Source organism: Rubrivirga sp. S365 (genome assembly GCF_032248475.1).
Taxonomy (GTDB): domain Bacteria; phylum Bacteroidota; class Rhodothermia; order Rhodothermales; family Rubricoccaceae; genus Rubrivirga; species Rubrivirga litoralis.
The window spans coordinates 679,520-735,889 of sequence record NZ_JAVTTN010000001.1 but is presented as its reverse complement, the minus strand read 5'-3'; the positions used below and the strand labels follow the sequence as shown (position 1 = coordinate 735,889).

The 56,370-nt window shown below is 74.0% G+C and carries 49 protein-coding genes and 1 tRNA gene (1 of these 50 running past the window's edge); 16 read left to right on the top strand and 34 right to left on the bottom strand.

The features are described from left to right. Positions 1-123: 123 nt before the first annotated feature. Both rnc and gcvP read left to right on the top strand, forming a co-directional pair. The gene (gene rnc, locus RQM47_RS03310) at positions 124-948 is read left to right on the top strand and encodes a ribonuclease III (RefSeq protein WP_311661080.1); all 825 of its coding nucleotides are present in this window, start codon (positions 124-126) and stop codon (positions 946-948) included. A 314-nt stretch (positions 949-1,262) separates the two neighbouring features. Next, the gene (gene gcvP, locus RQM47_RS03305) at positions 1,263-4,190 is read left to right on the top strand and encodes an aminomethyl-transferring glycine dehydrogenase (RefSeq protein WP_311661078.1); all 2,928 of its coding nucleotides are present in this window, start codon (positions 1,263-1,265) and stop codon (positions 4,188-4,190) included. Positions 4,191-4,243: 53 nt separating this feature from the next. On the opposite strand, the gene RQM47_RS03300 is transcribed toward gcvP, so the two are convergent. Both RQM47_RS03300 and RQM47_RS03295 read right to left on the bottom strand, forming a co-directional pair. Further along, positions 4,244-5,290 (bottom strand): methyltransferase domain-containing protein, encoded by a 1,047-nt coding sequence (locus tag RQM47_RS03300; protein ID WP_311661077.1) that lies wholly within the window; start codon positions 5,288-5,290, stop codon positions 4,244-4,246. A gap of 134 nt (positions 5,291-5,424) precedes the next feature. After that, the gene (locus tag RQM47_RS03295) at positions 5,425-6,129 is read right to left on the bottom strand and encodes a class I SAM-dependent methyltransferase (RefSeq protein WP_311661076.1); all 705 of its coding nucleotides are present in this window, start codon (positions 6,127-6,129) and stop codon (positions 5,425-5,427) included. Between the two features lie 13 nt (positions 6,130-6,142). Between RQM47_RS03295 and RQM47_RS03290 the strand changes: the two genes are divergently transcribed. Beyond that, entirely contained in the window at positions 6,143-6,361 is a 219-nt protein-coding gene (locus RQM47_RS03290) for a dodecin family protein (protein WP_311661075.1), read from the top strand. A gap of 56 nt (positions 6,362-6,417) precedes the next feature. Here the strand turns inward: RQM47_RS03290 and RQM47_RS03285 are convergent, their stop codons facing one another. Continuing rightward, entirely contained in the window at positions 6,418-7,230 is an 813-nt protein-coding gene (locus RQM47_RS03285; protein WP_311661074.1) for a sulfite exporter TauE/SafE family protein, read from the bottom strand. A 330-nt stretch (positions 7,231-7,560) separates the two neighbouring features. Here RQM47_RS03285 and RQM47_RS03280 point away from each other — a divergent pair, with 330 nt between their 5' ends. Beyond that, positions 7,561-7,767: a DUF2283 domain-containing protein gene (locus tag RQM47_RS03280; RefSeq protein WP_311661073.1), complete on the top strand. Its 207-nt coding sequence runs from the start codon at positions 7,561-7,563 to the stop codon at positions 7,765-7,767. Between the two features lie 22 nt (positions 7,768-7,789). Here the strand turns inward: RQM47_RS03280 and RQM47_RS03275 are convergent, their stop codons facing one another. From RQM47_RS03275 to RQM47_RS03180, 21 genes are all read right to left on the bottom strand, one after another. Further along, complete coding sequence (locus RQM47_RS03275; RefSeq protein ID WP_311661072.1) at positions 7,790-9,427, bottom strand: S41 family peptidase; 1,638 nt, start codon at positions 9,425-9,427, stop codon at positions 7,790-7,792. A 116-nt stretch (positions 9,428-9,543) separates the two neighbouring features. Next, on the bottom strand, positions 9,544-10,503 hold the full coding sequence (gene tatC, locus RQM47_RS03270; protein ID WP_311661070.1) for a twin-arginine translocase subunit TatC: 960 nt from the start codon (positions 10,501-10,503) through the stop codon (positions 9,544-9,546). Positions 10,504-10,510: 7 nt separating this feature from the next. Then, positions 10,511-11,119, bottom strand: coding sequence for an orotate phosphoribosyltransferase (locus tag RQM47_RS03265; RefSeq protein ID WP_311661069.1), 609 nt, complete (start codon positions 11,117-11,119; stop codon positions 10,511-10,513). Between the two features lie 435 nt (positions 11,120-11,554). Further along, a complete protein-coding gene (locus tag RQM47_RS03260; RefSeq protein ID WP_311661067.1) occupies positions 11,555-12,088 on the bottom strand; it encodes a DUF2306 domain-containing protein in 534 nt (177 codons plus the stop codon). A 264-nt stretch (positions 12,089-12,352) separates the two neighbouring features. Beyond that, positions 12,353-13,093, bottom strand: coding sequence for an ABC transporter ATP-binding protein (locus tag RQM47_RS03255; protein ID WP_311661065.1), 741 nt, complete (start codon positions 13,091-13,093; stop codon positions 12,353-12,355). Between the two features lie 101 nt (positions 13,094-13,194). Further along, on the bottom strand, positions 13,195-14,637 hold the full coding sequence (locus RQM47_RS03250; RefSeq protein WP_311661064.1) for an HlyD family secretion protein: 1,443 nt from the start codon (positions 14,635-14,637) through the stop codon (positions 13,195-13,197). 180 nt (positions 14,638-14,817) lie between these two features. Then, positions 14,818-16,317: a TolC family protein gene (locus RQM47_RS03245; RefSeq protein ID WP_314007341.1), complete on the bottom strand. Its 1,500-nt coding sequence runs from the start codon at positions 16,315-16,317 to the stop codon at positions 14,818-14,820. A gap of 96 nt (positions 16,318-16,413) precedes the next feature. After that, positions 16,414-16,502, bottom strand: a tRNA-Ser gene (locus RQM47_RS03240). Next, positions 16,485-16,631, bottom strand: coding sequence for an HNH endonuclease (locus RQM47_RS17405; RefSeq protein ID WP_409945955.1), 147 nt, complete (start codon positions 16,629-16,631; stop codon positions 16,485-16,487). The genes RQM47_RS03240 and RQM47_RS17405 overlap by 18 nt, the downstream gene beginning before the upstream one ends. 144 nt (positions 16,632-16,775) lie before the next feature. Further along, on the bottom strand, positions 16,776-18,815 hold the full coding sequence (locus tag RQM47_RS03235) for a TonB-dependent receptor domain-containing protein (RefSeq protein ID WP_311661061.1): 2,040 nt from the start codon (positions 18,813-18,815) through the stop codon (positions 16,776-16,778). A 140-nt stretch (positions 18,816-18,955) separates the two neighbouring features. Next, positions 18,956-19,879, bottom strand: a complete 924-nt coding sequence (locus RQM47_RS03230; RefSeq protein WP_311661060.1) for an alpha/beta fold hydrolase — start codon at positions 19,877-19,879, stop codon at positions 18,956-18,958. A 123-nt stretch (positions 19,880-20,002) separates the two neighbouring features. Further along, positions 20,003-21,511 (bottom strand): AMP-binding protein, encoded by a 1,509-nt coding sequence (locus RQM47_RS03225; protein WP_311661059.1) that lies wholly within the window; start codon positions 21,509-21,511, stop codon positions 20,003-20,005. A 23-nt stretch (positions 21,512-21,534) separates the two neighbouring features. Then, positions 21,535-23,049 carry a sodium:solute symporter family transporter gene (locus RQM47_RS03220; protein ID WP_311661057.1) on the bottom strand — a complete coding sequence of 505 codons (1,515 nt, stop codon included), beginning with the start codon at positions 23,047-23,049 and terminating at the stop codon, positions 21,535-21,537. Positions 23,050-23,118: 69 nt separating this feature from the next. Further along, positions 23,119-24,156 carry a ketoacyl-ACP synthase III gene (locus RQM47_RS03215; RefSeq protein WP_311661056.1) on the bottom strand — a complete coding sequence of 346 codons (1,038 nt, stop codon included), beginning with the start codon at positions 24,154-24,156 and terminating at the stop codon, positions 23,119-23,121. Positions 24,157-24,395: 239 nt separating this feature from the next. Continuing rightward, a complete protein-coding gene (locus tag RQM47_RS03210) occupies positions 24,396-25,127 on the bottom strand; it encodes a glucose 1-dehydrogenase (RefSeq protein WP_314007339.1) in 732 nt (243 codons plus the stop codon). Between the two features lie 146 nt (positions 25,128-25,273). Continuing rightward, the gene (locus tag RQM47_RS03205; protein WP_314007336.1) at positions 25,274-27,718 is read right to left on the bottom strand and encodes a TonB-dependent receptor; all 2,445 of its coding nucleotides are present in this window, start codon (positions 27,716-27,718) and stop codon (positions 25,274-25,276) included. A gap of 52 nt (positions 27,719-27,770) precedes the next feature. Further along, complete coding sequence (locus tag RQM47_RS03200; protein ID WP_314007334.1) at positions 27,771-28,259, bottom strand: transcriptional regulator; 489 nt, start codon at positions 28,257-28,259, stop codon at positions 27,771-27,773. Positions 28,260-28,439: 180 nt separating this feature from the next. Then, entirely contained in the window at positions 28,440-28,982 is a 543-nt protein-coding gene (locus RQM47_RS03195) for an ankyrin repeat domain-containing protein (RefSeq protein WP_314007331.1), read from the bottom strand. A gap of 255 nt (positions 28,983-29,237) precedes the next feature. Further along, positions 29,238-30,794, bottom strand: a complete 1,557-nt coding sequence (locus RQM47_RS03190; RefSeq protein WP_314007329.1) for a catalase — start codon at positions 30,792-30,794, stop codon at positions 29,238-29,240. 144 nt (positions 30,795-30,938) lie between these two features. Beyond that, positions 30,939-31,298, bottom strand: coding sequence for a DUF86 domain-containing protein (locus RQM47_RS03185; RefSeq protein WP_314007327.1), 360 nt, complete (start codon positions 31,296-31,298; stop codon positions 30,939-30,941). Beyond that, entirely contained in the window at positions 31,295-31,597 is a 303-nt protein-coding gene (locus tag RQM47_RS03180) for a nucleotidyltransferase family protein (RefSeq protein WP_311661046.1), read from the bottom strand. The genes RQM47_RS03185 and RQM47_RS03180 overlap by 4 nt, the downstream gene beginning before the upstream one ends. Positions 31,598-31,871: 274 nt before the next feature. On the opposite strand from RQM47_RS03180, the gene RQM47_RS03175 reads away from it, so the two are divergent. Together RQM47_RS03175 and RQM47_RS03170 are read left to right on the top strand one after the other, a co-directional pair. After that, positions 31,872-32,408 (top strand): DUF1440 domain-containing protein, encoded by a 537-nt coding sequence (locus tag RQM47_RS03175; RefSeq protein WP_314007325.1) that lies wholly within the window; start codon positions 31,872-31,874, stop codon positions 32,406-32,408. 187 nt (positions 32,409-32,595) lie between these two features. Continuing rightward, positions 32,596-33,408, top strand: coding sequence for an SDR family oxidoreductase (locus RQM47_RS03170; RefSeq protein WP_314007323.1), 813 nt, complete (start codon positions 32,596-32,598; stop codon positions 33,406-33,408). A 21-nt stretch (positions 33,409-33,429) separates the two neighbouring features. Here the strand turns inward: RQM47_RS03170 and RQM47_RS03165 are convergent, their stop codons facing one another. Then, positions 33,430-34,419 carry a hypothetical protein gene (locus RQM47_RS03165; RefSeq protein ID WP_311661039.1) on the bottom strand — a complete coding sequence of 330 codons (990 nt, stop codon included), beginning with the start codon at positions 34,417-34,419 and terminating at the stop codon, positions 33,430-33,432. 260 nt (positions 34,420-34,679) lie between these two features. Here RQM47_RS03165 and epsC point away from each other — a divergent pair, with 260 nt between their 5' ends. Both epsC and cysK read left to right on the top strand, forming a co-directional pair. Then, the gene (gene epsC / locus RQM47_RS03160) at positions 34,680-35,519 is read left to right on the top strand and encodes a serine O-acetyltransferase EpsC (RefSeq protein WP_314007320.1); all 840 of its coding nucleotides are present in this window, start codon (positions 34,680-34,682) and stop codon (positions 35,517-35,519) included. An 83-nt stretch (positions 35,520-35,602) separates the two neighbouring features. Continuing rightward, entirely contained in the window at positions 35,603-36,547 is a 945-nt protein-coding gene (cysK, locus tag RQM47_RS03155; protein WP_311661037.1) for a cysteine synthase A, read from the top strand. Between the two features lie 157 nt (positions 36,548-36,704). On the opposite strand, the gene RQM47_RS03150 is transcribed toward cysK, so the two are convergent. Next, complete coding sequence (locus tag RQM47_RS03150; protein ID WP_311661035.1) at positions 36,705-37,340, bottom strand: CIA30 family protein; 636 nt, start codon at positions 37,338-37,340, stop codon at positions 36,705-36,707. Between the two features lie 92 nt (positions 37,341-37,432). After that, on the bottom strand, positions 37,433-39,001 hold the full coding sequence (locus tag RQM47_RS03145; protein WP_311661034.1) for a 4-coumarate--CoA ligase family protein: 1,569 nt from the start codon (positions 38,999-39,001) through the stop codon (positions 37,433-37,435). 186 nt (positions 39,002-39,187) lie between these two features. Between RQM47_RS03145 and RQM47_RS03140 the strand changes: the two genes are divergently transcribed. Together RQM47_RS03140 and RQM47_RS03135 are read left to right on the top strand one after the other, a co-directional pair. After that, entirely contained in the window at positions 39,188-41,635 is a 2,448-nt protein-coding gene (locus tag RQM47_RS03140) for a CehA/McbA family metallohydrolase (RefSeq protein ID WP_314007315.1), read from the top strand. Between the two features lie 130 nt (positions 41,636-41,765). Beyond that, positions 41,766-42,173, top strand: a complete 408-nt coding sequence (locus RQM47_RS03135) for a hypothetical protein (RefSeq protein WP_311661030.1) — start codon at positions 41,766-41,768, stop codon at positions 42,171-42,173. A 443-nt stretch (positions 42,174-42,616) separates the two neighbouring features. Here the strand turns inward: RQM47_RS03135 and RQM47_RS03130 are convergent, their stop codons facing one another. Then, a complete protein-coding gene (locus RQM47_RS03130; RefSeq protein WP_314007313.1) occupies positions 42,617-43,903 on the bottom strand; it encodes a transposase in 1,287 nt (428 codons plus the stop codon). 263 nt (positions 43,904-44,166) lie between these two features. Here RQM47_RS03130 and RQM47_RS03125 point away from each other — a divergent pair, with 263 nt between their 5' ends. Both RQM47_RS03125 and RQM47_RS03120 read left to right on the top strand, forming a co-directional pair. Then, the gene (locus RQM47_RS03125; RefSeq protein ID WP_311662976.1) at positions 44,167-44,391 is read left to right on the top strand and encodes a hypothetical protein; all 225 of its coding nucleotides are present in this window, start codon (positions 44,167-44,169) and stop codon (positions 44,389-44,391) included. Positions 44,392-44,830: 439 nt separating this feature from the next. Next, the gene (locus RQM47_RS03120) at positions 44,831-45,118 is read left to right on the top strand and encodes a DUF1801 domain-containing protein (RefSeq protein ID WP_314009433.1); all 288 of its coding nucleotides are present in this window, start codon (positions 44,831-44,833) and stop codon (positions 45,116-45,118) included. Between the two features lie 200 nt (positions 45,119-45,318). On the opposite strand, the gene RQM47_RS03115 is transcribed toward RQM47_RS03120, so the two are convergent. The 3 genes from RQM47_RS03115 to RQM47_RS03105 form a co-directional block, all read right to left on the bottom strand. Next, on the bottom strand, positions 45,319-47,061 hold the full coding sequence (locus RQM47_RS03115) for an aldehyde dehydrogenase family protein (RefSeq protein ID WP_311662977.1): 1,743 nt from the start codon (positions 47,059-47,061) through the stop codon (positions 45,319-45,321). A gap of 246 nt (positions 47,062-47,307) precedes the next feature. Next, positions 47,308-48,963, bottom strand: a complete 1,656-nt coding sequence (locus RQM47_RS03110; protein ID WP_311662978.1) for a GMC family oxidoreductase — start codon at positions 48,961-48,963, stop codon at positions 47,308-47,310. 225 nt (positions 48,964-49,188) lie between these two features. Beyond that, positions 49,189-50,118: an oxidoreductase gene (locus tag RQM47_RS03105; RefSeq protein WP_311662979.1), complete on the bottom strand. Its 930-nt coding sequence runs from the start codon at positions 50,116-50,118 to the stop codon at positions 49,189-49,191. 85 nt (positions 50,119-50,203) lie between these two features. On the opposite strand from RQM47_RS03105, the gene RQM47_RS03100 reads away from it, so the two are divergent. Then, the gene (locus RQM47_RS03100; RefSeq protein ID WP_311662980.1) at positions 50,204-51,097 is read left to right on the top strand and encodes an EamA family transporter; all 894 of its coding nucleotides are present in this window, start codon (positions 50,204-50,206) and stop codon (positions 51,095-51,097) included. A gap of 323 nt (positions 51,098-51,420) precedes the next feature. On the opposite strand, the gene RQM47_RS03095 is transcribed toward RQM47_RS03100, so the two are convergent. Further along, a complete protein-coding gene (locus tag RQM47_RS03095) occupies positions 51,421-51,783 on the bottom strand; it encodes a ferredoxin family protein (RefSeq protein WP_311662981.1) in 363 nt (120 codons plus the stop codon). A gap of 90 nt (positions 51,784-51,873) precedes the next feature. On the opposite strand from RQM47_RS03095, the gene RQM47_RS03090 reads away from it, so the two are divergent. Continuing rightward, on the top strand, positions 51,874-52,569 hold the full coding sequence (locus RQM47_RS03090; protein WP_311662982.1) for a hypothetical protein: 696 nt from the start codon (positions 51,874-51,876) through the stop codon (positions 52,567-52,569). A 136-nt stretch (positions 52,570-52,705) separates the two neighbouring features. Here the strand turns inward: RQM47_RS03090 and ruvB are convergent, their stop codons facing one another. Next, the gene (gene ruvB, locus RQM47_RS03085) at positions 52,706-53,758 is read right to left on the bottom strand and encodes a Holliday junction branch migration DNA helicase RuvB (RefSeq protein ID WP_311662983.1); all 1,053 of its coding nucleotides are present in this window, start codon (positions 53,756-53,758) and stop codon (positions 52,706-52,708) included. Positions 53,759-53,938: 180 nt separating this feature from the next. On the opposite strand from ruvB, the gene RQM47_RS03080 reads away from it, so the two are divergent. Continuing rightward, entirely contained in the window at positions 53,939-54,481 is a 543-nt protein-coding gene (locus RQM47_RS03080) for a LysM peptidoglycan-binding domain-containing protein (protein ID WP_311662984.1), read from the top strand. Between the two features lie 82 nt (positions 54,482-54,563). Here the strand turns inward: RQM47_RS03080 and RQM47_RS03075 are convergent, their stop codons facing one another. Continuing rightward, on the bottom strand, positions 54,564-55,436 hold the full coding sequence (locus RQM47_RS03075) for a proline dehydrogenase family protein (protein WP_311662985.1): 873 nt from the start codon (positions 55,434-55,436) through the stop codon (positions 54,564-54,566). Positions 55,437-55,554: 118 nt separating this feature from the next. Between RQM47_RS03075 and RQM47_RS03070 the strand changes: the two genes are divergently transcribed. Then, positions 55,555-56,370: the 5' end (the start) of a PAS domain S-box protein gene (locus RQM47_RS03070; RefSeq protein ID WP_314007311.1), read on the top strand. It continues 1,785 nt past the right edge of the window; only the first 816 of its 2,601 coding nucleotides appear in the window; the start codon lies at positions 55,555-55,557; the stop codon falls past the right edge of the window.

Genomic DNA, 56,370 nt, shown 5'->3' with positions numbered 1-56,370 from the left:
GGCGGGGCAGGGCGCGGCGGAGGCCGATCTGGGGCGGAGGAGCGGGAGGGCGGGGTGAATACCGGAGCGCCGGTTGCCCTCGGCGTACAATCTGAGGACATTCCACACCCGCCCGCTCTGTACATGGACTCGTCTGGACTCCTCCGCCGCAGCTCCCGCCTCGTGCGGTCGTGGCTCGGCGACGCCGCCGCCCCGCCCCCAGACGGCCCGTGGGGCGAGAACGGGGGGGACGACGAGGTCAGCGAGCGGGGCGTCTCGCGCCGCGCCGTCGAGGCCGTCGTGGGGACGCCGGTCGGCGACCTCGGGCTCTACGACCACGCGCTCCGCCACCGCTCGCTGTTCCGCGGCCACGTGAGCGACGGGACCGAGTCGAACGAGCGCCTGGAGTTCCTGGGCGACGCCGTGCTCGGGGCGGTCACCGCCGAGGTCCTCTACCGGACGTTCCCGGAGCGGTCCGAGGGGTTCCTCACGCGCACGCGGGCCACGCTCGTCAACGGGAAGGCGCTCGCCGGCTACGCCGAGGCCATCGGCCTGGACGCGCTCATCCTGATGAGCGACAACATGGAGGCGTCCGCGGGGCGGACCAACCGGACGATCCTCGCCGACGCCTTCGAGGCCGTCGTCGGCGCCGTCTACCTCGACCTCGGGTTCGCCGCCGCGCGCCGGTTCATCAACGCCGTCCTGGAGCAGTGCGTGGACCTGGGCGTGGCGGCGGCCGACCGGAGCAACTACAAGAGCCTGCTCCTGGAGCACGTCCAGGGCCTCGGGCTCGCGCAGCCGACCTACGAGACGATCTCCGAAGAGGGGCCGAGCCACGACCGCACGTTCACGGTCGCCGCCGTCGTCGACGGCGAGCACGTGGGCCAGGGCTCGGCCCGGTCCAAAAAGGCCGCCGAGCAGGTGGCCGCGCGCGAGGCGCTCGCGGCGCTCCGCCAGCAAGCCGCGTAGCGGCGAGCAGCGAGCAGCGAGCAGCGAGCAGCGAGCGGAAGATGCCCGCCCCGCCCGCAACGCGCGGGGGCGGGGTGGTAGGGACACGGCGTGCCGTGTCCGCTGTGGGCGGGGCGGTGGAAACGCTGCGGGGCGGCGTGCCGCCCGCCCGGGGCCACCCCGCCCACACGAACGGCCGCCGCTCCCGCGTCTGGACGAGGCGCGGCCGCCCCGCCCTTCGCCTCTGTTTCCCCGATCCTCCCCGCCCAGGGCGGGGCGGTGGGGAACCGCTTCCGGGGCGCCGCCTTCCAGCCTCACACCCCCGACCCGCCCGCATGGAGACCGCCACGGACACCCGCACCGGCCGCCCCGCCCAGGATGGCGCCAGCCACCCCGCCAGGGACGGCGTCAGCCACCCCGACCGCTTCGCCAACCGCCACATCGGGCCGTCGCCGGCCGAGGAGCGCGAGATGCTCGACGCGCTCGGCTACGACTCGCTCGACGCGCTGAGCCGCGCGGCCGTCCCCGACGCGATCCAACTCGGGCGGGCGCTCGACCTGCCCGACCCGCTCGGCGAGCAGGAGCTCCTGGCCGACCTCCGCGCGCTCTCCGAGGCCAACGAGGCGACGCGGTCGTACATCGGGATGGGCTACCACGGTACGTTCACCCCGCCCGTCATCCAGCGCAACGTGCTGGAGAATCCGGGGTGGTACACGCAGTACACGCCGTACCAGGCCGAGATCGCGCAGGGCCGCCTGGAGGCGCTCCTCAACTTCCAGACGGTCGTGTCGGACCTGACGGGGCTGCCCATCGCGAACGCGTCGCTCTTGGACGAGGGCACGGCGGCGGCCGAGGCCATGTCGCTCTTCGCCGGCGCCCACCGCGGCAAGCGCTCGACGTTCCTCGTCGACGCGCGGTGCCACCCGCAGACGGTCGCGGTCGTCAAGATGCGGGCCGAGCCGGTCGGCATCGACGTCGTGGTCGGCGACTGGGGCGGGGCGGAGGTGACCGACGACACGATCGGCGCGCTCGTCCAGTACCCGACGACCGACGGCGAGGTGGTCGACTACGCCGCGTTCGCGGACCGGCTGCACGACGCCGGCGCCTACCTCGCCGTGGCGGCGGACCTCCTGGCGCTCACGCTCCTCGAGGCGCCGGGCGCGTGGGGCGCCGACGCCGCCGTGGGCAACAGCCAGCGGTTCGGCGTGCCGATGGGCTACGGCGGCCCGCACGCCGCCTTCTTCGCCACGACGGACCAGTTCGCGCGCAAGATTCCGGGCCGCATCATCGGCGTCAGCCAGGACCGCCACGGCGAGCCGGCGCTCCGCATGGCGCTCCAGACGCGTGAGCAGCACATCCGCCGCGAAAAGGCGACGTCCAACATCTGCACGGCCCAGGTGCTCCTCGCCAACATGGCCGGGTTCTACGCCGTCTACCACGGGCCGGACGGCCTCAAAGCCATCGCCGAGTTCGTCCACGGGCAGACGCAGCGGCTGGCCGAGGCGCTCCGCGCGGCGGGCCACGAGGTCGTCCACTCGGACTACTTCGACACGCTCCGCGTCCGCCCGAGTGGCCTGAGCGGGGCGGACGTGGTCGCGATCGCCCTGGAGGAGCACGCCGTCAACCTCCGCCTCTACGACGACGGCACGGTCGGCGTCGCCCTCGACGAGACCGTCACCGACGCCGACCTCGAAGACCTCGTCGACGCCTTCGGCGGGTCCGTCCTCCCCGCCCCGCCCGACGCGGACGAAAGCGGCGGGGGCGGGGCGGCGTACGGCGGGGTGATGGCGCGCGAGACGCCGTTCCTGGAGCACCCGACGTTCCATGCCTACCGGAGCGAGACCGAGATGCTCCGGTACCTGAAAAAGCTGGAGAACCGGGACCTCTCGCTCGTGCACTCGATGATCCCGCTCGGGTCGTGCACGATGAAGCTGAACGCGACGGCCGAGATGATGCCGATCACGTTCCCCGGCTTCGCGAACGTCCACCCGTTCGCGCCGGACGCCCAGACCGAGGGCTACGAGGAGGTCGTCGACACGCTGGAAGAGTGGCTGGCCGAGATCACCGGGTTCGACGCCGTCTCGCTCATGCCCAACTCGGGCGCGCAGGGCGAGTACACCGGGCTCCTCACGATCCGCGCCTACCACCGCTCGCGCGGGGACGACCAGCGGACCGTCTGCCTCATCCCGACGAGCGCGCACGGCACGAACCCCGCGAGCGCGGTCATGGCCGGCATGGACGTGGTCGCGGTCAAGGTGGACGACGCGGGCGAGGTCGACATGGACGACCTCCGCGCCAAGGCGGAAAAGCACGCCGACCGGCTCGCGGCGCTCATGATCACCTACCCGAGCACGCACGGCGTCTTCGAGACGACGATCCGCGAGATGGCCGACGTCGTCCACGACGCGGGCGGGTTGGTGTACATGGACGGCGCCAACCTCAACGCGATGGTCGGCCTGTGCCGGCCGGGCGACTTCGGGATGGACGTGTGCCACCTCAACCTGCACAAGACGTTCGCGATTCCGCACGGCGGCGGCGGGCCGGGCATGGGGCCGATCGGGGTCGTCGAGAAGCTGGAGCCGTTCCTGCCGCGCCACCCGGTCGTCCCGACGGGCGGGGAGGAGGGCATCGGGCCGGTCGCGTCGGCGCCCTACGGGAGCGCGCTCGTGCTCCTGATCTCGTGGGCCTACATCGCCATGATGGGCGCCGACGGACTCCGGCGGGCCTCGCAGGTCGCCATCCTCAACGCCAACTACATGGCGAAGCGGCTGGAGGGCCACTACGACGTCCTCTACCGCGGGCCGAACGGACTGAGCGCCCACGAGTTCATCCTCGACGTGCGCCCGTTCCAGAAGGCCGGCGTCTCGGCCGAGGACATCGCCAAGCGCCTCATCGACTACGGCTTCCACGCGCCGACCATGTCGTGGCCCGTGACGGGCACGCTCATGGTGGAGCCGACCGAGAGCGAGTCGAAGGCGGAGCTCGACCGCTTCTGCGACGCCATGATCGCGATCCGCACCGAGATCCAGGAGATCGAGCTGGGCACCGCCGACGCCGACGACAACGTGCTCAAGATGGCCCCGCACACGGTCGTCGAGACCACGGCGACCGAGTGGACGCATCCGTACTCGCGCGAGCAGGCGGCGTGGCCGGCGCCGTGGAGCCGCGACGCCAAGTTCTGGCCGACGACGGGCCGCGTGGACAACGCCTTCGGCGACCGGAACCTCGTGTGCTCGTGCCCGCCGATGGAGGCGTACGCCTGACGGGGCCGGGGCGGCCACCCCGCCCGCGCGGCTCTACGTGGGGGCGGGCAGCGTCAGCAGCAGGACTCCGTCGCCGCCCCGCCCCCGACTGGCGCCGGCGCGCAGTCGAACAAGCCGAAGTGCGTCGAGCGGTCGCCGGTCACGTCGAAGAACGGCGCGAACCGCGTCTCCTGGAGCATGGCCGCCGTGTTGCCGCACACGAGGGCGGGGCGGCCGGCCTCGAACGTGTGGTGGTCGTCCAGGACGAAGGCGTGGCGCTGACCCTCCACCCCGCCCCGGTAGGTCGCCATCTGGCCGTAGTCCTCGCACGCGTCCTCGACGAGGCCCGGGAGCTTGAAGGCACGGGCCGTCCGCGAGACGAAGCGGGCGGCGCCCAGCGCGTCGCGGAGGGCGGGGTCCTCGACCGTAATCGGACTCTCGGCGACGGTCCGCACGTCGGCCCAGCCGAGACGGGCCATGAGGCGGCGGAAGTCCTCGGTGTAGAGCGCGCCGCCGAGACATTCGCCCACGAGCACGGGGTCCCGGCGGATGGCCTCGGGCAGACGGCGGTCGGCGAACACGTCGGACGCGTAGAGCTCGCCGCCGGGCTTCAGCACGCGCCAGATCTCGCGGAACACGGGCTCCTTGTCCGGGGCCAGGTTGAGGACGCAGTTCGAGATCACGACGTCGACGCTCTCGTCCTCGACGCCCAGCGCGCCCAGGTCCTCGATCAGTCCCAGCCGAAATTCGGTCGTCGGAGCGGGGTGGCCCAGGGCGTCCGCGACGGCCTCGCGGTGGCGCTTGGCGACCTCGACCTGCTCCGGCGTCATGTCCACGCCGATCACGCGCCCGGCCGGCCCGGCGAGCGCGGCGGCGACGAAAGCGTCGCGGCCCGTTCCGCAGCCCAGGTCGAGGACCGTCGCCCCGTCCAGGGCGGCCGGGATCGGCGAGCCGCAGCCGTAGAACTTCGCCAGCACCTCGTCGGGGAGGAGCGACAGGATCGGCCGGTGGTGCTCGGGGACGGACTCGCTCGGGCAGCACGCCGACGTCTTGAGGTCGCCCGCCGACTGGAGCGTCGTGCCGTAGTAGTCGCGGACCTGGGTGTGCGTGAGGGTCTCCATGTCGGGGGCGGGGTGGACGGGCAGGATAGACCCGCCCCGCCCCGCCCGGTCTTACGGCCGGTCTTACGGAGGGACGAGGAATGGGGAGGCATAGAGGGACGAGCAGATCCTCTCTCTGCCCATCCCTCCATCCCTTATCGCTCGATCCCTCCCACCGTCGCCACGCCCGCGACGTGCGGGGCAGCCAGCCCGAGCGGGGCGGTGAACGCCTCCATCTGCACGTCCGCGAAGCCGGCCTCGCGGATCCGGCGGCCCGTCTCGCGGTCGGGGCGGCAGCCGTCGGCGGCCCAGCCCCACGGGCGGCGGAGCGCCCGCTGCCACGCGCGCAGCCCCGAGCCGGGCGGGGCGGCGACGTGCTCGACAAAGTAGAACCGCCCGCCGGGGCGGAGCACGCGGCGGGCCTCGGACAACGCGGCCTCCACGTCGCCCACCGAGCACAGGACGAGCGTGCTCACGACCGCGTCGGCCGCCCCGCCCTCGACCGGCAGCGCCTCGGCCGTGCCCGGCCTCAGGTCGAGGTCCAGCCCGTGGCGCTCGGCCGCGCGGCGGAGGTGCGGGTGGAACCAGGCGTTCGGCTCGACGACGACCCAGCGCGTGCCCCGCGCGAGGTAGCGGGCGTTCGGTCCGGCTCCGGCCCCGATCTCGACGACGGTGCGGGGCGGGCCGCAACCGGGCGGGGTGGCGAGTCCCGCGAACAGGGCGCGCTTGCGCTCGGCGTAAAGCGCCTCCTGCGCGTCGGCCGCGTGCGCGAGCTGCCACGCGAAAAGGCGCGCGCGGAGGCCGCGGCGGAGGACCCCACCCCGCCCCGCCCGCGTAGAAACGGCTCCCTTCTCACACATTCCCCATCCCACTATGGCCCTCGCCAAGATCATCGAAGTCTCCGCCGTCTCCGACAAGAGCTTCGACGACGCCGTCCAGCAGGCGTACAAGGAAGTCTCGCAGACCGTCCGCGGCGTCCAGAGCGTCTACGTCAACGACTTCATCTACGAGCCCGGCGACGGCAAGGCCGGCAACTACCGCGTCCACTGCAAGGTGACGTTCACGGTCGAGAACCAAGGCGACCTGGCGTAGCCCCCGCCCCGCCCGACGTTCGCGCCCCGCCGGCCCCGCCGAGCGGGGCGCGCTGTTTAGGAGAACGCCTTCCACAGCAGGCGGGCAGCGACGACGGCCGCGAACGCGGCGAAGCTGTAGCGGACGTAGCGGACGTCGATCCGGTGGGCCGCCGACACGCCCAGACGCGCCGTCACGACGGCGGGGAGCGCGAGCGCCGCCGCCCCGCGCCAGTCCACGTAGCCCAGCGTGCCCGGCGGCACGGGCGCGTCCCACCCCAGCACCACGTAGGTCGCCACGCCGACGGCCGTGATGATCGTGATGGCCGCCGTCGAGGTCCCCGACGCGACGGCCGTCGGGAGGCGGACGAGGCCGGCGAACGCGGGCACGAGCACCACCCCGCCCCCGATGCCAGCCAGCGCCGAGATGGTCCCGGCCGCCCCGCCCACGGCGGCCAGGCGGGGCGGGGCGGTCCGCGCGTCGGCGGCCGTGTAGGCGTCGGCGCGGGCGCCGCCGGTCAGCATGCGCGCGACGACGGCGACGAGCGAGAGCCCGAGCACCACCTGGAACGTCTGCTTGTCGTACCACGGCTGCGTCGAGACGAAGCGCCCGACGAGGACGACGGCGACGGCCGCGAACGCGCCCGTCACGAGCGCCGTCCGCCGGTCGATGGCCCCGTGCTTCCACTGCCCCACGGTCCCCGACGCCGAGGCCGCGAACGTGCAGAGCAGGCTGGTCCCCAGCGTGAGCGGCGTGAGCACGGGGTCCGCCACGCCGGCGGCCCCGAACGCGAAGAACAACGCGGGGCCGAAGACGACGCCGCCGCCGACGCCGACGAGCCCCGCGACAAACCCGCCCACGGCGCCGACGAGGAGGAGGACGAACAGCATGGGGCGGGGTGGTTCTGGGGCGGGGCGGCCCAAGCTACCCGCCGCCCCGCCCCAGTAGACGGAGCGAATCGGGCTCCCGCAGTAGCTTGTCCACATGGATCGGACTGCGTACTTCGACCGCCGAGTCCTTGAGGGCCGCCCTTACATCCGACTCGAGTGGTGTGAACTCGCCGTCCGCGATCCCGAAGCGACTGAGGTTCAGCCCGACGGACGCATCCGGCACTGGCGATACATTGACGATCTAGGCAAGCACCTCCGCGTCGTGACGTTGCCAGACGGCCTGACGCTCCACAACGCTTTCCCCGACCGCTCCTTCAAACCGGACTCGCCGTGACGTTCGAGTATTACCCCGATACCGACACGCTCTACATCGCGCTCCGCACGGGGACGGGCGCCGATGCTGCAGAAGTGGCTCCCGACGTTGTGCTGGACTACGACGAGGCGGGGGACGTGCTCGGAATCACCGTCGAGCACGCGAGCGAGCGGGCCGACCTCGGGTCGTTCTCCGTCACGAAGATCCCGGCGCTGGTCGCGTGACCGCCCCGCCCGGGCGGGGCGGCTACCGGCCGAGCGTTCGCGCGTAGGCGGCCGGGTCGAGAAGCAGGCGGCGGGCGGCCTCCAGGACGGGGTCCCGGCCCAGCTCGGCCACCGTTTGGTCCCGCTGCCCGAGGTAGCGCGAGAGGATCTCGTGGCGGAGCTGCGCCTGGAGGCGCGGCGCGTGGCGCTCGAAGTCGCGGGCCTTTTCGCGCTCGATGGCCTGCCGGAGATCGGCGAGCGGGCGCTCGGCGCTGCTGTAGCCCGTCGCGTCGAGGTCGGCCGCGAGCGCGTCGGCGGCGCGCTCAGCGTCGGTGCGATAGGCGACGCCCTCGGACTCGACGAACGCCTCGAACGCGTCGTAGACCGGGCCGTCCACGCGGAAGTCGTCGGGCAGGGCGGGGTGGTCCGCGGCGTAGCGGTTGGCAAAGCGGAGGAACGCGGCCGAGCGCACGAGCGCCCGCTCGAGCTCGCTCTCCGCGCCCAGCGACACCGGCACGTCCGGCTCGATGCCGCCGCCGCTGCGGACGGTCCGCCCCGCCCGCGTCTGGAACGCGCGCCGGAGCGAGTCGGGGACGGCCGCGGCCCGCTCGCCCTGCGCGTAGCTCAAGCGCTGGATCTCGCGGCCCGCCGGCGTCGTGTAGCGGCTGACGGTCAGCTTGAGCGCCGTCCCGTACGGCATCGGGCGGACGACCTGGACGAGCCCCTTCCCGTACGTCGTCTCGCCGACGACCACGCCGCGGTCGTGGTCCTGGAGCGCGCCGGCCACGATCTCCGACGCCGACGCGCTCGCCCCGTCCACGAGCACGGCCACGGGCAGGTCCGGCAGGAGCGGGGCGGTGCCCGTCGTGTACGTCCGGTCCGTGCCCCGCGAGCGGCCCTGCGTAGCCGTCACGACGGCGCCCTCAGGCAGGAACACGCCGCTCAGCGCGACGGCCTGGTCGAGCAGCCCGCCCGGGTTGCCGCGCAGGTCCAGGACGAGCGCCCGGAGCTCGCCCTGCGCCTGGAGCGCCTCGACGGCGTCCGTCACCTGCCCCGCCGCCTCCTGCATAAACCGCCCGAGGCGGACGTAGCCCACGCCCTCTGCGACGTCGCCCACGAAGCCCGAGTACGTCACGTCCGAGCGCTCCTCGCCGGCGCGGACGAGCACGAACCGGAGCGGCTCGGCCTCGCCCTCGCGCTCGACCTCGATGGGCACGCTCGTGCCCGGGTCGCCGCGGAGGAGCGCGTTGGCGCGCTCGGCCGAGACCGCCCCGCCCGGCTGCCCCGCAACCGAGACGACGGCGTCGCCGGGCCGGAGCCCCTGCGCCTCGGCGTCCGACCCGTCGAGCACGGACGAGACCACGAGCCCGCCGCCCCGCTCGGCAAGCACCACGCCGACCCCGCCCACCTCGCCCTGCTGCTGGAGCCGGCTGGCCGCGGCCGTCGCCTCGTCGTAGTAGACCGTGTACGGGTCGAGCGCGTTCGTCATGGCGCCGATCCCGGTCCGCATCAGCCGCTCGGCGTCGACGGCGTCGACGTACTCGGACGCGAGCGCCTCGTAGATCGACCCGAACAGGCCGAAGCTCTTGCGGATCGCGAACAGGTCGCCCTCGGCCTGGGCCGCGGCCGGCGGCGCGAGCGCGAGGAGCAGGAGGAGCGGGGTGAGGCGGCGAACGGTCATCCGGGCGGACCCAAAGGGCGGGGCGGGCGGGGCGGTCTGAACGCGACGGGCGGGGCGGTCGTGCGGCCGTGGGAGTGCGCACCCGCCGGTGCCCAGCGGCGACCGCACCGAGCCCCCTACGCCGCCCCGCCCTCGGCGAGCGCCTCGGCGTCGCGCTTCTCGACCACGCGGGCGAGCAGGATCGAGAGCTCGTAGAGCAGGAGCAGCGGGACCGCCAGGATGACCTGGCTGAGCGGGTCGGGCGGGGTGAGGAACGCCGAGAGGACCAGGATGATGACGAGCGCGTAGCGCCGCCCGGTCCGCAGGAGCTCCGAGGAGACGACGCCCAGCTTGGTCAGGACCACGACGACGACCGGGAGCTCGAACAGGACGCCGGCCCCGAACGACCACGTCAGGAGCATCGAGAAGTAGCGCGAGATGTCGAACTCGTTGACGATCGTCTCCGCCACCTGGAACTGGGCGAAAAACTGGAGCGCGATCGGCGCGATCACGAGGTACCCGAACGCGATGCCGGTCACGAAGAAGCCGGTCGCGAACACGGACGCGAACCTCAGCCCCTGCCGCTCCTGCGGGTACAGCCCGGGCTCGATAAACTTCCACACCTGGTACACCACGATGGGCGACCCCAGCACGATGCCCGTCGCGAGGACGGTCCCGAAGTAGGCGAAAAACTGGCCCGTGATCGTCCGGTTCTGGAGCGTCACCTCGACCGGGTCCAGCCCGAGCACGTCGTACATGAAGAACGACGGCTTCGTCGGGCCGAGCAGCACGTCGCCCACGATCCACCCGGCGAAGAACAGGCAGAGGACTGAGCACACGGCGATGCCGCCGAGCGCCTTGAAGATCCGCCAGCGGAGCTCCTCGAGGTGGTCGAGGAACGGCATCTCGCCCGGCTGCGGCGCCATCGGGTCCGGGAGCGCGCCCGCCCCGCCCGCGACGGTCACCGCGTCCGGCGGCGGCGGCGGCGGCGTCTGGTCGAGCCGGACGCCGGCGCGGTGAGCCGGGACGGGGAGGTCAGAGGCCCCGTCGCCGGTCTCGGCGGCGGAGCGCGACGACCGGGAGCGCCAGACGTCCATCGCGCGCTCAGGCGGTGTCGCCGGACGGGACCGCCGCCCGGGCCGTCTCGCGGAGGTTGAGTTCGAGGAGCGACTCGACCCACAGGCCGTCGCCTTCGAGCCGCGCCCGCCCCCCGCTCCAGGTAAAGTTGAACAGCGTCATCACGCCGGCCACCTGGAACCCGTCGCTGCGGAGGAGCGCTACGGCGCGGGCCGCGCTCCGCCCGCTGTTGAGGATGTCGTCCATGAGGGCGACCGGCTTGGTCCGGTCGAGCGGCCCCTCGACGAGCCGGCGGCGCCCGTACGGCTTGCGCCGCTCGCGGATAAAGCCGCCGACGAACGGCTGCTCGCCCGTCCCGTGCGGGAGCACGGCGGTCACGAGCGGGAACGCCCCGTAGCCGAACCCGGCCACCTGCTCGATCCCGCGCGCTCGGAGCCGGTCAGCGAGCACCGTGCCGGCCTCGGCGAACACCTCGCCGTCGAGCATGGGCGTCCGCGTGTCCAGGAGCCACCCGATGGGCTGGCCGCGGGGGTCCGTAATCGTTTCGTCCTCGCGCCGCACGAGCGCCCGCTGGTAGAGCGTGTGGCCTAGCTTGGCGAGGGCCGACTCGGGGACGGTGCTGGAGTCGTTGGACATCGATCGGGTCTCGGGCGGCGGAGGGCGCCGCGGGGGCGGGGCAACATACGGGGCGGCCGGCGACACGTGCCGGCCCGCCGGTGGACGCGCGGCGGGCGCGGCGGGTTGCGGGCCGCCTTGCCTCCGCACGCTGGCGGGGGCGGGGAACGGGCGGGGCGGGTGCGCTGGTTTGCAGGTGGCGTCCGGGAATTCCCGAGCCGGGCCGTGGCCTCGGGCGGGGCGGCCCTCGTCCTCGGCCCAGCGGCTACGGCCGGTGGGGTGGGGGAGGTGGCAACCCTTCTGAGGCCGCGTCGTGCTGGCCCGGGCAGCCGGTGCGCCGCCCGGGCCACCCCGCCCCGCCCACGCCGGCACGGAAAAGCTGGAGGCGGCGCAGGTCCCGGCGGTCGAGGGGCGAGCCCGTCCGTAGGCGCGCCTCGGCGTGCGGGGGCGGGGCGGTCAGGCCGGCACCGACCCTGGCGCGAGGCGCGCGCCGAGCGCGTCCCAGGCCGCCAGCCGCCGCGCGATCCACCACCGCCCGACGAGCGGCGGGAGCCCCCACACGACGGCGACCGACAGCCAGACGGCCACGTTCGCCGACAGCCCTGCGTCGCGGAAGGCGAGGTCTATCGGTCGCGCGACGTGGCCGCCCGTCGCCATGACGAGGCCGATGTACGACCACGCCATCCACATGTAGTGCCACGGGAGCCACCCCGCCCTTTGGGTCCGCCCGCCGCGCCACGCCGACCACGCCCCGGCCGAGACGGTCACGAGGCTGACGATCGCGGCGACGTGGAAGCCGCCGAACCCTCGGAACAGCGGCGTCGAGTCGCGGAGCCCGAACGACGCGAGGCACAGGACGACCATCGAGACGACGTAGACGCGGCCGACGACGCGGTGCCACGGCCCGCCCTTCGGCCGGGCCAGCACGACGGCGCCCGTCACGAGCGCGAGCGCTCCGAGCGCGGTGTGGAAAACGGCGGTGGCGCTCATGGCAGCGGGGGCAGCGGGCGGACCCAAAGGGCGGGGTGGTGCGCTACGGGCCGCCCCGCCCGCAGGGTTCATGCTGCCTCCACCCCGCCCGCCCCGCCCTTCGGGTGGGTACGAGGTACCGGGTACGAGGTACGGTCTGATCTGACATCGGCGCTCGCGTACCTCGTACCGAGTACCCCGTACCTCCCTGCACGTTGTGTTAGAAACGGTTCAGCCGCCGCCCCGCCCTCAACGGCCGCCCGGACGCCGCCCCGCCCGAACGCCCTACACCGGCTCGGCCGCCGAGAGCTCCGCCTCGCCCAGCTCGGCGAGGGCGGGGCGGTCGACGGCCACGTCCGTCTCCACGACGCCGTCGCGCAGGCGGACCACGCGCCGCGCGTGCTCGGCGATGTCGTCCTCGTGCGTGACCACGAGGAGCGTGTTGCCGCGCCGGTACAGCAGCTCGAACAGCCGCATGATCTCGTCCGACGTCGCCGAGTCCAGGTTCCCCGTCGGCTCGTCGGCGAGGAGGATGGCGGGGCGGTTCACGAGCGCGCGCGCGACCGCCACGCGCTGGCGCTGGCCGCCGGAGAGCTCGTTCGGCTTGTGGTCGAGCCGGTCGCCCAGGCCGACCTGCGTGAGCGCCTCGGCCGCCCGCTCGCGCCGCTCCTGGCGACCGACGCCGGCGTAGACGAGCGGGAGCTCGACGTTCTGCAAGCAGTCCTGCCGCGGGAGCAGGTTGAACGTCTGGAAGACGAACCCGATCTGCCGGTTGCGGACCTCGGCGAGCTCGTCGTCGGAGAGCCGGCCGACGTCGCGGCCGCCCAGCCGGTACGTCCCCCGCGTCGGCACGTCGAGGCAGCCGACCACGTTCATGAGCGTCGACTTCCCCGACCCCGACGGCCCCATGATGGCGACGTACTCGCCCTCGTCGACGTCCAGCGAGCACCCGCGGAGCGCGTGGACCTCCTGGGTCCCCATCGAGTAGGTTTTCCAGACGTCGTCGATCTCGATGACGGAGGGCATAGCGGGCGGGGGAGGAGGGCGGGGAGGAGGAGAAACGGGCGGAGCGCTCAGGAGGGCCGCCCCGCCCGCCGCTCTCGGGGGCGGGGCGGGGGCGGCGCCTGCTACTCGTCCTCCTCCACGACGGCCCCGTCGCTCTCGCGGACGGCGTCGGCGTCGGAGATCTCGGTGCGGAGGAGCCGGAACGGGCCGGAGATCACGGTCTCGCCGCCGGTCAGCCCGCTGCGGACCTCGATGTGGGTGTCGTCGGAGATGCCGGTCTCGACCTCGCGCAAGACAGCCGTGCCGTCCTCGACCACGAACACGACGCGGCGGAGGTCCTCGCCGTCCGGGACCGGCGCGTCGGGGATGGCCTCGCCGGCGGCCTCGGCCTGGCGCCGCCGCTCGCGCTCGACCTCGTTAAAGTCGCGGACGGTCACGGCCTGGATGGGGACCACGACGGCGTTCGGGACCGTCCGCGTGTAGATGTCGACCGTCCCGCTCATGCCCGGCCGGAGGGCGGGGCCGGGCGCGCGCGGGCGCTCGTTGATGCCCGCCCCGCCCGCGTCGGCGCCCACGGCCGCGAGGCGGACGACGACGGGGAAGTTGGTGGTCGCCTGCGTCGTGCCCACGTTCTCGATCCGGGCCGAGTTGGCGATCTCGACGACGCTCCCGCCCAGCGGGTCGTCGGGGTAGGCGTCGACCTCGACGCGGGCCGAGTCGCCGGTCGCGACGCGGACGACGTCGTTCTCGTTCACGTCGATCTCCATCGTCATCGCGTCCAGCCGGGCGATGCGCATGAGCTCGGTCCCCGTCATCTGGGCCGTCCCCACGATCCGCTCGCCGAGCTCGACGTTGAGCTGGGTGACGGTGCCCGTGATGGGGGCGTAGATGGCGGTCTTGGCCAGCTGCTGGCCGGCCTCGCGGGCCTGAGCCTGAGCGCCCTGCGCCTGGGCCTGCGCGCTCCGCACGCGGCCCCGCGACGTGGCGACGCGGGCCTCCGCCCCGCCCACGCGCTCGCGCGCCGACCGCTCGGCGGCCTGGGCCACCTCAAACGTCCCGCGCGCCGCTTCGAGGTCGGCGGCCGAGACCACGTCGCGCTCGAACAGGTCCTGCTGGCGCTTGTAGGCGCGCTCGGCCCGCTCGCGGTCGGCCGTCGCCTGGGCCACGTCGGCGCGCGCCTGCGTCACGGCCTGCTCGGCCTCGGCCACCGACCCGCGCGCCTCGCCGACGCCGCTCTGGGCCGCCGTCACCTGGGTCTGCGCCTGCTCGACCTGCGAGGCGTAGATGTCGGGGCGGATGCGGAGCAGGAGCTGGCCCGCCTCGACGCGGTCGCCCTCCTGGACCGCCAGGAGCACGATCTCGCCCGACACGTCGGACGACACGACGACCTCGACCTCGGAGGCGACGGTCCCCGCCGCCGTCACGGTCTCAGTGATCGAGCGGACGCGGGCCTCGGACGTCTCGACGGCCAGGCCCTCGTCGCCCCCGCCGAGCAGGGCGGCCACGACGACGAGGAGCACGACGGCGACGCCGAGGCCGATCAGGATTTTCTTAGTGGGGCTCATGGGGCGGGGTGGGCGGGGTGGAGCCTCGACGGGCGGGGCGGGCGGAGGTTGCGCGGGGCGGGGGGGAGAAGAGGAGGGGGCGCGAAGAGGAGGGAGAGGGCGGAATCGGCGCGGCGCTGGCGGCGGAGACGCCTCTTCCCCCTCCGTGCCTCTTCTCGTATTCCCACCCCGCCCCGCCCGCTACTCGCCGGTGATCTGGTCGGCGAGGCCGGCCACGTCGACGTCGCCGACGGCGAGGCGGACGAGGGCGACGCGGAAGACGAGCGTGTAGGCGGCCTGGGCGCGGGCGCCTTCGGCCTCGGCGAGCCGGGCCTGCGCCTCGGCCACGTCGTAGAGCGTGCCGGCCCCGAACAGGTAGCGGTCGCGCTCGACGCGGAGGGCGGCGGCGGCGGCTTCGGCCTGGACCCGCGCCGCGGCGAGCCGCGCCTGCGCCGTCTCGGCCTGGACGACCGACTGGAGCACGTCGGCGGCGACGGCCCGGTCCAGCGTTTCGAGCGCGATCCGGGCGTCCTCGACGGCGACCTGGGCCTCCGTCACGCCGCGCCGCGTCTGGAAGCGGTCGAAGATGGGGACCGTGAGCGAGAGCTCGAGCGACCCGCTCCGGTTGTCGGCGAACTGGTCGAAAAACGGCGTCTGCTCCAGGGCCGGCGAGCCGGTCGGGACCGTAAACGGGGCGCCCCCGACGAACACCTCGGTCCCGTCCGCGAGCGTGACGGGGACGGTCGGCTGGATGGCGTCGGGGTCGGTGAGCTGGCGCTGGAGGCTGGAGTACCCGGTCCCGACCTGGCCCGTGAGCGCGAGGCTCGGCCGCCCGGACGCCCGCGCGACGCCGACGGCGGCCTCGGCGGCCTGGATGCGGAGGAGCTGCGCGCGGCGGTCGGACCGCCCCTCGCGGGCGGCGGCGACGAGCGCCGGGGCGGGGCGGGGCGCGTAGGCCAGTGCGCCGGTCACGGCGAGCGCCTCGGCGTCGGGGCCGACAAAGCGGTAGGCGCCGGCCGGGTCCAGCCCGATCGCCTGGACCAGCGTCACGCGGTCGAGCGCGACCGCTCCGCGCGCCTCGACGAGCGCCGTCTGGCGCTCGGCGACGACAGACTGCTGGGCGATGAGATCGCCACGCGGGCGGGCGCCGGCCTCGACGAGCTCGGCCACGCGCGCGAGCTGACCCTCGGCGGCCGCGAGCTGCTCGGCCTGGATCTCGACGATCTCGCGGTCGAGCAGGAGCTGCAAGAACCCCTGGGCCACGTCGAGCGCCACCTCCTGCCGCGTCCGTTCGAGGCCGGCTGCCGTGGCGTCGCGCTCGAGCTCGACCTGGCGAATGGTCGCGCCGATCCGGCCGCCGTCGTAGATCGGGAGTTGCCCGAACACGCTGAACCCGGCCTGCTCGACGGTCTGCGACGCGACCTGCCCCGTCGTCTGGTCGAACGCGAGCCCGTAGCTCTGCTGCGGCGTCACTCTGGCCTGGAGCGTGGGCAGCCGCCCCGCCCGCGCCGCGCGCACGGCCGACCCCAGCGAGCGGTCGGCGAGCTCGGACCGCCGGACCTCGGGGCTCTGCTCGACGGCCAGGCGGATGGCCTCGGCCAGCGTGAGCGGCGTGCCGACGGTGTCGGGGGCCAGGAACTGGGCGGCCGCGGGCGGGGCGGCGAGCGCCGTGAGGACGGCGAGCAGGAGCAGACGGCGCATCGGCGGCGGGCAGACCCGGTGGGGGAGACGGCGCCCTCAACGGGCGGAGCGACCCCAGGTTGCGGCCGCGCCCGATGGGCGGGGCGGCCGCCTCGGCGGAGGGTGAGGGAATCGAACCCTCAAGGGCGCTTCCGCGCCTCGACGGTTTTCAAGACCGCTGCCGTCACCTATCGGCTTGACCCTCCATAGCGTCCGTACCCGTCGTGCTGTTCCGTGTGGCAGTTTGGGCACAGGAGCATAAGGTTCTTGATTGCGTCCGTGCCTGGGCGCGGCCGAAAGCTACGGCCGCCCCGCCCCGCCCCGCCCGCTCGCAGCGGCAGGCGAGGTGCAAAGAGCGCGGGCGGGGTGGAAGAGAGCAGGCGTAGAGGAGGGGAGGACTCTCCGTCGCCAGCGCCTCGACGGCCCCGGCCCTCCGCGCCCTCGTCTTCTCTTCCCTCTCCTCCTCCACCGCCCCGCCCTCAGTCCAGCGCCACCGACACGCCGGCCTGGACGTGCCGCCCCGCCCCCGGCTCCACGTAGCGGCCGCCGAAGGCGTTGACCACGACCGACCCCGCGTACCGCACGCCGCCCACGTTGCGGACGGCGACGAACGGGCTGACCGTTGCGCCGCGCCCCACGCGGAGGCCGGCGAGCGCCGCCCGGAGGTGGACGACGAGGTAGCCGTCGACGGCCTGCTCGTTCTGGCTGTCGGCGACGTAGCCGCTCGCGGCCTCCCCGCTCGCGCCGAGCACAACGGGCGGGGCGGTCCAGGTGAGCGTGCCTGTTGCGAGGTGATCGGGCACGCCCGGCACGGCGTTGCCGTCGACGGCGAGGCCGCCCGCGCTCTCGGTAAAGCGGGCGCGCGTCCAGGCGTACGACGCGGCGCCGTCGAGGCGGCCGGGGCCGAGCGGGAGCCCGAGCGGCTGCACGCCGACCTCGACGCCGACGTGCCGCGTGCGGCCCTCGTTGCGGTAAAACGTGACGTCGTCTTCCTCGAACGGGACGAGCAGGTCGCGGACGGCCGCCGCGAAGACGGCCGCGTCGAGCCCGACCGCCCCGCCCCCGACCGGCACCGTGGCGCGGGCGCCGGCCTCGGCGCCCCACGTCCGCTCCGGGCGGAGGTCGGGGTTGAAGCCGGCGAGGCCGCCCGGCCGGTTGCCCAACTCCGTCGTCGTCGGTGCGTCGAGGGCGCCGGCCACGTTCGCGTAGGCGGTCCCCGCGACGCCGCCCGCCCGCCACGGCGCCGCGAGGCCGACGGACGGGCTGACGGCCCCGAGCGTGCGCGTCTCGGCCCCGCCGTCCGCCCCGCCCTCCACGTCGGCGCGGTAGCCGAGGAGGTCGGCGCGGAGCGCGGCGGTCGCCGTGAGCGGCCCGAGCGGGGCGGAGAGCCGGCCGAACACGGCGCCCGAGCGGACGGTCTCGACCTGGTCGGTGAGCACGTCCGGGCCGGGATCGCCGTCCGCGTTCGACGTTTCGAGGCGGTCGTCGCGCTGGAGCTCGCCCTCCAGCCCCAGCCCCCACGCGAGCGCCGCCCCGCCCTCGGCCGTCACGCGGAGGCCGGCGGTCGTCCGGTCGAGCTGGATGTAGCGGGGGACGATCGGGTTGTCGAGCGTCCGCACGCCGCCCGTCGCCGTGGCCCGCAGGCGGACGGACCCCAGCGGCTGGGCGTAGGAGACGGCGGCGTGGCCCTGCACGAGCTCCTTGCTCGCGTCCCGCTCGACCGTGATCGGCCGCGTCTGGCGCGGGTCCTCGCGGAACGCCTCGGCCGTGATCCCGCCCGGCGACTCGGCCCGCGGCACGACGGCCAGGAGCCCTACCACCGACACCTCGCGGCCCGCGCCCAGGTCCGCCCCGCCCGAGACGCCGGCGCGCGCCTGGCGGACGGCGCCGTGGTCGCGGTAGCCGCTCTCGCCGAGGTACGACCCCCACGCCGCCAGCCGCCGCCCGGCGCCGAGGGCGGGGCGGACGGCGACGCTCGCGGACGCCAGTCCGTACGACCCGCCCAACGCCCGCGCCCGGAGCCGCGGCGCGCCCGGCCCGGCCTCGGTCGAGAGCGCGACAACGCCGCCCGCCCCGCTCCCCCAGAACGTCGACGCCGGCCCGCGGACGACCTCGGCGCGGTGGATGAGGGCGGGGTCGACCACGTTCAACTGCGTCTGCCCATCGGCCAGCGTGAGCGGGACGCCGTCGAGGAGCACGTGCGTGCCGCGCACGCCGAACGCCGCCCGCCACCCCAGCCCGCGGACGAGCAGCCGCTCGCCCTGCGCGTAGCTCTCGCGGTCCGACACCCAGACGCCGGGGAGCCCGGCGAGCACGGCGCCGAGCCCGACGGCCGGGTCCGTCGCCACCTCCGCCGGCGTCCGCGTGCGGACCGTGAGGGCGAGCGGCGCCCGCGCCGGGGCGAGCGCGAACGGGGCCGCCTCGACGAGCACGCTGCCGAGCGTGTCGGCCGGCGCCTCCTGCGCGCGGGCGGGGTGGGCGAGGGCGGCGGCGAGGGCGAGCAGAATGGCGAGGCGCACGGCAGCGGGGAGCGTGGGCGGGGCGGAACGCGGGACGTTCCTCAGACGCGCCCGCCCCGCCCGCACTCCGCGGATTCCCCGCAGGCTCAGGCCGATCCCCCCGCCCTCGACGGGGCGTTCCGCACCGTACCCCGTACCCGCTAATCCGCCGGCTCGGCCAGGAACCCGACGAGGAGCGCGTTCACCGTGTCCGGCCGCTCCAGCATCACGAGGTGCCCCGCCCCGCTCACGAGGTGGACCTCAGCGTTCGGGATCGCGCGGGCGGCCTCGGCCACGGCCGCCGTCGAGAGGGCGGGGTGGAGGTAGCGGTTCGGGATGAGCGCGTCGTCGGCGCCGAAGACCACGAGCGTCGGCGCGGCCACCCCGCCCAGGCGCGCGTGCACCGGGCCGTCGAGCATGCCGGCCACGCTCGCGGCGTTCGCGGCGGCGTAGTCGGGGACGTCGTCGCGGGCCGTGACGGCGGCGCGCTGCTCCAGAATCCACCCGTCGCGGTCGGCGTCGTAGGCCGAGTAGTTGGCGCGGACATTCGCCTCGGCCTGCGCGGGCGGGGTGGCCGCGATGGCCGCCGGCGTCATGAGCCCCTTCAGCATCGCCGCCTCGGCGTCCGTGAACGTCTCGATGCCGGCCGGCGACAACAGCGCCAGCCGCCGCACGCGGGCGGGGCGGTCGAGCGCGAGCGTGAGCGCGATCTGCCCGCCCATCGACACGCCGACGAGGTCGGCCTGGTCGACACCACGCGCGTCCATCACACCCGCGACGGCGTCGGCAAAGTCGGCCATCGTCCCCGACACGTCGGCCTTGTCGGAGAGGCCGTAGCCGGGCAGGTCGAGCGCGACCACGCGGCGGCCGGCGGCTTCGAGCGCCGGGATCGTCGCGCGCCAGAACGAGAGGTTCGAGCCTAACCCATGGACCAGCACGACGGGCTCGCCCGCCCCGCCCGTGTCGTACACGGCCAGCGCGCGGCCGCCGACCTCGACGGCCTCGACCGGGCCGGGGTAGTGTGGGAGGGTCGTGTCGGCGGGCGCAGCGAGGGGCACGGCGAGGGCGAGGAGGAGGGCGATCATGGGCGGGGAGGTGTCGCTCGTCCTTTGTCACTGGTCATTTGGTGCCAACGAACAGTTCGCGCTCGGGCGGGGCGGCGAGCAGGACAAGGAGGGTTCAATGACAAGTGACCAATGACAAACAGCTCAAACAAGAGCAGCCAGCTCCGTCTTCTGCACCTTCCCGCTGTGGCCGACGGGCAGGGCGTCCAGGAAACGGACCTCGCGGGGCACCTTGTACCGGGCGAGGTGCGCGCGGCAGTGGTCGAGGAGGGCGGCCGCGTCGGGCGGGGCGGCGGCGGGGACCACGAACGCGCACCCGGCCTCGCCCCACCGCGCGTCGGGCACGCCGACGACGGCGGCCTCGGCGACGGCCGGGTGCTCGCGGAGCGCGGCCTCGACCTCGGCCGGGTACACGTTCTCGCCGCCCGAGATGTACATCTCCTTGAGCCGCCCGACGACGTACGTGTAGCCCTCGGCGTCCTGGCGCACGAGGTCGCCCGAGCGGAACCAGCCGTCGTCGAAGAACGCGGCGGCCGTGGCTTCGGGGTTCCGCCAGTAGCCCGGCGTCACGACCGGCCCGCGGAACACGAGCTCGCCCGTCTCGCCGGCCGCCACGTCCCGCCCCGCCCCGTCGACCACGCGAACGTCGAGGAACAGGTTGGGGAAGCCGATCGAGCCCATCTTGCGGACGGCGTCGGCCTCGGGGAGCGAGAAGCAGTTCGGCCCGACCTCGGTCATCCCGAACCCCTGCCGGACGGGGATGCCCTTCGCCTGCCACACGCGCGTGAGCGGGGCGGGCATGGGCTCGCCGCCGACAATCGCGTAGCGCACGCTCGCCAGATTCGCGCCCTCGAACGCCGGGCTCTCAGCCAGCATCGCCAGCATCGTCGGGACGCCCCACAGGATCGTCAGCCGCCGCTCGTCGCAGAGCCGGAGGAGCCGGTCGGGGTCGAAGCGGTCCAGCAGGACGGTCGTCCCGCCGTAGAGGAGGAACGGGGTGAGGAGCACGTTCCAGCCGCCCGTGTGGTAGAGCGGGGCGGCGTTGAACGAGACGTCGGCGTCGGTCAGGCTCAGGCGGATGCCGGTGTTGACGGCGTTCCAGACGAGCATCCGGTGCGTGTAGAGCGCGCCCTTGGGCCGCCCGGTCGTCCCGCTCGTGTAGAGGAGGAGGACGGCGTCGTCGAGCGCCGCCCCGCCCGCGACGGCCGCCCCGCCCGTGTCTCCCGCCCCGCCCGTGTCTCCCGCCCCGCCCTCGGCGAGCGCGCGGACGTCGGCGAGCGGGGCGACCGGCACGCCGTCTAGAACGAGCGGCCGGCACTCTTCAGACACGAACACGACGGCCGGGTCGCTGTCGCCGACGAGGTGCGCGACTTCGGGGGCAGTCAGCCGGTAGTTCAGCGGCACCAGCACGAAGCCGGCCTTCTGGCACGCCGCAAATAAAAGAACGTGCTCCAGGCTGTTCTCGGCGAGCACGGCCACGCGCCCGCCCCGCCCGACGCCGAACCGCTCGGCGAGCGAGCGCGCAAGGCTGGCCCCGAGGCGGTCGAGGTCGCCGTACGTCAGCGTCTCGCCGGTCGGGTCCCACACGACGGCCGGGCGGGCGGGGCGGTAGAGGGCCTGGCGCTCCAGCCAGTCGGTCCGCGTCGGGTCCATGGGCGTGGGGGCGGGGCGGCCGGTCACGAGAGCGGGGCGGCGGCCTCGGCGGCGCGGCCGAGCGCGGCGGGCTCGGTGTCCGGCGGGCGCCGGGCGACGAGGAGCGAGAGCCCGGCCACGGCCGCGCTCGTGGCGAGCGCGAACGTCGCGGGCACGGCCGGGTTGTTCCAGTACGGCCCGACCTCGCCGTAGTACATCCCGAAGTGGACGAGGAGCGCCGCGACGGCCGCCGCCGCCACCCCGCCCGTCGTCACGCGGGGGACGAACACGCCGAACAGGATGGGCACGAAGGTCGCGGCGAACAGGCCGTAGACCCCGTTCTGCGCCAGGATCGCGACCGACAGGTTGGGGTCGACGATCTGGCCCCACGAGAGGACCGCGACGACGGGCACGAGCGCGACGAGGAACGCCTTCGAGAACCGGATGGCCCGGCCGTCGGCCTCCTCCTCGGACACGCCGCGCCGCCGCGCGAACGGCTTGTAGACGTCGTTGGCGAAGATCGTCGAGAGCGCCACGAGCAGCCCTTCGAGCGTCGAGAACCCGGCGGCCACGAGCCCGACCGTCACGACCGACCGCGTCACGGCGCCGAACCGCTCGACGAGGTACGTCGGCACGACCTGGTCCGGCGGGAGGAGGTCGCCGCCCAGCGTCGCGCGGGCGTAGAGGCCGACGGCGAGGACCGAGAAAAAGAGGACGAGCGCCGCGAAGCCGACGCCCAGGTACACATTCACGTCGCGCTCGTCGCGGAGGTAGAGCGCCTTCGACATCACGTGCGGCTGCACGATCACGGCCACGCCGACGGCGAAGTTGGCGACGAACACCTCGAACACGCTCCGGAACAACAGGCTCTCCGGGTTGACGGGCGCCGCGAGCACGGGGTCGATGGCCGCCAGCCGCGCCAGCAGCCCCGGCTCCCCGACGACGAGCCCGATCCCGGACCCGATCAGGATCACCGCCACGACGATCATGATCACGGCCTGGACCGAGTTCGTCAGCGTGTGCGCGCTCGCCCCGCCCCACATCACGTAGACGAGCGGGATCCCCAGCGTCATGGCCATCGCAACGGGGCGGCTCACGCCGAGCACGTTCGAGAGCACGAGCGTGAGCCCGACCACGATGAGCACCAAGAACGTGATCTGGAGGAGCGAGAGGCCGGCGAAAAAGAACCGGAGCGCGCGGCTCCCGTAGCGGTCCGCGATCCAGTGCGGGACGGTCAGCGCCGCCGTCTTGTCGCCCACGCGGCGGAACGCCTTGGTCAGCACCGCCAGCCCCAGAAAGATCCCGAGCGGGGTGGCGACGGCGTAGCCCAACAGCCCCGAGAGCCCGTAGAGGTACATGAGCCCCGGGTTGATGACGAAGGTCGCCGCGCTCGTGAGGTTGGCGGCCAGCGCGAGCCCGACCCACACCGGGCTCGTCCGCCGGTCGCCGACGGAGAACGACGCGAACCCCTGCACGCGGCGGATGCCCACGGCCGCCGCCCCGCCCACGAGCGCGAGGTAGCCGAGGAAGAAGGCCCAGGAGACGGCGGTGTCGGTCATGGCGGGCGGGGTGGCAGGTCGGCGCCGGGGCCGGCGCGGGAAGAGGGCGGGGCGGGGTTGGTCTCGGGCCTACACGCGTTCCTGCGTACGTGCCGGCGGTTCCCCCGCGCCCCAGCGGAGCGCGAGCCCGGCGATCGCTGCCCCGCCCCCGGACGCGATCAGGACGACGAGGTCGCCGTCGCGGAAGCGGCCCTCGCGGTCGGCGTCCGCGAGCGCCATCGGGACGCACGCGCTGCCGGTGTAGCCGTAGCGGTCCATCACGAGGACAGCCTTATCCATCGGCTGCTCCAGGAGCGCCATCGTCTCGCGGATGCTCTCGACGTTGATCTGGGTAAAGACCCAGTGGTCCACGTCCGCGACGTCCACGCCGACGCGCTCGGTCAGGCGGCGGGCGACGGCGCTCCACGACTCGCGATTGAACTCGCGGGGGAACTTCTCTCGGAACTGGAGCAGGTGCTCCTGCGCCGCCACGCGCTCAGCCGTCGCGGGCGCGGCCGCCCCGCCCACGTAGATCCCCATGTGCTCGGCGAACTCGCCGCGCGTCTCGAGCTCGCTCGCGAGCACGCCGCCCCGCCCTTCGGTCGGCCCCAGGACCACGGCGCCGGCGCCGTCGGCGAAGAGAGTCGCTGTGTTCTTGTGCCGGTAGTCGATAAACCGGCTCATGAGGTAAGCCCCGGCCACGAGCACGCGCCGGTACTGCGGCCGCTCCGGGTCGTCGGCGACCACGTACTTGTTCGCCACGTCGAGCGCCGTCACGAACCCGGCGCACGCCGTGTTGAGGTCGAACGAGCCGGCGCCCGTCGCGCCCAGCTTGTGCTGCACGACGGCCGCCGTCGAGGGCGAGAGGTAGTCCGGCGTGTCGGTCGAGACCACGATAAGGTCGAGGTCCTCGGCGTGCGTGCCCGACGCCGCGAGCGCCTCGCGTGCGGCCCCGACCACCAAGTCGCTCGTCGTCTCGCCCTCGGCGGCGTAGCGCCGCTCGCGGATGTTGCGGCGCTCGACGAGAAAGCTCGAGACGTCCTCGCCGTACATCTCGTCGAAGTGGCTGTTGGGGACGACGCGCTCGGGCGCGTAGAGTCCGGTCCCGAGGATCTGGGCGCGGCGCATGGGGGGGGACGGGGTACGAGGTACGGGGTACGAGGTACGGGGTACAGAGGGGGGGGGGCGCGGGCGGGGCGGCTGGTAGGTCGTAGCGCCGTCGCATGCAACGGCGGGGGCGGGGCGGTGGGGCCGGCGACGGCACGCGGGCGGGGTGGGCAGCCAACCGACGGGCGGGGCGGAGTGGGAGGCCGGGCGGGGCGGCCGTACCGCGTACCCTGTACCCCGTACCTCACCCCCCGTACCCCCTACAAAACCAGCCCACCGTCCACGTTGAGCACGGCGCCCGTGATAAAGCGGGCGTCGTCGGAGGCGAGGAAGGCGTAGGCCGCCGCGACGTCCTCGGGCTCGCCGAGCCGCCCGAGCGGAGTCTTGTCGCGGAGCGGCCCGAGCACCTTCTCCGGCACCGTCTTGACCATCTCCGTCGCCACGAAGCCTGGGGCGACCGCGTTCACGCGGATCCCCTTACGGCCCAGTTCGCGCGCCCACGTCTTCGTCATCCCGATCACGCCGGCCTTCGTCGCCACGTAGTTGGTCTGGCCGAAGTTGCCGGTGTGGGCCACGACGCTCGCCGCGTTGAGGACCGCCCCGCCCCCGCGCGCGTCGAGGTGGGGGAGGGCCGCCTGCGTGCACAGGTAGACGCCCTTCAGGTTCACCGACACGACGGCGTCGAACTGATCGCCCGTCATCTTCCCCAGCGTCGCGTCGCGCGTGATGCCGGCGTTGTTGACGAGCACGTCGAGCCCGCCGAACGCGTCGACGGCCGCCTGCACCGCCCCGCCCGCGCCCTCGGCGTCGGCCACGTCCGTTTTGACGAACACGGCCGCCCCGCCCAGGCGGTCGGCCAGCTCCTGGCCCGCATCCTCGGCGAGGTCGGCGATCACGACGCGGGCGCCGTCTTGGACGAACCGCTCGCACGTGGCGCGGCCGATGCCCTGCGCGCCGCCGGTGACGACGGCGACTTTTCCTTCGAGTGTCATAGATGAGAGCGGAGTAGGGACACGGCTTGCCGTGTCCGTGATGAGCCGGCGGGGTGGTGCCGCCGGGGGCGGGGTGGTGCCGTCGAGGGCGGGGTGGTGCCGCCGAGGGCGGGGTGGGAAAGCGATCAGCCGCCCCGCCCGATTCCTTACCGGCCGAACGCCGGGAGCGTCGTCTTGAGCGAGGCGGTCACGAACGTGGGCGTCGGCGGCGAGCCGACGAACTCGCGCTGCTCGACCCCGAACAGGTTCGTCACCGCGGCCCCGACCTGGAGCGTCGGCGTGAACTGGTAGCCCGCGCTCACGTCGGCCGTCACGAAGCCGCCGAGCGGGCCGTAGTTGTAGTTGAACGGGACCGCCCCGCCCGGCGTCGTCAGGACCACGCGCTCGCCCTCCTGCTCGTCCGAGGCGAAGTGGCGGCCGGAGACGAACGAGTACTCCGAGACGCCGCGGACGGTGAGCGCGGCCGAGAGCCCAGCCATTCCGAAGTCGCGGGCCGTGAACGAGAGCGAACCCTTGTGGCCCGGCGTGTTCAGCGAGATCTCGTTGGGCGAGACCACGCCGTCGTTGTTGAGGTCGAACGACTCCTCGTCAATGTCCGAGTCGAAAAACGAGTACGTGCCCCCGATCGTGATCCGGTCGTTGAGGAAGTACGTGAGCCCGAGGTCCGCCCCGTAGGACGCGACCTCGCCGAAGTTGCGGTACGTCAGCACGACCTCCTGCCGCTGGAACGCGTCGTCGCCCGTGCCCGTCGCCGTGGCGAACCCGATCCCCGAGAGCGGCGAGACGAAGTTGTCCTCGGTTGAGTAGTAGGCGTTCACGTCCACGAACAGGCGGCCGGAGGGGAGCCCCTTGTACCCGACCTCGACCGTGCGGACGACCTCGGGCACGAGCGGGTCCACCGTCTCCGCCTGCCCCTGCGCGTTCAGCACGGTGTAGCCCTGCGCGTTCCCCCGCGCCACAATGGGGACGCCCGTCGCCGTCGCCCCGAGCGGGATGAACAGCTCCTGCTGGAGCACGCTCGGCGCGAGGAACGCCTGCCCGTACGTCACGCGGAGCGACCCGAGCTGCCCGCCGAGCCCGTAGACCAGCCCGAGCTTGGGCGAAAACTGGCTCCCGTAGTTTTCCTGGTAGTCGTACCGCCCCGCCCCGACCGCCCGGAGCGTGCCGACGAGCTGGCGCTCGAGCTGGAGCGCGACGCCGTAGCGGGTAAAGACCAGGCCCGTACCCGTCGTGTCGCTGAGGTAGGTCCCCGAGCTCACGGCCTCCTCGCGCTCGTAGTCCGCCCCGGCGACGATGCCGAACCCGTAGAGCGTGTCGTTGAACTGGGCCTCGGCGTTGAACCGCGAGGACTGGTCCTTGAACCGGGCCGCCTCGCGAGCCTCGTCCGCGTCGACGCCGGCGAGGATCAGCGGCGCCCGGTTCTGGAGCGCGAACGTCTGGCCCGAGTTGCTCCACGTCTGGTACGCCTGCGCGAAAAAGCGCGGGGTCGTCGCCCGGAGCTGGAGGACCTGGACGCTCCAGTCGTCGATCTGGTTGCGGCCCAGGTTCGTGACGCCGAGGTAGTCGTTCCGGCTGGCCGAGTACGAGAGGACGACGTCGGCGTCGGCCACCGGGCTGAAGAACAGGTCCGCCCCGCCCCGCGCGTGGCTCACGTCGAGGCTGGGGTCCTCGTTGACGGCCACGGTCCCGGCCGGCGTCGCGACGTAGACCGAGTCGTCGAAGGCGAAGTCGGTGCCGCCCGTGTACTCGCCCGTCACCTTGAGCGCGAACCGCTTGTCGGCGAACGCCTGCGCGTAGCGGCCGCGGACCGAGTAGACGCTGGCGTCCGCCCCGCCCGCCCCGCCCTCGGCGGTCAGCGTGAGGCCCGGCGTGTTGCGCGGGTCCTTCGTGATCACGTTGATGATGCCGTTATGCGCGTTCGGCCCGTAGAGCGCCGACGACGGCCCGAGGATGACCTCGACGCGGTCCACGTCCTCCTTCGTCACCGTGTTCATGTTCCCGAGCGGGAGCCCGTTGCCCGGGATGATCGAGCGCCGGCCGTCGGTGAGCAGGAGCATCTTCGAGTTGAACGCGCTGTTGAACCCGCGCGCGTTGATGCCGACGCCGCTGATCCCGGTCCGCACGAAGTCGACGCCCTTGAGCCGGGCCAGGGCCTGCTCGTACGAGAACCCGGGGAAGGCCTCGAGCTCGGCCGCCGAGATCACCTGGACCGTCGCTGGCGAGTCGGTCAGCTTCTCGGCCCGCCGGCTGGCGCCCGTCACGATCACCTCGCTCACGGCCGAGGCCGCCTCCTCCAGCACGAAGTCCGCGGCCACGACCTCGCCGGGGGCGGGGAGGACCTCGCGGCGCACGCCCTCGTAGCCCACGTAGGACGCCGTGAGCACGTAGGCGCCGGGCGGGGCGGAAAAGCCGTAGCGGCCCTCGATGTCGGTGGACGCGCCGTAGACGGTCCCTTCCAGGACGACGGTCGCGCCGATGAGCGGCTCGCCGCTGCCGGTCTGCGTCACGCGGCCCTCGAAGCGGGCGTCTTGGGCGGCGGCGGCGCCCGTGAGGAGGGCGCCGAGGAGGAGGCTCGCGAGCAAACGGGACATGAGGGTGGGGGTGTCGCCCGCCCCGCCCTCGAAGCGCTTCCAGGCGCCGACGCTAGCCGCGCCCGTTCAGCCGGGCGGCGTCGGCCTCCCACCGCTCGGCGAAGTCCTCGTAGACGGACTCCATGAGCGTGTAGAAGGCCCGCATCTGGTCCAGGTTGCGGACCGCCTCGGCGTGCGCGTCGTCCCCGTCCATCTCGTTCAAGAACTGCTCGGCCGTCCGCCGGTTTTTCCGGACGATGGCCATGTTGTGCTTGAAGTTGTTCAGGAAGAGGTCGGGGTGGGCCGCGTAGTAGTCGCGCCGCGCGTTCTCGCCGTCCACTTTGCGGACGAGGCCGGTGGCCGAGAGGTCGCGGACGGCCGTCGAGATCGGACCCTTGCTCCGGCCGAGGAGCCCGGCCATGTCGTCGAGCGAGAGCGGGTCGGGCTGGACCAGGAGGAGCCCCACGAGGAGGCCCTTCAGCCGCTGGGACCCGTACTGCTCGTAGATCGACCCGAACTCGTGGACGAGGTCGCGCTGGGAGGGGGTGAGGGGGGCAGGCATGGAAGGAACGGGGAAACGTTTGCTTCACGTTTGAAACGTTGCGAACGTTCGAGACGAGGATAGGGATTGCCGAAGGACTTGTCAAGGCTCTGCAAAGATCAGTGCCGCCGCTGCCTGGCCCGTGGGGCGGGGCGGCTCCCCGCCCGCTGCCACATCTGCCCGCGGGCGGGGCGAGCCGAGCTACGCCGCCCCGCCCGCCGCCTCCAGCATCGCCACCACGTCCGCGCGGCCGTGGGCGCGCGCGAGGTCGAGCGCCGACCGCCCGGCCCCGTCGACCGCGGCCGGGTCGGCGCCGTGTGCCAGGAGGAGCGCCACCATCTCGGGCGGCCCGAACGTGACGGCCATCTGGAGCGGCGTCGCGCCGGAGCCGTTGCGCGCCTCGACGTCCGCCCCGCCCGCGATCAGCCGCTCCGCGAGCGACGCGTAGCCCTTGAAGCACAGGCCGGCGAGCGGCGTGTTGCCGGCCGGGTCGGGCGCGTCGACGTCGGCGCCGCGGTCGAGGAGGAGGTCGACGGCCTCGCGCTGGTCGTTGTAGGCGGCGACCATGAGGAGCGTGTGGCCGCGCTCATTCGTCAGGTCGGGGTCGAGACCCGCGTCGAGGAAAACAGAGAGCACTTCGGCGTCGCCGCGCCGGGCGATCTCGTGGAAGTCGACGTTCTGGAGGTCGACGGGCGCCGCCCCGCCCTCGGTGCCGGGGCGGGGTGGGGTCGTGTCGTCGGGCATCGGCGTGTGGGGGTGAGGCGCGTCGTACGCGGGACCGCCCCGCCCCGCTCCCGCGCGGGCGGGGTGGTTTCGGTGTCGTCTCGGCACGTCGGCGGTCGGTAGGGACACCATGCGTGGTGTCCCTACGGGCGGGGCGGTTAGGCGGGGCGGGCCGACCGCCCCGCCCGACCACAAAAACGCCCCGGCGGCCGAAGCCACCGGGGCGCGCAGATCAAGCGACCACCCCGCCCGTGAGGGCGGGCGGGGCGGGGCGGGTTAGCCGCGCTTGGCCTTGCCCTCGGGCACCATGTCCTTGACAGACATCGCGGCCTCGACGCCGGCCTGCCCGTCGCCGCTCGACTGGCGAACCTTGGAGACGGCCTCGCGGACGCGCCGGCCGTAGTCCTCGTCCACCTGGTCGAAGTGGGCGACCTGGCGGTCGACGATCTCCTGGCGGTCGACGCCGCCGAGGGCGCCGGCCAGGTTCGTCACCAGCCGCTCCTTCTCGTCCTCCGACATCAGGTTGTAGAGGTCGGCGGCCTGGCTAAAGTCGTCGTGGTCCTCGCGGCTGTTGTACCGCTCGACGGTCACGTCGCCCAGGTGCCACGCCGGCTCGGCGTAGGACGGGTCCGGCCGGGGCGCGCCCTCGACCGAGTTCGGGTAGTAGTTCGGGTGGCCGGTCCCCTCGTCGAGGATCCCGCCGAACTGGCCGTCGCGCATGTAGTTGCGGACGGGCGTCTTCGGTCGGTTCACCTTGAGGGCGCGGTAGTTGACGCCGATCCGGTAGAGGTGGGCGTCCTGGTACGACATGAGCCGGCCCTGGAGCATCTTGTCCGGGCTCGGCCCGATGCCGGGCACCAGCGACGACGGGTTGTACGCCGCCTGCTCGACCTCGTGGAAGTAGTTCTCCGGGTTCCGGTTGAGCTCCATCTTCCCGACCTCGACGAGCGGGAAGTCGGCGTGCGGCCACACCTTGGTGAGGTCGAACGGGTTGTAGTCGACCTCCTCGGCCTGCTCCTGCGTCATCAGCTGGACGTAGCAGGTCCACGTCGGGAAGTCGCCCTGGTCGATGGCCTCCCACAGGTCGCGCTGGTGGCTCTCGCGGTCCTGACCGATGAGCTCCGTCGCCTCCTCGTTGGTGAGGTTCTCGATGCCCTGATCCGTCTTGAAGTGGAACTTGACCCAGGTGCGGACGCCGTCCTTGTTGACGAGCGAGTAGGTGTGGCTCCCGTACCCGTTCATGTTGCGGTACGTCTTGGGGATGCCGCGGTCGCCGAAGAGCCACGTGACCTGGTGGAGCGACTCGGGGCAGAGGCTCCAAAAATCCCACTGCATGTCGGCGTCGCGCAGGTTCGTGTGCGGGTGCCGCTTTTGCGAGTGGATGAACATCTGGAATTTGTACGGGTCGCGCACAAAGAAGATGGGCGTGTTGTTGCCCACCAAATCCCAGTTACCCTCGTCGGTGTAGAACTTGAGCGAGAACCCGCGCGGGTCGCGCTCGGCGTCGGCCGCGCCACGCTCGCCGGCGACGGTCGAGAACCGGGCCGCCATCTCGGTCTGCTTGCCGACTTCCGAGAACATCGAGGCCCGCGTGTACTCGGTGATGTCGCCGGTGACGGTGAACGTGCCGAAGGCGCCGGAGCCCTTGGCGTGGACGGCGCGCTCGGGCACGCGCTCGCGGTTGAACCGCTGGATCTGCTCCTGGAGGGCCACGTCCTGCATGAGGACCGGCCCGCGCGGGCCGGCCGTCAGCGCGTTTTCCTGGTCGGCGATGGGGGCGCCGTCCGCGGTCGTGAGGAGGGGGCCTTGCTTTTTGGTGGGCTCGGTAGCCATGGCGGGTCGGGGGAATGCTGGAGTCGTTGCAAGATCGGACTCGGCGGGCGGGGTGGGAGATCCGGCGCGCGCGGGAATTCTGCCGCGCCTCGCGCCCAGGTGGGGCGGGGCGGCGACCGCCCCGCCCGACTTATCCAGCGGGGCTTACCCAGCGGGGCGATCTCGGGAGAGGTCGTCGAGGAGACGGCGGAGGGCCGCGCGCTCGATGGGGAACCGCTCGTAGATGGTGACCCAGGCAAAGCTCATCTCGGTCCCCCAGTAGGCGTGCGCGAGCCGGTCACGCATCCCCGCCATCTCCCGCCACATCACCTCCGGGCAGCGGGCGCGGACGTCGTCGGGGACGTGTTTGGCCGCCTCGCCGATGACCTCGAACGCTCTGATGACGGCGTAGGACACGAGGTCACTGGCCTGGAGGTCGCTGGGACTCATCTCCCCGACGAACCGCTCGATCCGGTCCATCTCAGCGAGGATGTCCTCGACGTAGGTCCTCGTGCTCCGCGTCATACACGCACGAGGTCCCGCTCGACCGCCGACTCGAAGCGGACGTCGCGGACGGGTCGCGTCGCGAGGTCGACCTTCAGGCCCATCGCCTCCTCCATGTCCAGCCCGAGGCCGACGAACGCGTAGAGGCTCGGCGTCCGGTCGAACTCGACGAGCACGTCGAGGTCGCTCTCGGCCGTCTGCTCGCCGCGGGCGTACGACCCGAAGATGGCGAGCGCGCGGACGCCGTAGCGCTCGCGGAGCTCGGGGAGGAGCGCGGCGAGCCGGGCGCGGACGGCGTCGGTGGTGGGCGGGGCGGGCATGGGAGGAGTGTACGCCACCCCGCCCCGCGCACGGCAGCGGCCGCGGGGCAAGCACGTGCTGCGGACGGGTCCCGACTCGACCCGCAGACCCCCTCCGTCTGGGCGCCCACCGCCCCGCCCGGCGCGCCCGCGTGGGCGGGGTGCGGGGTGGACGCCGGAAAGGGCGGGTGGGGCGTGCCCCTGAGGGGGCGCCCGATGTCGGGGCGGGGCGGCCGTCGAGCCGGACCCGCCCCGCCCTGCTCTCGTCTCACGGGCTCCCTTCTCCCACCCCGCCATGTCCATTTTCTCCCCCCGCCGTTCGCTGTGGAAAGGCGCCGTCGCCGGCCTTGCCGGCGGCCTCGTCGGCACGTTCGTCAAGAGCCAGGTCGAGCCGCCCCTGCAGGACCTCGGCGAGCGCTGGTTCCCGCCGTCCCCGAGCCAGGAGGAGCTGCCCGGAGCCGACGTCAAAGGGCACCCGGAGCGGATGCCGCCGGCGAAGCTGGCCCAGGCCGTAACCGACGTGGCCGGCGTGACGCTGGACCGAGACCAGAAGCTGACGGCCAACGAGGGCATCCACTGGACGTTCGGGACGTCGGCGGGCGTGGCCTACGGCGTGCTCGCCGAGGTCACCGGCGCCGAGGCCGGCTACGGCGTCCCGGCCTCGCTCGCGCTCTTCGCAGCCACGCACGGTTCGTCGCTGCCGGCCTTCGGCCTCCAGGCGAGCCCGGCGAAGATGCCGGCGGCGTGGTGGGTCTGGGAGGGCGGCTCGCACCTGGTCTACGGCCTCGCGGTCGAGCTCGTCCGCCGCGGCGTGCGGAAGGCGCTGGGGTAGGGGGCGACGAGCCCGCCCGTCGCCCCGCCCGTCGACTGCGGGACCGCCCCGCCCGCGCTCTGGGGCGGGGTGCCGCCCGCGCCGCCGTGAGCGCGAGCGCCGGTCAGCCCTCCGGGTGTCGCCTGCGCCTCGGGGGCGGGGTGGCCTATCCTAGCCGCCCCGCCCTCCGAGTCCGCCCCGCCCGCCCATGTCCACCGCCCCGCTCGGCACCGGCTCCGTCGTTCTCATCACCGGCGCCTCGTCGGGGATCGGGGAGCAGCTGGCGCTCCAGCTGGCCTCGCGCGGCGCCCGGCTGGCCCTCGCCGCGCGCGGGACGGACGACCTGGAGCGCGTGGCCGAGGCGTGCCGCGGGCGGGGCGGCGAAGCACTCGCAGTGCCGACCGACGTGGGCGTCGAGGCCGAGTGCCGGGCGTTCGTCGACGCCGCCGTCAAGCGCTGGGGCCGCGTCGACGCGCTCGTCAACAACGCGGGCGTGTCGATGTGGGCGCGGTTCGACGAGATCGAGGACCTGGGCCTGTTCGAGCGGATCATGCGCGTGAACTACCTCGGGAGCGTGTGGTGCACGCACGCCGCGCTCGGCCACCTCGAAGCGTCGCGCGGGCGGCTCGTGGCCGTCTCCAGCCTCACCGGGCTCACGGGCGTTCCCACGCGGACGGCCTACGCGGCGTCGAAGCACGCCATGCGGGGCTTTTTCGACTCGCTCCGCATCGAGCTTCGCGGCACGGGCGTGAGCGTGACGGTCGCCTACCCCGGCTTCGTCGACACCTGGGTCCGCCGCCGCGCGACCGGGCCGGACGGGCAGCCGCTGGGCCAGAGCCCGGTCCAGGAGGACCGCGTGATGAGCCCCGAGACGTGCGCGCGCCTCATCCTGGAGGCCGCCGACGGCCGCAAGCGCCAGGTCGTGATGACGGCGCGCGGCCGGGCGGGGCGGTGGCTCTCGCTCGTGGCGCCGGGGCTCGTGGACCGCCTCGCGGCGCGGGCCATCGAGCAGGGACGGTAGCCGCCCCGCCCGCGGCGGCCGTCAGAACGGGCAGAACGTGCCGGGCGGGAGGTCCGGCGGGCAGGGCATGGGGAAGAAGCCGCCGTCATAGGGCGGGGTGGGCGGGTTTTGAAGCTCGTACGCCTCTGCTTCCGCCCACCCGTCCTTGGAGCCGTCCGCGAGGAGCTTGTCGAGGCCGCCCAGCGCCGCCGCGAGCCAGTCCGTCCGCACGTCCCACTGCACCGCCCCGCCCCGCGTGGTGCGGCGGCCGCCTTGCCAGACGCTCCCGAGCGTCCCGCGCGGCGTGACGGCGCTGGCCTGCACCATCTGCAGAAAATGGATCGCCTCGTGCCGGATGGTGTCGTCGTCGGGCTCTTCCTGGACCAGAACGACGCGGCCGACCGCCCGGCCCGACGCATACTGCACGCCGATCTCTTCCGGGTTGAGGGCGGGGTGGACGTACATGAGCACCCCGCCCCGCACGACGGGCCGGCCGCCCGAGAGCGGGACGGCCACGAGCGCGACCGCCGCCAGCGGGTCCACCTCGACGCCCACGGCCGGGCCGGGCCGCGTGGCGAGCGGCGTCCGCAGCCTCACGTCGAGCGGGCCGAACCCGACGCGGACGTGCCCCAGCGGGCCGCCGCCCGTCGCCGCGTTCTCGGCCCGCGACGCCGACGCGAAGGCGAGGCCCAACCCCAGCGCGCCCCGCCCGCGCCCAACCTGGTCCTTGGCCGCGTAGAACCCGGCGCCCGCGACGGCGCCCCATGCCGCCGCCTCGGCCGCGTCGCCGACGGACCGGACGCGGCCCTCGACCACGCCGCGCGCGACCGTGAACAGCGACGTGAGGCCCACGTTGGCGAGCGCGATCCGCTCGCGCTCCGGGAACGTCGGCTCGTCCACCCCGCCCCGGCCGGGGCGCGGCTGCGCGGTCGCGGGCGCCGCGGCGAGAACGATCAGGAGGGCCGCGAGCGTCCGCATCCCGGAGGCTACCGCCCCGCCCACACCAAGGGAAGGGCGGGGCGGGGCGGTCACGTCGTTTGGCCCCCCTACGGCGCCCCAGACGGAGTTGCGTTCGGGGCGCGGAGGTACAGCGCCTCACTCGCGCCGTGCCAGAACGCGAGCGCGCGGTCGGGGTCCGCCCCCTCTGGCCGATGCGGACGCGCGGGGCGGGCTCCATGCCTGGCGTACGCGGGGGGGCGTCGGGGACGCCCGGGCGTGGAAGCGCTTCGGGGCGGGGCGGCAGAACCTTTTGATGCAACAGGGATTCTGGACCGCCCCGCCCCGCTCCTCCCATGCCGACGGACGTACGCACCCGCCTCGACGCCTTCCTCGACGCGGCCGAGGCCGCCCGCGCCGCCTACGGGCCGCGCGCGCCGTCGATGGCCGGGGCCGAGGCCGTCGTCGGCGCCGCGCTCGCGCTCCTGTTCCCGGCCTTCTGCGGCGGGGCCGGGGGCGGGGCGGTCCGCGCCGAGGCCGAGCGGTTCGAGCGGCTCGTCCGCGCCCTGCTCGCGCCCGTCGTGCCCGACCGGGCGGGGCGGCTCGCCGAGGCCACGCTCGGCGCCCTCCCCGCCCTCCACGCCGTGCTCCTCGACGACGCCGAGGCGACGTGGGCCGGCGACCCCGCCGCCGCGAGCGTCGATGAGGTCGTGCTGGCGTACCCCGGCTTCTACGCGACGGCCGCCTACCGGCTCGCCCACACGCTCTACCGCGAACGCGTCCCGCTCGTGCCGCGCCTGCTCACCGAAGTCGCCCACCGCGAGACGGGTGTGGACGTCCACCCCGGCGCGCGGATCGGGCGGCGGTTCACCATCGACCACGGGACCGGCGTCGTCGTCGGCGAGACGGCCGTTGTCGGCGACGACGTCCGCGTGTTCCAGGGCGTCACGCTCGGCGCGCTCAGCGTGGACAAGGGGCTCGCGCGCGTCAAGCGGCACCCGACGATCGAGGACGGCGTCGTCCTCTACGCGAACGCGACCGTTCTCGGCGGCGACACCGTCGTCGGGGCCGGCAGCGTCGTCGGCGGCAACGTGTGGCTGACGCGGTCGGTCCCGCCGGGGTCGGTCGTCACGCACGTGGCCCAACTCAAGACGCGCGACGGCCACACCGAGCCGCTCATCGAGTACCACATCTAGGGGGCACGGGGCACGAGGTCCTTGACACCGACGGCCGCCCCGCCCCACGTACCCTGTACCTCGTACTCCGTACCCTCCTCCCCATGCCCTACGACTCCATTCTCCAGGCCATCGGCCGCACGCCGCACGTCAAGATCAACCGGCTGTTCGGGCCGGACGCCAACGTCTGGATCAAGCTGGAGCGCCAGAACCCCGGCGGCTCCATCAAGGACCGCATCGCTCTCTCGATGGTCGAGGCCGCCGAGGCGTCCGGCGCGCTCGCGCCGGGCAGCACGATCGTCGAGCCCACGTCCGGCAACACGGGCGTCGGGCTGGCGATGGTGGGCGCGGCCAAGGGCTACCGCGTGGTCCTCGTCATGCCCGAGACGATGTCGGTCGAGCGCCGGAAGCTGATGGCCGCCTACGGCGCCGAGTTCGTGCTCACGCCCGGCCCGGGCGGCATGAAAGGCGCCATCGACCGCGCCGGCGAGATCGTCGCCGAGACCGACGGGGCGTGGATGCCGCAGCAGTTCGAGAACCCGGCCAACCCCGAGGTCCACGAGCGGACGAGCGCGCAGGAGGTGCTCGACGACTTCCCCGACGGCCTCGACGCGCTCGTCACCGGCGTCGGCACGGGCGGCCACATCACGGGCCTCGCCCGCGTGCTCAAGCCGAAGATGTCTGGCCTGAAGGTGTTCGCCGTCGAGCCCGACGCCTCGCCAGTGATCTCGGGCGGCGAGCCCGGCCCGCACCCGATCCAGGGGGTCGGCGCCGGGTTCATCCCGGGCAACCTGGACACGGACTTGATCGACGGCACCGTCCGCGTGACGGGCGAGGAGGCCACGGCGTACGCGCGGCGGGCGGCCCGCGAGGAGGGCCTGCTCGTCGGCATCTCGTCGGGCGCCTCGCTGGCCGCCGTCGCCAAGACGCTCCCCGACCTCGCGCCGGGCGCCCGCGTCCTCACGTACGGCTACGACACGGGCGAGCGGTACCTCTCGGTCGAGGGCCTCTTCGAGCTCCCCGAGCCCCGCGAGCACGCGCTGCCGTAGCGGGAGGGATGCGGGACGGAGGGATGGGAGAGGGATGGGGGAGAGCCACCCCGCCCTCGCCTCTCAGCAGAGCCGGCCGCCCCGCCCGCCGACAGGGGCGGGGCGTTCGAGCACGCCGGGCGGGGCGGCGCGTTTTCTGCTCATCCATCTCGTCCCTCTATCTCTCCCCGTACGCCCCGATCCAGTCGACCTCCAGGCGGAACGGGCCGTCCTGTCCGTCGATGATGTAGAGCCCGAACGCCTGGACCGCTGCCGGGTCGAGCGGGGCGGCGTCGACGGGCTCGCCGAACACGCTGGACTCGAACGCGCCCCACGGCACGCGGACCGTCCGCCATTTGTCTGTCGTCTCGAACGGGGCACGGCGCGAGACCTGGCGGCCGCGGCCGTCGCGCGTGCCGTCGTCGACCTCGACCTCGAACGTCCGCCCACCGCCGCGGACGCGGAGCGCGAGGCCGGCGGCGTCGGAGAGGTCTACGGTCTTGTCCTTGAGGACCGACGTGAACCCGCCGCCTTCGGTCACGACGTCGCCCGTGAACACGAGCGCGCCGCCTTCGATGGAGACGGAGCCCCGTGAGTCGCCGCCCATCACGCCGTCGTTCTGGACCGTCCAGGGATCGGCGTCGGCGTCGAAGGAGAAGAGGGGGCGCGTCGAGTCGGGCATGGCGGGCGGGGCGGTGTCGGCCGCCGCCCCGCCCTCGGTGGGCGCGGGGGGAGCGGGCGGGGTGGCGTCGGGCGGGGCAGCGCACGCGGCGAATGCCACCAAGCCGGCGAGGAGGCGAGCCGTGGAGGACACGTGGACGGGCACCGCCCCGCCCCAGCGGCGGGCGGAGGCGCCCACCCCGCCCCGCCCGGAGCGCGGGGGCGGGGCGGCACGCGTCGCGCTCCTCACGCCCGGTCCTGCTCGACGAGCACGCGGCGGAGGATCTTGCCCGACGACGACTTCGGGATCTCGTCCACGAAGGCGACCTCGCGGACCTTCTTGTACGGCGCCACGCGCTCGGCCACGTAGGCCATTACGTCGTCGGCGCTCAGGTCGTGGTCGGGCTTGAGGACGACGTAGGCTTTGGGGATCTCGCCGGCCTCCTCGTCCAGCACCGGGATCACGGCGGCGTCCCCGATCGCGTCGTGGCCCAGGAGGAGCGCCTCGAGCTCGGCCGGCGGCACCTGGTAGCCCTTGTACTTGATGAGCTCCTTGACGCGGTCGACGATAAAGAAGTCGCCGTCCTCGTCGACGACCGCCACGTCGCCCGTGTGGAGCCAGCCGTCGGCGTCGAGCGTGCGGGCCGTGGCCTCGTCGTTGCCCAGGTAGCCCTTCATCACGTTCGGGCCGCGAACGAGGAGCTCGCCGCGCTCGCCGTCCGGGACCTCCTCGCCCGTGTCCACGTCGGCCAGCTTCGCGTCGACGCCGGGGACGACCGGGCCGACCGAGCCATACTTGGTCCACGGCGTCCGGCTCGCCGGCACGAAGTGCGTGACGGGGCTGGCCTCGGTCATCCCGAACCCCTGCTTGACCTCGCACCCCAGCCGGTCGGCCACGGCCGCCGCGACCTCGGTGCCCAGCGGGGCCGCCCCGCTCACGATGCGCACGAGCGCGCTCAGGTCGTACTGGTCGACGAGCGGGTGCTTGGCGAGGCCGACCAGGATGGGCGGGACGAGGAACGCCTTGGTCACGCGGTGGTCCTGCATGAGCTGGAGGAACTGCTCCAGGTCGAACCGCGGCATCGTTACGACCGTCTGGCCCGCGCGCATGGCGGAGTTGACGAGCAGCGTCATGCCGTAGATGTGGAAAAACGGCAGGATGGCGATCAGCACGTCGTCCGGGGTCCCGTCGTCGACGGCCTCGAACTGGACCACGTTCGCGACCAGGTTCCGGTGCGTGAGCATGACGCCCTTCGGCAGGCCCGTCGTGCCGGACGAGTAGGGGAGCGCGGCGAGCGCCGTCGACGGGTCGAACCCGTGGAGCTCGGGCGGTTTTGTGCTCCCGTCGGTCTCTTGCAAGAGCGACGCGAACGGCGTGGCGCCCTCGCCCTCGCCGAACACGAACACCTCCTCGACGCCGGCCGCGTCGGCGGCCTCGCGCGCCGTCTCCAGGAACGGCGGGACCGTGAGCAGGTAGCGCGCGCCGGAGTCCTCCAGCTGGTGCGCCAGCTCGCTGGCCGACGACAGCGGGTTCATCGTCGTCGCCACCCCGCCCGCGCGGATCGCGCCGTGGAAGGCGATGGGGAACTCGGGGAGGTTCGGGCTGAGGATCCCGAACACGTCGCCGACCCCGAACCCGCGCGCGGCCAGCGCCGCCGCCACGCGCTCGACGCCGCCGGCGAGCTGGGCGTAGGTGAGCACGCGGCCGGTCGGCCCGTCGATGAGGGCCGGCTTGTCGCCGAGCGCGTACGCCTCCTTCAGCACGAACTGCGGGAGCGGGGCGTCGGGGACGAGGATGTCGGGGCCGTGGACCATGAGGCGTGGGGCGGGGCGTGGAGGCCGGGTGAACGCGGGCGGGGCGGCGGCGGTCCGGCTCCGCCCTGTTCTCCGGTAGGACCTCGCCTCGCGCGGGGCGGGGCGGTCCCGCGCGGCCTATGTTGACCGGCCCTCGCCCTTTAGGCCGGCCCTTCGAGGCCGCCCGACCATCCGCCCGCCCCGCCCATGCTGACTGCGCCGCCCGCCCGCGCCCTGCTGCTCCGGGTCCTCCTCCTGGCCGTCGTCGCCGCGCTCGCCGCCCCGCCCGCGCTCGCGCAGTGGACGAACCGCTACCCCCAGGTGCCGGGCTACGGCCACCACGTCTACCTCGAGGGCTACGACCTGCCGACGATGGGCGCCGGCGTGACCGACCCGGCGCCGTCGCCGGACGGCCGCACGCTCGCGCTCGCCTCGCGCGGGTGGCTGTGGCTGCTGGATTTGGAGACCGGCGTCGCCCGGCGCCTCACCTCGGGCGGGGCGGTCGACGCCCGGCCGGCGTGGTCGCCCGACGGCCGGCGCCTCGCGTTCGTCCGCGACACGGGCCGCGAGACGTCCATCGTGGTCCTCGACGTCGAGGGCGGGGCGGAGCGCGTGGTCGCCGCCGAGGCGGGCCTCGAGCTCGACCCGGCGTGGACGCCGGACGGGGCGGCGCTCGTCTACGCGGCGGCGGGCGAGAACGGGGTCGGCCTGCGCCGGATCGACCTGGCCACGGGCGAGCGCGCCGTCGTCACCGACGCGCCCGGCCTCGCCGTCGCGCCGGCGGTCCTCCCCGACGGGCGGGGCGTCGTCTACGTCGCCAAGCGCGGGGCCGAGGAGGTCCGCGTCCGGGACCTGGCGACGGGCGACGAGCGCGTGCTCTACGCCGGGCGCATCCTGTCGCAGACCCGCCCCGCCCTCGCGCCGGACGGCCAGACCGTCGCGCTGAGCGTCCCGACCGACGACGGCTGGGAGCTGGTCCTGGCCGACGTGGACCGCCCCGGCCCGACGCTCCGCCTCGTCGCCGGCGACGCCCCGCCGCTCGCGCCGGCGTGGAGCCCGGACGGCGCGGCGATCTACTACGCCCAGGCCGACGCCGACGAGCGCCTCCGCCTGATGCGCGTGCCCGCCGAGGGCGGGGCGGCCGAGGAGGTGCCCGTGCGTACGTGGGACTGGGGCACGGAGACCGGCACGCTCACGCTCCGCACGACCGTGGGCGGCGCGCCCGCGCCCGCCCGGTTCGCCGTGACCGACGCCGCGGGCCACCCGCTCGTGGCCGACCGTCAGGCGTGGTTCGACGGCCAAAACGGCGTCGTCTACCAGTACTCACCGGGCGAGGTGACGCTGGAGGTGCCGGCCGGCGAGGTCCGCGTGGTGGCGGTGCAGGGGCTCGCCACCCCGCCCGCGACGGCAACGGCGACGGTCGCGCCGGGCGGGGCGGAGACGGTCGCGCTCGCGCTGGAGCCGGTCTGGGACGCGGCCGCCGACGGCTGGCTCTCGGGCGACCACCACTTCCACCTCAACTACGGCGGCCCGTACGCCCTGACGCCGGACGACCTGGCGCCGCTCCTGGCCGGCGAGGCGCTCGACGTGGCGACGCCGCTCGTGGCCAACCTCCACACGCGGTACGAGGACGACCAGTTTTGGGGCGCCGGCTCGACCCGTGCGCTCCCGTACGTCGCGTTCGGGCAGGAAGTCCGGTCGCACTTTTTCGGCCACGTCGCGCTCGTCGGCACCGAGACGCTGTTCGACCCGTGGATCTGGGGGCCGGGCTACGAGGTGTTCGGCGACGACGACCGCGAAAACGCGACGGCGATTGCCCACGCCCGGAGCGAGGGCGGGATGGGCACCTACGTCCACCCCGTCGCGGTCCGCGACCCGTTCGAGCCCGGCGCCGAGGGCGCCGTGCCGGTCGAACTGGTGGCCGACGGCGTGCTGGGCGACCTCGACGCCATCGAGGTCGTGTGCCTGTGGACCGACGACCTGGGCACGGCCGAGGTCTGGTACCGGCTCCTCAACCTGGGCCAGACCGTCGTGCCGACGGCGGGCAGCGACGTGATGAGCAACTTCTACCGGACGATGGCGCCGGGCACCACGCGCGCCTACGTCCGCGCCGGCGCCGACGCGAGCTTCGACGCCTACCTCGACGGCCTCATGTCGGGCCAGAGCGTTGTCACGACCGGCCCGCTCCTCGACGTGGAGGTCGACGGCGCCGCGCCGGGCGGGGTGGTGAGCGGCGGGGAGGTCCGGTGGGCGGCGGACCTCGCCTCGGCCGTCCCGGTCGACCGCGTCGAGGTGGTCGTCAACGGCCGCGTGGTCCAGACGGTGCCGGGGCTGGCGGCGCCCGGCCGCCGCGAGATCCGGGGGACGGTGACGCTGCCCCAGGCGGGGTGGGTCGCCGTCCGCGCCGTGGGCGACGAGCCGCAGGGCTGGCCGTCGATGGCGGCGTACCCGTTCGCGCACACGGCGCCGGTGTGGATCGGCGGCGGCGGCAACCTCGACCCCGCGGCCATGCGCGAGGCCGCGCACGACCTGCTCCGCGTCCTCGACGTGTCGGAAGCGCGGTTCGAGACGGCCTACGCGGGCGAGGACGCGCCGCGCCTCCGCGAGCGGTTCCGCCGCGCGCGGGCGGAGCTGGAGCGCCGGGCGGGGCGGTAGGCGGGCCGCCCCGCCCGCGGCAGCGCGGGCGGGGTGGTGGTCTGGGGGGGCGCTATGTTTGTCAGCAGGTTGCTGATCTGGTGGATCACGACTCTGCTGAACTTCTGGTTCTACGGCCCTTCTGCCCGACGTGAAGTCCCTCCCAATAGCCGCCGCTCTCGCGCTTGCAGCCTGCGCCTCAGAGGGTGTCCCGCCTCATGAACCCCCGCCTGCCGTAGCGCTGCACTATGCGGAGCGGTCCTCGTCGGTCAACCTCCCCGTCGCGTGCGACGAGTTCGGCGGCGTGCTCGGGTTCGTCTCGGACACCGCCGACGTTTGGGACCCAGCGGCAATCTCTGAACTGCGGCTGGCGGTGTCGGAGGCAGCCCCGATCCCCGACTCGGCTCACGTCATGGACGCCCGGCTCGTCGCCTACTTCTACGACCGAGCCAAGACCGACACCGTCTGCGTCGGCGGCCGCTTCGGAGCGGAGGTAAACGGGGTGCCCGTCGTAGACTCCGCGCTCGTCCGGCTACTGTGGTCCGCCACCAGTCCGTAACGCCGGGCCGCAGAACCCGCCGCTGGTATTAGCTGGAAGTCAAGGGGTCGACGGCGATTCCGGTCGATTTGGGCGGAATGGGCTTGCGAGGAGGGGCGGGGCGGCGGACGAGACACGACGTCCTTAGCCCGCCGCGGAGGTGCGGCGGACGAACGTCTGAGCGCGTCACCCCGGTCGGTCGCGAGCTATGCTGGCTGGGATCGGTCGTCTCCGGTGCCGAAGCACGGAGCGACGAGGAACATCCCCTATTGGCTCTGCGAAGCGGGGGGTGCCGCCGAGGGACGAGCTGGCCCCGCAGGTGCGGGGGCGCCCGATGGTGCACGGCGAAGCTCTCTGAGGACGGGGTCCACGAGGCTTGACGGGCGGTTGTCGGTCCTCTCGGCGGCAGGGGGTGCGGGGCGGGGGGGCGCCCCAGCGGTCGGTAGAAGCGGAGGGCGGGGTGGCTAGGCGGCGAGGGCGTACTCGCTCTGGCAGACGTGGACCCGGGCCGGGTCGAACGGCTCACGGCTCCGGTGGGCGCCCCACACGACGGTGAGCAGCTTCCGCATCGCGGCCACGCGCGCCTTCTGCTCCACCATCCGCTCCCGGCGCTCGGCGTAGCGGGCGCCGAGGAGCCGGTCGCCACGGAGGACGGGGAAGACCGCCTGCCCCAGCACCTTGCGGAGCATCGGCCGCCCCTTCTTCGACAGCCGCGTCTGGCCTTTGTACTGGCCGCTCTCGCGTTCCCGGAGGTTCATCCCGGCGTACCGGAGGAGCTGGCGCTTGGTCGCGAAGTCCGAGAGCGGCCCGGTCTGCCCGACGATCCGGGCCAGGTTGAACAGCGTGATCCCGGAGACGGCCTCGTCGATGGGCGGCAACTGGTCGCGCGCTTTGAGCTCGGCCCCCAGCGCCTCGATGCGCTCCTTCAGCGCCTCCGCTTGACCCTCGTGGACCTCGAGCTCGGCCACGAGCGCGGCCAGCCGGCCCGAGAGCACAGCGGCCACGGCCGGGGGCGGGGCGGACCGGACCGAGGCCTCGGCGGCGGTCACGAGCCGCTCGCCGGTCGCGGTCTTGACCCCAGGCACCCGGCGCCGGAGCGTGGCCAAGAGCCGCGTCCGGCCGAGCTGGGCCAGCCGGTGCGGGCACAGGAGCCGCCCGTGGAGGAGCGCCCGGCCGGTCTTCGAGAACGTGAACTGAGCCGAGCGGTCGTAGTCCGGGAAGAGGTCGCGCAGCGTCGCCTGCAGCCGCGTGCGGATGGCCGACGTGACCCGGACCTCGTCGTCGTGGAACGCGGTCAGGTGGCGGAGCACGACGTAGGGCTCGGGCAGGTCGCGGTGGCGCTGCGTCCGGCCCATCGCGGCGGCGAGGTGGATGACGCGGGCGTCCTTCCGGTCGGTCTTGCCCGTGTCGAGCGACTCGGCCTTCGTGAGCTGGCCGACCTGCTCGGCGCTGATCAGCGCCGTCTGGTGCCCGGCGCGGCGGGCGACGGCGAGGAGCGCCCGCTCGTAGCCGCCCGAGGCCTCGCAGAGCACGCGGACGCCGCGGAGCCCGTGCTCGGCCGCGAGCGTGGCCGCCTCGGCGAGCGCTCGCTCGACGGCTTCGGTCCGGTTGGGAATGACGTCCTCGGCGACGACCTCGTGGTGCCCGGACTCGAACCGGCTGAAGAGGTGGAGCGTGTCGCGGGAGACGTCGGCGGCGAGCAGGAGGACGGGGCGGGCCTTGTCAGGAGCGGGGATAGAACGGATCTTCATGGCGGGCCTCGGCGGCAGACGGAAGGGTTGTGACGATCCGGAAGGTCTGTCTGCCGGGGTCTCCTCGTCTGGCGCTAATGGTATGGTGCAGGCGGACACAGGGCGGCAGCGTCCTCGCTTCGGGCGGGGCGGCGGCGTCTCTGTAGCTTCGGTTCGCCATCGTGCCCTTAGCCCTGTGCCGCTGAGCGGCCCTCTGTTCGGCCGCGTTCGGAACGTTCTACTGCGATGGACTTTCCTTCTACCTGAACCCAACGCTCGGTGCCATGACCCGGCTTCTCGAACAGGCGTTTGATCGCGCGTCTCAGCTACCAGACGAGGAGCAGGACGAGCTTGCCCGCCTGTTCCTGGCAGAGTTGGAATCGGAGGAGCGTTGGGCCGAGTTGTTCGGCCGCCCGGAGTCTGAAGACCTTCTCGAGCGGCTGGCGACCGAGGCACTGGAGGAACATCGAGCCGGGAAGACTCAACCCCTCGACCCCTCAGACCTGTAGAAGCGTGCGGTCCTTCACCCGGCCGAGCTTCTGGAAGCTCTACCACCGGCTTCCTGAGCACGTTCGCCGACAAGCACGGACGTCGTACCGCCTTTTCGAGGAAGACCCGTACCACCCGAGTCTGAGATTCAAGCGCGTCAGCCAGCGCCAGCCAGTTTACTCCGCACGAGTCAGCGGCGACTACCGTGCCGTCGGAGTTCGAGACGGTGACGCGATTGTTTGGTTCTGGATTGGTCCGCACCACGAGTACGACCGCTTGTTGAAGGGGCTGTAGTCGCAGGCGCGGTAGAACCCGCCGTTGAGGCCAACACAGGGCCATCAGCGTGTTCTTCCCTGAGCGGGGCGGCGGCGTCTCCGTCGCTTCGTCCGCCCAACCCGCCCCGCCATGCCTACCTCCATCGACGAGTTCGTTGCCGAGCTGCCCAGTGATAAGCGCTAGATCGTCCTCGCCCTGCGAGAAGCGGCGGAGGACGCAATCCCCGACGCGCCCCAAGCCGTCGAATACGGCGCGCTCTGCTTCCTGAAGGGGAAACGCGCCTCGGTCGGGATCGCGCCGTACACGAACCACGTGTCGCTCATCTTCGACCGGGGCGCGGAGATGGAGGACCCGGCCGGCGTGTTGGAGGGGACTGGGGCGCTCCGCCGGCACATCACCATCCGCGACAAGAGCGAGATCGCAGGCCTGCCGGTCGAGGAATACGTCGGAGAGGGCTACAGGCTCGAATGAGCCATCCGTTCGGGGCGCCAGGACACCCGCCGTGGACCACCCCGCCCCCGGCGGGCGGGGCGGGTCCTCCCGCACACCGCGGTTGCTCCCCAGCCGCCACCCCGCCCCAGGGAGGCCGAACGGCGCCGCAGAAACACCGCCACGGCGTTCGCACTGGGGCGGGGCGGCCACCCCGCCCACGTTCGGGCTGGGCGGGGCGGCTACCCTCGGAGGGCGGCCGCGAAGATGCCCGGCAGCCGGAGCGGGCTCGGGTCCGCCGCGAAGTGCGTGAGGCGGCGGCCGGTCGCCTCGGCCGTCTCGTTCGTCACGAACCACAGCGGCTTCGGGGCCGTGTGCGTCTCGCCGAGCAGGAGCGAGCGCGGGAACGGCGCGAACGGCCCCGACACGACCGTCTTCTGCGGCCGCTCGAACAGGTACGCGTTGTGGACGATGCCCGTCCCGCTCTGGATGTCCTGCCGCTCGTGGCCCGGGAACGCGCCCCACGTGCCCTGGGCGATGAAGAAGCCCACGCCGCTCCACGCGTTGACCCCGATCGTCCCGTAGCGGAGCCGCGCGATGGCGTCCCAGAAGCGGTCGCCCAGGCGCCGGAGCGTCCGCGGGTGGATGAGGACGGTCGCGCCGAGCGTGCCGGCGACGTGGTCGTTGCAGAAGTCGACGGCCCGGTCGAGCCACTCGCCCGCGTCCTCGTCGCCCGCCCCGCCCGGGAGCGACGTCACGGCGAGGGCGCCGCCGAAGACCTCCTCGGTCAGCGCGTAGGTGTCGTCCGGCGGCACGTCGGCGACGAGCGTGCGGGCTCCGGTCGGGCCGAGCCGCTCGGCCGAGTCGGGGTAGGCCGCGTGGAGGGCGTCGACGCGGTCGCCGGCGCCGGGGTAGTAGGCCGGGCGGTCGGGGAGCTCGCGGAGCGTGCGGCGGACGGCGTGGACGAACGCCTCGCGCTGCGGCCACGCGCGCGGGACCACGGCGGCCTGGCTCGCGATGCAGTTGAACCCGCCGTTGTGCATCTTCTGCGACGCCACGTTCGCCGCCTGGAAGTCCAGGTCCGGCTCCGACCAGTCGCCCGGGACGACGAGCACCGGGCTCACGCCGCCCAGTTCGCTCGTCACGCGCTTCGAGATCTGCGGCTCGTCGCGCGCCTTCCGCCCCGCCCCGCCCGTGCCCGTGCCGTAGACGATGGCGTCGTGGGTCTGGGCGCTGCCCGTCACGTGGATCTCGTCGACGAGGTCGTGGCGCGTCAGGTGCTCGCCCACGTCGACGCCGCCGTAGGCGAAGCGGAGGAAGCCGCGGTCGACGAACTCGGCGAAGACCTCTTCGAGGACCGGCCCGAGGTAGCTGTTGACCGGGTTCATCTTGAGGACGACGACTTGGCCCTCGGCGTACAGCTTGTAGAGCACGTCGAGCGGGGCGATGGCCGCGATGTTGCCGGCGCCGAGCACGACGGCGACGGCGCCCTCGGGCGCGGGCTCGTCGTAGAACGTGGCCATCGTCTGGGGGAGCGAGGCCGGCGTCACGCCCGGCTCCATCCACACGTCGACCTCCATGCCGCTGAACAGGAGGTGGTCGTAGGCGCCGTCCGGGAGCACGCGGACGAGCGTCTGGCCGTCCGGCCGCTGCCGCGTCTTGCCCTCGACCAGCTCGTGGAGCGTGCCGGCCTGGACGTGCTCGAGCGTCCGTGCGAGCGGGGCGACGTAGTTGGCGACGGCCCACGGCCCCGTCGTCCACTCCTCGCCCCGCAGCGGCGAGCCCTCGGGGAGCCCCTTGGCGCGCGAGGCGACCGTCACCCACCGCCCCGCCGCCCGGCCGACGCGCTCGGGGAGCCGGTTGAGCAGGTCCACCTTCTGCGGGATCGGGAGCCGCGCCCACTCGGTCGCGTGCGCCGCGAGCTCGCGGAGCGCGGCGTCGATCTGGTCGGTGGGCGTGTCGGCGGGGCGGGGCGGGAGGTCCATGGCGGGAGCGGCGGGTGACGAGCGATGAGCGACGGGTGACGGGCAAGAGCGCCACCCCGCCCGTTGGCGGTCTGCGGGGCGGGGTGCGGCCGCCCCGCCCTCGCGGCAGGGCGCGTCTGGACGGCCGTAGGGACACGGCTCGCCGTGTCCGCGGGGTGGCAGGTCGTCGGGGCGGGGCGGTGCGTGTGCGGGCGGGGCGGCGGTCCCAAACGCGCGCCACCCCGCCCCTGTGCGCGGGCGGGGTGGCTAGGCAGCGGCGGCCGCGGCGGCCGCCGGGGCGCGCTCCAGGATGAGGTCGGCCGCCTTCTCGGCGATCATGATCGTCGGCGCGTTCGTGTTGCCGCGCGTGAGGGTCGGCATCACGCTCGCGTCGACCACGCGGAGGCCGGCGACGCCGCGGACGCGGAGGGCGGGGTCGACTACGGCCCGGTCGTCGGTCCCCATCTTGCACGTCCCGACGGGGTGGTAGAGCGTCTCGGAGTGGGCGCGGAGGAACGGGCCTATCTCGGCGTCGTCGGTGAGCACGCGCTCGGGCTCGTAGGGGCCGGCGTTGACGTCGGCGAAGGCGTCGGCGTCGGCGATCTGCTGGCCGAGGCGGAGCGCCCAGATGCTCCGGCGGAGGTCCTCGCCGGCCTCGTCCGAGAAGTAGCGCGGGTCGATGAGCGGCTTGGCCCGCGGGTCGGCGCTCCCCAGGCGGACCGTCCCCCGGCTCGCGGGCGTCAGGACGAGGCCGGCGACCGAGTAGCCCGACTCGCCCGGCGGGTTCCGCGTGCCGTGGCCGAGGAAGAAGCCCGGCGCAAAGTGGTACTGGACGTCCGGCGCCTCCAGGTCGGGCGACGAGCGGACGAACGCCCCGCCCTCGGCCACGTTGCTCGTGAACGGGCCGGTCTTGCGCGCGAGGTAGGTGAGCAGGTTGCGCCCCGCGTGCCGCAGCGACTCGGCCGCGTCGAGCGTGCCGCGGTCCGTCGTGTGCCGCGTGACGCCGTGGACGAGGTGGTCCTGGAGGTTCTCGCCCACGCCCGGCGCGTCCAGCACGACCTCGACGCCGTGCGCCTTCAGGTGCGCCGCCGGGCCGATCCCGGACAGCATGAGCAGGTGCGGGCTCCCGAACGCGCCCGCCGCGAGGATCACCTCGCGCGCGGCCCGCGCCGTGACGGCCTCCCCGCCCCGCTCGACCACGACGCCCGTGGCGCGCGTCCCGCCCTGGCCGTCGCCGCCCGGCGTCTCGAACACGACGCGGTGCGCGAGCGCGTCGGTCCAGACGGTCAGGTTGGGGCGGCGGCGGGCGGGGTGGAGGTAGGCCCGCGCCGCGCTCCACCGCTGGCCGCCCTTCTGCGTCACCTGGTAGAGCCCGAAGCCCTCCTGGCCGCCGCTGTTGAAGTCGTCGTTGCGCGAATAGCCCAGCTCGACGCCGGCCTCGACGAACCGATCCGTGAGAGACGTCGGGCTCCGCTGGTCCGACACTACGAGCGGCCCATCGGTCCCGTGCGCGGGGTCGCCGGTGTGGACCTGCTGGTCCTCGCTCTTGAGGAAGTAGGGGAGCACGGCGTCGGCGTCCCAGCCCTCCGCCCCGCCCTCGGCCCAGCCGTCGTAGTCGGCGGCGTGGCCGCGGATGTAGATCATCGCGTTGATCGACGACGACCCGCCGAGCATCTTCCCGCGCGGCTGGTACAGGCGGCGGCCGCCCAGGTCCTCCTGCGGCTCGGTCCGGTAGTTCCAGTCGCTCGGCCCCTCGAACAGCTTGTGGAATGCGGCCGGGATGAGGACGTTTTTGTCCTCGTCCTCCCCGCCCGCCTCCAGGAGCAGGACCGTGTGCTCGCCCGAGGCCGTGAGCCGGTCGGCCAGCACGCACCCGGCCGAGCCGGCGCCGACGATGACGTAGTCGAAGGTGGAGTCGGGCATGGGGCGGGGCGGCCGGTGGAGAGGCGGTGAAGGTAGTCCAGGTGAACGCCGTTAACCTCGCCGTCCGTTCCCGGCGGCCCCGTCGCGCTCCCGCCCCGCCCCGCCCGTCTCGGCGCGCGCCGCGGGCGGGGCGGCCCGTCTCGTTCGCCACCCCGCCCTGGCGCCCCACGTCGGGCGGGGCGGTCAGCTTCTCCCCTCCTCTTCTCTTCACCCGCTGTCAGGCGGCTAGTCCGAGAGCATCGGCACGCTGGTCAGCCGCTCGCACTCGGCCCAGAGGCGGGCGCGCGTGCCCAGGCTGAGCGCGCCACCCGGCGGGTTCACCTCGACGGGGCGCCCCCACATCTTGTGCCTCGGCCCGAACAACGCGCCGCCGCGCGCGAACGGGTCCGTCCCGGCGCGGAGCTGGGGGAGCGCGCCCTCGGCCGCCGTCATCGCGACGCGGTCCATGCCCAGGCCGTAGAGCGCCTTTTCGAGAACCGAGTCGCTCTCCTCGGCGCTCGTCTGCTGGAGGTTCGTGTTCGAGAGCCCGGGGTGGGCGGACAGCGAGAGCGTCGTCGAGCCGGCGTTCTGGAGCCGGCGGTTCATCTCCAGGGCCAGCATGAGGTCGGCCAGCTTGGACTGGTTGTAGGCCGACCACCGGCCGTAGCTCTCGCGGCCTTGGAGGTCGTCGAACGAGATCGAGCCCGACCACGCGGCGAGGCTGGAGAGCCACACGACGCGGCTGTTGTCGGTCGCGAGGAGCGCGTCGAGGAGCCGCCCCGCCAGCGCGAAGTGCCCGAGCACGTTGACGCCGAACTGCGTCTCGAACCCGTCGTCGGTCTCGCTCCGCGGGATCGCCATGACGCCGGCGTTGCAGTACAGGAGGTCGAGGCGGCCGTACCCGCTCCCGAACCGCTCGGCAAAGTCGCGGACCGAGTCCAGGCTGGCGAGGTCCAGCACCTCGACGTCGACGGCCGCGTCCGGCACGTCGCGGCGGACCTCGGCGCGGGCGTGCTTGGCCTTGCCCTCGTTCCGGCACGCCATGACGACGTGGGCGCCCTTGCGGGCGAGCTCGCGCGTGGTTTCGAGGCCGAGGCCGCTGTTGGCGCCCGTCACGACGGCCGTGCGGCCGGTGAGGTCGGGGATGTCGGCGGCGGTCCAGGAACGGGAGGGCATGGGAGCGGGGTGGGGAGGGCTCGGCCTACGCCCCCGCCCCGCCCGGGTGTCCCGCACGGACCCGCACGGTAGCTTCGCCCCGCCCATGCCTCCGACCCCGCGCCCCGGGCGCCCGCTCTCCCGCCCCGCCCTCGCCGTGCTCGTGGCGCTCGTCATGGCGGCGTTCGCGGCCAACTCGGTCCTCGCCCGCCTCGCCCTGCGGACGACCGCGATCGACGCGGCGACGTTCTCGGCGGTCCGCCTCGCGGCGGGCGGGGCGGTCCTCGCGCTCGTCGCGCGGCGGGGCGGCTCCTGGGGGCGGGGCGGGAGCTGGCCGTCGGCGCTCGCCCTGTTCGTCTACGCCGCCGCGTTCTCGTTCGCCTACCTCGCGCTGTCGGCCGGCGCCGGCGCGCTCGTCCTGTTCGGGGCCGTCCAGCTCACGATGATCGGCTGGGGCCTGGCGCACGGCGAGCGGCTCTCGGCGGCGCAGAGCGCCGGCCTCGCCCTGGCCGTCGGGGGCCTCGTCCTCCTCCTCGCGCCGGGCGTGACCGCCCCGCCCGCCGTCCCCGCGCTGCTGATGGCGGCGGCGGGCGCGGCGTGGGGCGCCTACTCGCTGCGCGGGCGGGGCGCCGTGCGGCCGGCGGCGGAGTCGGCCGGCAACTTTCTGCGGGCGTCGCTCCTCGGCGCCACGCTCCTGACCGTGGCGGCCGCGGGCGGGGCGGTGCGCCTCGACGGCGCCGGGCTCGCCTACGCCGCGCTCTCGGGCGGCGTGACGTCGGGGCTGGGCTACGCCGCGTGGTACGCCGTCCTCCCCGCCCTCCGCACGACGACGGCGGCGACGGTCCAGCTCAGCGTGCCGGTGCTGGCCGCGCTGGGCGGCGCGGCGCTCGTGGGAGAGCCCGTCACGCTCCGGCTGGCCGCCGCGTCAGCGGTGACGCTGGGGGGCGTGGCCGTCGTCGTGCGGGGCGGTGGCGGCCGCCGCGCGCGGCCGCAGACCTGAGGCGGCGTGGGGGAATGCCCGGTGGCCTGGACTGTGCGCAGGAGCACTCCTAGGCCGTTTTCTCAGAGGGCGTTCAGCGTTGGCCTCTAGAACGGCGGGCGGTCTGGTCGGATGTTGTATTCGTCCCCCGCGGACCTCCTTCCCCCAGACCGATGAACGCCCTCCTCGCCCCGCTCCCGTCCCACTTCGCGCTTCGCTCCGCCCTCGCCGTCACGGTGTTCGTGACGAGCTTGATGGCAGTGTTCGGCTAGGACGCGGCCAGGGCCGACAGGCGGGGAGGCGGCCGGAGCCGGCACCGCCCCGCCCCGCCCGCGGAGCGCGAGCTACTCGGCGCCTTCCCAGGTCAGGATATCCTCCTCGTTTTTGGTCTCGGCCTCGGGCGGGGTGGACCACTCGGCGCACTCGGGCAGCTCCGGCTTTTTCTCGGTGATGTTGTACCCGAGCTGCTGCCACTGCGTCGCCAGGTAGGTGTTCCACTCGGCGTAGTGCGCCCATTCGGCGGGCAGCTCGTCGTCGGCGTAGATGGCCTCGACGGGGCACGCGGGGACGCACGCGTTGCAGTCGATGCACTCGTCGGGGTGGATCGCGAGGAAGTTCGGCCCCTCGTAGAAGCAGTCGACGGGGCAGACCTCGACGCAGTCGGTGTGCTTGCAGTTGATGCAGGGCTGGGCGACGACGTACGGCATGGGGCGAATCCGGGCGGGGGGCGTGCCCGTTACCGGGCGGGGCGGGGCGGCGGCTAGACGGTCGCCCTCGCTGACCCACCCCGCCCGCCCGTGTTCCGCGCCCTCGCCCGCCCCGCCCTCCTCCTCGCCGCGCTCGCCGCCGTCTCGGGGTGCAGTGCGTCGAACCGGCTCGGCGAGGTGGCCCTCCCCGGCCGCCGCGTGGCCGTCGCCGCGGCCATCCCGCCGGCGCCGCGCGTCCAGGCGGGGAGCCCGCTCGAGGCCGGCGTCAACCCGTGGGACCCCGTGGGCACGGCCGTCCGCCGCGAGACGTCCGAGGCCAAGCGGCGCCAGGCCGTGCGCGCGCAGGCGCGGCTCGACAGCGTCGTCGCGCGCGTCGACGTGGCCGACCGGATCGCGCGGCGGACGCTGGCGCGGACGGCCCAGGCCCTCGGGTTCGCGCCCGCCGACCGCCCCGCCGACGCCGACTTCGTGCTCGACCTCCGCGTCCGCGACTACGGCCTCGTCGCCGACTCCTTCGAGGGCGACACGTTCTTCGTGCTCGTCGGCGAGGCCCTGTTCCTCGACGCCCAGACCGGCGCCGAGCTGTGGCGGACGGACCTCGACGAGCGCGAGGTGGTCGACCGGACCGTGTTCCGGCTCCCGGCCATCCCGGGCAACGTCGTCACCGGCCGCGCGCTCGCGGCGCTCTCGTCGGGCGAGATGGCCGCCGGCCTCCAGCGCCTGGGCGACCTCGCGGCCGAGCGCATCGCGGCCCGCCTCGTCCGCGACTACGAGCGCTCGCGCTGACCGCCCCGCCCGAGGCGGGGTGGCCCGGAGCCCACTCAAGAAGGGTACAGGGTGCGAGGTACAGGGTACGTGGCCCCGAACGGCCTCCTCGATCCGTACCCCGTACCGAGTACCCTGTACCCACCCGGAGGGTGGCCTACCCGAGCAGCTCGTCGAAGATGTCCGACTGCTTGAGCGGCGGCACGATGTCGAAGTGCTCGTACGCCCGCCGCGTGGCGACGCGGCCGCGCGGGGTGCGCGCGATGAACCCCTCCTGGATGAGGTACGGCTCGTAGACCTCCTCAATCGTTCCCGAGTCCTCGCCGACGGTGACGGCGATGTTCGAGACGCCGACGGGGCCGCCGTCGTGCTTTTCCATGAGCGTGAGGAGGATGCGGGCGTCCATGTCGTCGAGGCCGGCCTCGTCCACGTCGAGCGCGTTGAGGGCGTGGTCGGCCACGGCGCGCGTGACGCGGCCGTCGCCCGGGCCGGCGGCCGTCTCGACCTCGGCGAAGTCGCGCGTCCGGCGGAGCAGCTTGTTCGCGATCCGCGGCGTGCCGCGGCTGCGGCGGGCGATCTCGTGGGCGCCGTCCTCCTCGATCTCGACGTCCATCAGCGACGCGCTCCGGAGCACGATCCGCCGGAGGAGGTCGGCGTCGTAGTAGTCGTACCGGAAGTCGACGCCGAAGCGGGCGCGGAGCGGGGCGGTCAAAAGGCCCTTCCGCGTGGTCGCGCCGATGAGCGTGAACGGCGGGAGCGCGATGCGGACCGACCGCGCGGAAGGGCCGGAGTCGATGAGGATGTCGATCGCGTAGTCCTCCATGGCCGAGTACAGGTACTCCTCGACGACGGGCGCGAGCCGGTGGATCTCGTCGATGAACAGGACGTCGCCCTCGTTGAGGTTCGTGAGCAGGCCCGCGATCGAGGCCGGCTTGTCGAGCGCCGGCCCCGACGTGGTCTTGACCTCGGCGCCCATCTCCTCGGCGATGATGAACGCGAGCGTCGTTTTCCCCAGCCCCGGCGGCCCGCTCAGGATCACGTGGTCGAGCGCCTCGCCGCGCTGGAGGGCGGCCGTGATGAACACGCGGAGGTTGTCCTTGATCTTCTGCTGCCCGATAAAGTCGTCGAGCGCGCGCGGGCGGAGCGCTTTCTCGAGGTCGGCCTCCTGGCCCGGGAGCGGGGCGGAGGCGTCGCGGGGGGCGGTCGTCATGGTGTGCGGGGGCGGTTAGCGGGCAAGGTAGCGTGGCAGGGTGACAGGGCGTGTCACCGCCCCGCCCGCAGGCTCCGCCCCGCGCCGAACGCCCAGGCGGGGCGGTAGGTTGAGGCTGCCCGTTGGGTCTGCCCTCTGGGTCCGCCCCGCCCGCCGCCACCCCGCCCCGCACCGCTCGCCATGCCAACTGCGACCGCCGTCCGGTTCCGCCCCGCCCTCGCCGCGCTCCTCCTCCTCCTCGCGTCGGCGCCCGCCGGCGCCCAGGTCGCCGAGCGGCTGGCCGACCTCCGCTTGGCGACGGCCGTCCGCCTCGCGCTCGTTGACGACGCGCGGACGCGCCCGTTCGACGTCTCGGTCACGGCCCGGGGCGGGGTGGTCGAGGTCGAGGGCGCCGTGCCAGACGCCGACCGGGCCGCGCTCCGAGCCATCGCCCTCGGCGTCCCCGGCGTGCGGCGCCTGGCTGGCGACGCGCCCGCCGGCGCGCGTCCACTCCGCCCCGCCCCGCCCGCTTCGAGCGGGGCGGCGCCTCCGGCCGAGCGGGACAGGGCGGCGGCGCCCCGTTCGGCGGAGCCGGCGGGCGGGGCGGCGTACCACGTCGTCCGGCCGGGCGACACGCTGTTCTCGCTCGCCCGGCGCTACGAGACGACGGTCGAGGAGGTCCTCCGGCTCAACGGCCTGCGCTCGCCGTCGATCAGCGTCGGCCAGCGCCTCCGCGTCCGGTAGCCCGCCCCGCCCATGCGTCGGACCGCGGGCGGGGCGGGGAGGACACGGCCTCTTCTCCTCCCCGCCTCTCCTCCTCATCTGGTCAGGCGCGGACGAGGTTGCGCAGGATGAACGTCACGTTCTCGCGCCGCTCGCGGAGCCGCCGCGAGTAGTACGGGAGCCACTCGGTCCCGTACGGCACGTAGACGCGCATCCGGTACCCGTCGCGCACGATCTGGCGCTGCGTCTCGGGGCGGAGCCCGTAGAGCATCTGGAACTCGAACGCGTCGCGGTCGATGTCGTGCTGCTCGACGTGCTGGCGGACGGCCTCGATCAGCTGGTCGTCGTGCGTGGCGATGCCGGGGTAGCGGCCGTCGTCGAGGAGCGTCCGCGCGAGGCGGCGGAAGTGCCACCGGATCGTCGGCATGTCCTGGTACGCGATCGAGGCCGGCTCGCCGTAGGCCCCCTTGCACAGCCGCACGCGGGCCTGGAGCTCGACCATGCGTGCGACGTCGGCGTCAGTCCGGTGGAGGTACGCCTGGAGGACCGGCCCGACGTGGTCGGGGAAGTCGGGGTAGACGGCCTCGAACAGGTCCAGCGTCGACTGCGTGAGGTCCGAGCCCTCCATGTCGAGCCGGACGAAGAGGTCGGCGTCGCGGGCGCTCGTGAGCACCTCGCGGAGGTTCTGCTCGCACAGGTCGCGGTCGATGACCTGGCCCAGCATCGAGAGCTTGATCGAGATGCCGACGGCGTCGGCCGGGACGCCGCGCTCGTCGCGGAGGCCGGCCAGCCGGCCGACGAGGTCGGCGTAGGCGTCGGCCGCCGCGCCGGCCCGGTCGCGGTCGGCGACGTGCTCGCCCAGGAGGTCGAGCGTGACGAAGAGGCCGTCGTCGAGGAGGGCGCCGAGGGCGGGGAGGGCGGCGTCGAGCGTTTCGCCGGCGACGAACCGGCGGGCGAGCGCAAACGGGAGCTTCATGGCGGCGCCCTCGGGGCGCGAGGTAGAGAAGGTGGAACGGTGTGTGTACAGGCCGGGCGTGTACCTCCGCCACCCCGCCCCGGGTCCGCCGGGCGGGGCGGCGTTACGAAACACCCCTATGGAGCCCGCTTCTCCCCCCCGCCCCGCCCCGCCCTGGCTCGACCGCTGGGTTGCCGACGTCGGCCTCGCCGGCCGGCCGGCGGCGGTCCGGCGCGCCCGCGTGGTCGTCGCGAGCGGGGCGCTGCTCCTGGTGGGCTACGCGCTGCTCGCGGCCGGGCTCGTGGCCGGGGGCGCCCCGCTCGCGCCCCGCGTCCAGATCGCCGCGGCCGCGCTCGCCACGGCGCTCGCAGTCGGCCTCGTCCGGTGGGGCGGCCGGGTCCGCGCCGCGGCCGCGCTGCTCACGCTCTCGCTCACGGCATCCGCCCTGCTCCAGTCGGCCTTTGACGCCGGCATCCGGGACCCCGCTCTGGGCCTCCTCGCGCTCGCCCCGCTCGTCGCGGCCATGACCTCGGGCGCCCGGCTCGCCCTCGCGAACGCCGTCGTGGGCATCGCCGGCGTGCTCGCGCTCTACGCCGCCGGCACGCTCGGCGCCGCCGCCCCGCCCGCCTCGACGGCCGACCAGCTCGACGTCTACGCCGCCCTTATCGTCTCGTGCGTGGCGCTCGCCTCGGCGCTCGCCGGGGTGCTCTACGACCGCCACGTGGGCCGGGCGCTGTCCGAGGCCGAGGGCGAGGCGGCCCGGCTCCGCGACGCGCTCCGCGCCTCCGACGCCCGGCACCGCTCCCTCTTCGACCATATCCCCGTCGGGATGTACCGGACATCGCTGGGCGGGGAGGTCCTGCTCGCGAACGCGTCGCTGGCCCGGATGATCGGGGCCGCCTCCGCCGACGCCGCCTGCGGCCTCAACGTGGCCGCGGTCTACGCCGACCCGCAG

Coding starts and splice junctions, on each gene's coding strand:
- tatC (WP_311661070.1), bottom strand. CDS start 10,503: ATGGACGTCTGGCGCTCCCGGTCGTCGCGCTCCGCCGCCGAGACCGGC.
- ruvB (WP_311662983.1), bottom strand. CDS start 53,758: ATGACGACCGCCCCCCGCGACGCCTCCGCCCCGCTCCCGGGCCAGGAG.
- RQM47_RS03105 (WP_311662979.1), bottom strand. CDS start 50,118: ATGCCCTCCCGTTCCTGGACCGCCGCCGACATCCCCGACCTCACCGGC.
- RQM47_RS03175 (WP_314007325.1), top strand. CDS start 31,872: ATGTCCATTTTCTCCCCCCGCCGTTCGCTGTGGAAAGGCGCCGTCGCC.
- RQM47_RS03095 (WP_311662981.1), bottom strand. CDS start 51,783: ATGCCGTACGTCGTCGCCCAGCCCTGCATCAACTGCAAGCACACCGAC.
- gcvP (WP_311661078.1), top strand. CDS start 1,263: ATGGAGACCGCCACGGACACCCGCACCGGCCGCCCCGCCCAGGATGGC.
- RQM47_RS03260 (WP_311661067.1), bottom strand. CDS start 12,088: ATGAGCGCCACCGCCGTTTTCCACACCGCGCTCGGAGCGCTCGCGCTC.
- RQM47_RS03180 (WP_311661046.1), bottom strand. CDS start 31,597: ATGCCCGCCCCGCCCACCACCGACGCCGTCCGCGCCCGGCTCGCCGCG.
- RQM47_RS03215 (WP_311661056.1), bottom strand. CDS start 24,156: ATGCGCCGCGCCCAGATCCTCGGGACCGGACTCTACGCGCCCGAGCGC.
- RQM47_RS03170 (WP_314007323.1), top strand. CDS start 32,596: ATGTCCACCGCCCCGCTCGGCACCGGCTCCGTCGTTCTCATCACCGGC.
- RQM47_RS03245 (WP_314007341.1), bottom strand. CDS start 16,317: ATGCGCCGTCTGCTCCTGCTCGCCGTCCTCACGGCGCTCGCCGCCCCG.
- RQM47_RS03075 (WP_311662985.1), bottom strand. CDS start 55,436: ATGAAGCTCCCGTTTGCGCTCGCCCGCCGGTTCGTCGCCGGCGAAACG.
- RQM47_RS03265 (WP_311661069.1), bottom strand. CDS start 11,119: ATGTCCAACGACTCCAGCACCGTCCCCGAGTCGGCCCTCGCCAAGCTA.
- RQM47_RS03285 (WP_311661074.1), bottom strand. CDS start 7,230: ATGCTGTTCGTCCTCCTCCTCGTCGGCGCCGTGGGCGGGTTTGTCGCG.
- RQM47_RS03110 (WP_311662978.1), bottom strand. CDS start 48,963: ATGCCCGACTCCACCTTCGACTACGTCATCGTCGGCGCCGGCTCGGCC.
- RQM47_RS03295 (WP_311661076.1), bottom strand. CDS start 6,129: ATGTGTGAGAAGGGAGCCGTTTCTACGCGGGCGGGGCGGGGTGGGGTC.
- RQM47_RS03230 (WP_311661060.1), bottom strand. CDS start 19,879: ATGATCGCCCTCCTCCTCGCCCTCGCCGTGCCCCTCGCTGCGCCCGCC.
- RQM47_RS03185 (WP_314007327.1), bottom strand. CDS start 31,298: ATGACGCGGAGCACGAGGACCTACGTCGAGGACATCCTCGCTGAGATG.
- RQM47_RS03080 (WP_311662984.1), top strand. CDS start 53,939: ATGCCAACTGCGACCGCCGTCCGGTTCCGCCCCGCCCTCGCCGCGCTC.
- RQM47_RS03275 (WP_311661072.1), bottom strand. CDS start 9,427: ATGACCGTTCGCCGCCTCACCCCGCTCCTCCTGCTCCTCGCGCTCGCG.
- cysK (WP_311661037.1), top strand. CDS start 35,603: ATGCCCTACGACTCCATTCTCCAGGCCATCGGCCGCACGCCGCACGTC.
- RQM47_RS03255 (WP_311661065.1), bottom strand. CDS start 13,093: ATGCCCTCCGTCATCGAGATCGACGACGTCTGGAAAACCTACTCGATG.
- RQM47_RS03300 (WP_311661077.1), bottom strand. CDS start 5,290: ATGGAGACCCTCACGCACACCCAGGTCCGCGACTACTACGGCACGACG.
- RQM47_RS03205 (WP_314007336.1), bottom strand. CDS start 27,718: ATGTCCCGTTTGCTCGCGAGCCTCCTCCTCGGCGCCCTCCTCACGGGC.
- RQM47_RS03290 (WP_311661075.1), top strand. CDS start 6,143: ATGGCCCTCGCCAAGATCATCGAAGTCTCCGCCGTCTCCGACAAGAGC.
- RQM47_RS03140 (WP_314007315.1), top strand. CDS start 39,188: ATGCTGACTGCGCCGCCCGCCCGCGCCCTGCTGCTCCGGGTCCTCCTC.
- RQM47_RS03200 (WP_314007334.1), bottom strand. CDS start 28,259: ATGCCTGCCCCCCTCACCCCCTCCCAGCGCGACCTCGTCCACGAGTTC.
- epsC (WP_314007320.1), top strand. CDS start 34,680: ATGCCGACGGACGTACGCACCCGCCTCGACGCCTTCCTCGACGCGGCC.
- RQM47_RS03210 (WP_314007339.1), bottom strand. CDS start 25,127: ATGACACTCGAAGGAAAAGTCGCCGTCGTCACCGGCGGCGCGCAGGGC.
- RQM47_RS03195 (WP_314007331.1), bottom strand. CDS start 28,982: ATGCCCGACGACACGACCCCACCCCGCCCCGGCACCGAGGGCGGGGCG.
- RQM47_RS03250 (WP_311661064.1), bottom strand. CDS start 14,637: ATGAGCCCCACTAAGAAAATCCTGATCGGCCTCGGCGTCGCCGTCGTG.
- RQM47_RS03225 (WP_311661059.1), bottom strand. CDS start 21,511: ATGGACCCGACGCGGACCGACTGGCTGGAGCGCCAGGCCCTCTACCGC.
- RQM47_RS03190 (WP_314007329.1), bottom strand. CDS start 30,794: ATGGCTACCGAGCCCACCAAAAAGCAAGGCCCCCTCCTCACGACCGCG.
- RQM47_RS03115 (WP_311662977.1), bottom strand. CDS start 47,061: ATGGACCTCCCGCCCCGCCCCGCCGACACGCCCACCGACCAGATCGAC.
- rnc (WP_311661080.1), top strand. CDS start 124: ATGGACTCGTCTGGACTCCTCCGCCGCAGCTCCCGCCTCGTGCGGTCG.
- RQM47_RS03145 (WP_311661034.1), bottom strand. CDS start 39,001: ATGGTCCACGGCCCCGACATCCTCGTCCCCGACGCCCCGCTCCCGCAG.
- RQM47_RS03130 (WP_314007313.1), bottom strand. CDS start 43,903: ATGAAGATCCGTTCTATCCCCGCTCCTGACAAGGCCCGCCCCGTCCTC.
- RQM47_RS03125 (WP_311662976.1), top strand. CDS start 44,167: ATGACCCGGCTTCTCGAACAGGCGTTTGATCGCGCGTCTCAGCTACCA.
- RQM47_RS03100 (WP_311662980.1), top strand. CDS start 50,204: ATGCCTCCGACCCCGCGCCCCGGGCGCCCGCTCTCCCGCCCCGCCCTC.
- RQM47_RS03220 (WP_311661057.1), bottom strand. CDS start 23,049: ATGACCGACACCGCCGTCTCCTGGGCCTTCTTCCTCGGCTACCTCGCG.